The sequence below is a fragment of the Phenylobacterium sp. genome (assembly GCF_036264965.1).
Lineage (GTDB): Bacteria > Pseudomonadota > Alphaproteobacteria > Caulobacterales > Caulobacteraceae > Phenylobacterium.
The window spans coordinates 1-57164 of the sequence record NZ_DATAPY010000030.1 but is presented as its reverse complement, the minus strand read 5'-3'; the positions used below and the strand labels follow the sequence as shown (position 1 = coordinate 57164).

The window sequence follows — 57164 nt, the reverse complement described above, 5'->3', positions numbered from 1 at the left end:
CTGTTCATCGAGCCCGGCGAGCCCATTCTCAACGCCTTCACGGAGCCGAAGGATTTCCCCGCCTGGCTGAGCGCGCGGGCTCTCGACTACTACGTCGATGAATACGCGCGCACCGGATTCACCGGAGCATTGAACTACTACCGCTGTCGCGACCGGAACTGGGAAATCACCGCGTTTCTGGACGGCGCCGTGGTCCGCCAGCCCAGCATGTTCATCGGCGGGGCCGCCGACCCGGCGCTGGAACAGATCACCGGCGTCTATGACCAGCTCGAAACCTACATGCCCGGACTGCGGAAGAAGGTGCTGCTGCCTGGAGTCGGCCATAGCGCCGCGGAAGAAGGCGTCGATGAGGTCAACGCATTGCTCCTTGAGTTCCTGAAGCCGCTGGGGCGCTAGCGTCCGGGCTGCCCGGCGATCGGACGTCCAGTGCAGCCGAGAGGATCCCAAACTGTCAGTTCGGACCGTCCAAATCCGCGAACAAATGCGAGATTTTACGAGAACCGCGTGCACAGGATTTGCACACGCGCTCCGCTAAGTAATTGAAAACACTGATCCGTACGTCCAGTCCATCATTGGCGCAGTCGAAAATCGCGCTGATAAGTTGTTGTTTTTGTTCATTAACTTTCGACAGAGTCGTTCCAACACCGGACTGGGCGGACTGAGATTTCAGTAAATTTAGCCGTTGATTTATCAGGAAAACTTTCTGGCCGCGAGTGCTGCGGGCCACCAAAAGTCGCATGTCAGTGCACGCAAAATGCGACGCCTTGGCTTGGCGATTCGGCTCAGAAAATCTTACGGCGGCCAGCAGGCCCGGTACCCCTAGGAATGCGGTGGGGAGGCCACGTCCACACGTCCACATGTGGACGTGGCTAGTCGCAGGAGATCCTATGACGGGCGGTGGGTTCGACCTTGGTCGCAGGCTGCTCGGACGTCGATTGTCGGACGCCACGATCCGCCCAGGCGATCAGGTCCGCCACGGCATAGACAACCCTACCACCGAGCTATCGATAGATTGGCCCTGTGCCCCCGGTGCGGTGCTTCTCCAATGTTCTCGGCGACAATCCGAGAAGCGGGCCGGCCTCCCGGGTGGTAAGGAAGGCGACCGGGGTGCCCCGGCGGCGGCGATTGCCCCCTGATCTCTCGACCTGGCTTCCGCGCCGCATTGCCACCCTTCGCGCGAGACCCTCGCCGATCGCCGTTCGCCGTCTTTCCAACCCGACGCCACGCCTCACGCTGCCTCACATATTCAACAACGAAGAAACCGGTCAGCCGTGCCGCCTCAGTGCGGCCAGCCCGGCCAAACAAAGGACTGCCAAGGGGTTGCTAGAGACTAGAGCGTGGCCTCAGCGACGCTCGCGGCCCCTATCTCGACCGCGCTTCGCCGCTCCGATCGGGGCAGCAGAGCGATGGCAACGGCGGAGAGGAAGACACCGACGGACGAGACGACGATGGCTGTGGTGTAGTCACCTGACCGCGCCAGCCGGGCGATCAGCAAGGGGCTCGCGCCACCGGCAAGGATCATGACGCTATAGGCCAGACTGTAGAGCCGGCCGAAGCTGGCCAGGCCGAAGTACCGGGAGACGGTGAAGGCGAGGATGTCGAGTTCGGCGCCGATGGTCAGGCCGACCGCCAGGGCCGCCAGGCAGAGGATGGACCCACTCGACGACAGCAGCATGGCCGTGCCTGCCGCCGAGATTGCGAAGACTGCCGCGGCGACGAACGACGCCCGGAAGCGATCGAGGGCGGCGCCGGAGAGGCAGCGGCCGGCGATGATCGAGACGCCGACAAGGGACTGGACCTGAGCGGCTTGATCGGGTGCGAAGCCGCGCTGCCGCAGGATGGTGATCAGGTGCAACAGGTAGCCACCGCCGAACAGGGCGGGCGCGGCGAAACAGGCCAGAATGAACCAATAGAGGGGCCGGCTAAGCGCGCTCCAGTCGCCGTGGTCCGCATGGTCTTCGGCGGCTGCGGCCGACACCGGCGCGGGATCCTGGCGGATGAGCCAGAGACCGAGAGCGCCCATGACCAACGCAAAAGCTGCGAGCGTCCAATAGCCACCGCGCCATCCGACCGCCGCGATGACGCGGGTCATCACCATCGGCGCGGCGATCGCGGTGACGCCGAGCCCGCTGATCATCAGGCCGAGCGCTAACCCCCGGCGGCGGTTGAACCTGGCCGCCACGACCCGCGCGTAGGTCGGCGGCGCGGTCCCGACGCCGAGCAAGGCCAGCACAACCATGGCCGTGGCGAACCAGCCGAAGTGGGCGGGCGCAGCCCCCATTCCAAGAAACCCGAGCGCCTCGCCGACCACCGCGAAGCCGATGATCCGGGTGGCGCCCCAGCGATCGATCGCCTGGCCGACGAAGGGCGCCACGAGCGCAACCGTCGCCGAGAGCATGAAGGTCGCGAGCGACAGCTGCTCGCGGGTGTAGCCCACCTTGGCGACCAGCTCGGGGACGAAGGCCCCGCCGGTGTAGGCGTTGAGCCCGATGACGCCGACCGAGGCGGCGATCATCGCCCCGAGCAGCGCGCGCCAGTGCCGCCGGAATTCGTGTCCGGCGGCGGCGCCCACATCAAGGGACTCTGGCGTCATCGGCCTAGAACCGGCGATCCACGGAAATCCCGAACACGCGGGGCTCGTTCAAGCTGACCTCGGGATAGCTGAAGGTCACAACGTCGGTCTGGACGATGCGGGCGTTGTTCAGGTTCGAGCCGAACGCAGCGAATGTCCACTTGTTGTCGGGGCTGTGCAGCGAAACCCGCGCGCCGACCGTCCCGCCCGCGCCATCGTACCAGGGCGTGGCGTTCTGGTTGGTGAAGTAGAAGTAGATCTTGTCGCGCCAGCGGAAGTTGGCTTCCGCCACCGCCATCCAGCCGTTCCGCAGCGGGAATTCCTGGCCGATCGAAGCGAAGGCCGCCCACTTCGGCGCGTTCGGCAGGCTGTTGCCCGCGGCGTTGACGAAGTTGTTGAAGATATCGACGGCCTTGGGGAAGGTCTTGAAGTAGGCGTCGGTGTAGGCGGTGTTCGCCGAGATGACCGTGTGCTCGAACGGCCGCGCATTGACCTCGAACTCGAAGCCCTTGATCTCGGAGGCGCCGGCGTTGGTGATGATCGCGCCGCCGGTCGGCACGCCCGCCCGAAGCTGCAGGTTCTTGTACTCGTTCTGGTAGGCCGTGAACGACAAGCTGAGGCGGCGGTCGAGGAAGTCGCCCTTGATGCCGCCTTCCAGTGAGGCGTTGGTCTCCGGTGCGAACGGCGGCTGCACGGCGAAGTCGTTGTAGCCACCCGCCCGGAAGCCCGTCCCGTAGCCGATGAACAACATGACGTCCGTGATCGGGTGGTAAACCGCTTTCACGCGGTAGGTGGTGTCGGCCCAGCTGGCGCTGCCGACGTATGGCGTGTTGGTGACCGCGCCCGTGATCGTGTTGGTGACCTGGATCCCGGAGTTGAGATCCTTGTGATCGTGCGAATAGCGCACCCCGCCGATGATCTGGAACTGATCGGTGACCTTGAAGGTGGCGTCGGCGAAGGCCGCATAGGAGTCGGTCTTCTGGTTGCCGTGGTAGAAGGACGCGGTCGACGTCGGTGTTGAGAACTGCAGGTTGTAGATGGTGTCGGCGTAGTCCTGGTCCTCGTGGAAATAGTAGAGGCCCGTGATCCAGGAAAACCGTGTGTCGCCATGCGACTGCAGCCGCAGCTCCTGGCTAAATTCACTGCTGCGATCGTCGTTGTTGTTGAAGCCCAGGCGCGGCGGCGTCGCCAGGCCTGCGGAGTTGTTCTGGCCGAAGACGTGCGTGTAGCGGTAGCCGGAGATCGAGACGAGGTCCGCGGCGCCCAGCGCGTAGGTGAGCTTCGCGGCCGCCCCGCCCACGTCCAGCGTGGTGTGGGTGGTCGGGTCCGACGAATAGTTGTTGTCGTTGTAGATCGCATCCTTCTGCGCCGCCGGTAGCGGCACGTTCGGCGTCGCCACAGGGATCAGGTTGCCGGTCGGCGACGTGCTGAAGGTCGTGGCGGCGTTGCGGAACAGGGCGGGCGTGTTGCTGATCGAGCCGTAGTCCGCCGAGAGCCGCGCCGTCAGCGGGCTGTCGCCGGAATAGGCCACGACGGCGCGGATCTGACCGCTTTCCCCGCCCGCGATATGTGAGCCGTCGAAGGTGTTCTTGGCCCAGCCGCGCGCATCCACGCCGCCGGCGGAGAGCCGGCCGGTGAAGCCGTTCCCGAGCGGACCTGAGACGGCCCCCTGGAAGCGGTATTCCGACGTGTCCTTGGCCTGGGCGCTGAAATAGCCCTCCGGCGTGCTGGTCGGGTCGGCGCTGTGCAACAGGATGGCGCCAGCGGTGGCGTTGCGGCCCTGCAGGGTGCCCTGCGGCCCGCGGACAATTTCGATGGACCCCATGTCGAGCAGATCCTCGGTCCCGATCGCCACGCCGCGCGCCAGGTAGACGTCATCCATGTAGATGGCGACCGGCTCGTCGCCGGTGTTGAGGGCCGAGCCCGAGGTGCCGCGCATGCTGAGATAGGTGCGCCCGCCGACGCCGTTGCCGTTGAACTGCACGCCCGGGACGGCGCCGGAGAGTTCGGTCAGGTTCTTGGCGTTGGTGGCCGCCAGGACCGCCGGCGTCACGACCGAGATGGAGATCGGGACATCTTGCAGGCGTTCTTCACGCTTCTGGGCGGTCACCACCAGTTCGGAGACTTCCACGCCTGATCCCTTGGCCGGGGCGTCGGCTTCGGCATGAGCGGGGGCGGGCGCCGCGGCGAGGCCGCAGGCCATCAGCGCGCCGAGGGCGCAGGAACCGAAGAGCGCCGGGCCACGGTCTGAGACCACGGAGGCAATGCTCCGCCCACGGCTGAAAGTGATCATCGTCGTTTCCCCCAAGAGTTCTTTGTCTGTTGGGCGGCAGTCTGCACGGGGGTCGGAGCCGCAGTAGTAAAACCTCGGCCTCGATCAATTCCTTGTGGTTATCGCATAGCCGCTCCACGTCAGTCTGATCTAATAGGTGGCCGAGCCGACCTCCGAAGGAGATGCATCGCCATGGACCTGCGCCTGCTCCGCTATTTCGTCGCCTGCGTGGAAAACAAGAGCATGCACGCGGCCGCCGAGGTGCTGCACGTGTCGCAGCCGGCGCTCAGCAAGGCGGTGCACCAGTTGGAGGCCGAACTCGGCGCGCCACTGCTTGAGCGACGGCCGCGGGGCGTGGTCCCGACGCCTTATGGCGAGACGCTGCTGCGCTACGCCAAGATGATCGACACCGAGCTGCGCCGGGCGTCCGCGGAGATCGACGCCATGCGCGGCGCGACCAAGGGCAAGATCAATGTCGGCGCCGTGCCCACCATGATCGCGCCCATGACCCGCGCCGCCCGCCAGATCCTGCAGGCGCATCCGGGCCTCAAGCTGGAGGTCCGCGCCGCCTTCTCCCGCGAGCTCACCACCTCACTTCTGGACGGCGAACTCGACCTCGCCCTGATCCTGATCCCGGAAGGCGGTCCGCCGCCCGGCCTGGCGTTCGAGCCGATCCGGCGGACAAACCCGGTGATCGTTGCGCGCGCGGAACATCCGCTGGCGGGCCGGGACAAACTTGCCCTGCACGACCTCGCCGCCTTTCCCTGGCTGGCGGCCACCTATCCAACCACCCACTGGCGGATTCTGAACCGGGTCTTCCTCGACGCCGGCGTGCCGCCACCCCAGGCCGCGATGGAGGTCAGCACCGTGGTCTTCTTCGCCCCGTTGATCCGCGAGACGGACATGCTGACCATCATGCCGCAATCGATGCTGAGCGAGAGCCCTGAGGGCGCCGGTCTCGTCGTGCTGCCTTTCGATCTCCCCTTCCCGGCTGAGCAGATCGTCCTGGGTTATCGGGAGAACAGCTACCTGTTGCCCGGCGCGAAGATCGTCATGCGCCATATCCAGGAGGTCTGCGCCGACCAGCCCTGACGGCGTCCCCGCCCGCGCTCACCGCCGCCTGCGATAACCATAGACTATCGAATCCTCCCCCGAAGCTGTTGGTCGGCGGCATCGCAGTCCCGGATAGTTCGTACTGAAAAGGTGTCGCGCAGACGGAACGCGCGGCCAATAGGTTGGGGGGAACGTGCGGTTGCACGCGGATCAGTACGACGTGGTCATCGTGGGCCTGGGTCCCGTAGGCGGGATCGCGGCCAACCTCTGCGGCCAGGCCGGCTTGCGGACCTTGGTCGTCGAGCGCGGCGTCGAGCCCTACCTTCTGCCGCGGGCGGTCCACATGGACGCCGAGGCCATGCGGATCCTGCACTCCGTAGGCTTGGCCAAGACGGTCGCGTCCCTGACGCGGCCGCTCGGCGGATCTGTCTATCTGGGCTGCGATGGCCGGCAGATCCGCGTCTTCCGCAGCCAGGACACCCGCGCCGCCCTGGGCTGGCCCGCCAGCAACCTTTTCTACCAGCCCGAACTCGAAGGGATCCTTCGACAGGGTCTGCAGCGCTTTCCCAACGTCGAGGTCCGGCTGGCCGCCGAATTCGCGGAGCTGGAGCAGGACGCCGAGGGCGCGCGCCTCAGGATCACGTCCGCGAACGGGGCCGACGGTGGTTGGGTGGGCGCGCACTTCGTCCTCGCCTGCGACGGCGCCAGCAGCCCGGTCCGCAAGGCGCTGAACCTCGACCTCGAGGATATGGGCTTCGAGGAGCGCTGGCTGGTGATCGACGGCCAAATGTCCGGCGCGATGCGCTGGCCGGAACGCTACGACATTCCTGCGGAGGTGCGCGACGGCCGCTACTCCCTGATGATCTGCGATCCGGCGCGGCCGGCGACGATCATCCCCGGCGCGGGACGCCATCGGCGCTGGGAGTACATGCTGCTGCCGGCGGAGAGCGACGAGCACGCGCTGCAGCCGGGCAACATCGGCGCCTTGCTGGCCGACTGGACCGATCCGGCCGACGTCGAGGTCGTCCGCGCGGCGGTCTATCGCTTCCACGGCCTGGTCGCGACGCAGTGGCGCTCCGGCGCGGTCTTCCTGATGGGCGATACGGCCCACCAGACCCCGCCGTTCTTTGGCCAGGGCATGTGCCACGGCTTCCGCGACGCCGCCCAGTTGGTCTGGAAGCTGGCGCTCGTCCGGCGTGGCTTGGCTGGGCCGGACCTGCTCGACACCTATCAGGCCGAACGCGAGCCTCACGTCCGGGCGATCATCTCCGCCGCCCTGACCGCCGGCGCCGCGGTCTGCATCCTCGACCCCGAAGCTGCGGAGTTGCGCGACGCACGGTTCCGCGCCGAGGAGGCCGCCCGGGCGGGCGCGGCCGTCGCCATGACCGATGTCGTGCCACCCATTCGGGCTGGCCTGGTCGAACCCGACACCGGCGGCGATCGGATCCCGCAGCCCTCCGTGGTCGGGGAGGCCGGCGCCGCGCCGCTTGATGATCTTCTCGCCGGGCGGCTGACGCTGCTGCTCGTCGCCGAGAGTCTCGATCCACACGCCATCGCCCAGGCATTGCCCTCCCGTTGGAGAGACCTGGGCGGGCAGGTCCTTCACCTCCTCCCCGAAGGCCGGCCCGCCCAGCGTGGGGCGATCGTGGACGCGAGCGGCAGCCTCGGCGCCTGGCTCGCCAAGGCCGGCGCCGCCTGGGCCCTGATCCGGCCGGACCGGTACGTATTCGCCAAAGGACGGACAGCCGAGGCGCTGGCCGCCAGCCTGCAACACCTTCTCCTCAGCCTTGGTCCTGTCCCCGGCCGCCTGGCCGCCGAGGGGACGTCGGCGCAGCCTGAAGAAAGCCAAACCTCATGAAGCTCGCGAATTTCAGCCTCAACCACATGGGCATCTACGTTATCGACATCGACACGATGAGCGACTTCTACACCTCGTTCTTCGGCTTCGTGATCACCGACCGACGGGACTCGCCGAACCCGATCCGCTTCCTGACCATGACGCCCACCGAGCACCACCAGTTGCTGCTCGCCTCAGGTCGCGATCCCCGGACGCCGACTACGCTGCACCAGATGTCGTTCCTACTAGAGGACTTCGCCGCCCTGCGCCGGGTGCATGACGCGGCCCAGGCCGACCCGCGCATCAGCGACATCCGCGGTCTCGACCACGGCAACAGCTGGGCGCTCTATTTCAAGGATCCCGAGGGCAACACGGTCGAGTGCTACGTCCACACCGACTGGCATGTCGATCAACCCTACGGCCGGCCGATCGACTTCAGCCTCAGCGACCAGGAGATCCACGACAAGACCCACGCCGAGGTCCTGGAGAACCCAACCTTCATGTCGGCGGAAGCGGCCCAATCGCGCCTGGAACGCCAGCTGGCGGACGCCGCGGCGTGAAGCTCGTCACCTTCAGCGTCAACGGTCGCCGCTCGGTCGGCGTCGTCCGCGAGAACGGGATCGTCGACGTGACCGAGGGCGGCGCCATGGAGATGTTGCTGGCAGAGGGCGCGGAAGGCATGGCGCGGGCTCATCGGGCCGCAGTGGCCGGGATACCAGTTTCGCTCGACAGCGTGCAACTTCACGCGCCCGTGACCCGGCCGGCGAAGTTCCTCGCCATCGCCGCCAACTACCAGAGCCACATCGACGAGGTGCTGGCCAACAACCCTGCCTATGTGCCGCCGGCCTCGCAGCGCTGGTTCACGAAATTGCCGAGCTGCATCAACGGGCCCTACGATCCGATCCTGATGCCGCCGGAGGGCCGGGAACTGGACTACGAAGCCGAGCTCGCCATCGTCATTGGCCAGCGCTGCCGGCGCGTGTCCGAGCGCGACGCCGCGTCGGTGATCGCGGGGTTCACGGTCTGCAACGACGTCAGTGTCCGCGACTGGCAACGCCGCAGTCCGACCATCATGCTGGGCAAGTCCTTTGACACCCACGGACCGCTAGGACCCTGGCTGGTCACGCCGGACGAGGTCGGCGATCCTCACGCCCTGAGGATCACCTGCACCGTGAACGGCCAGACGCGGCAGGATGGCTCGACGTCGGAGATGATCGACAACTGCTATGCGCAGATCGCCTATCTCTCGACCGTCTGCACACTCGAACCCGGCGACGTCATCGCCACGGGCACGCCCTTCGGCACCGGCGCGGCCATGAAGCCGCCTGGCCTGTTGCAACCTGGCGACGTGGTGCGCTGCGAGGTCGAGCGTATCGGCGCGATCGAGGCGACCGTCCAGGCCGAGACCGTGGCGGCCCAGGCATGACCCCCGAGTTGCAGGACTACGCCGCCAAGATGGAGATCCGCGATCTCCTGCACCTGCGCGCCCGCGGCGCCGACCGCTTCGATGTGCCCCTGATGCGGGCCTGCCATCCCTTGGACGCCACCGACAACCACGGCACCTACCAGGGCCCGATGCACGGCTTCCTGGACAAACTCGACGAGGCCATGCGCAGCGGGCCGCCCTGCCGGTCCAAGATGCACCTGGTGGCCAACGCCCTATTCGACCGGCGCGGCGACGACATCTTCGTCGAGAGCTACCATGTGGCCCACGAGACGTTCGAGCTGCCGGAGGGCGTCGTCGACTACCGGATCGGCGGCCGCTACCTCGACACCTTCCGACTTATCGACGGCCGCTGGCTGATCCAGCACCGCGACATCGTCTACGACTGGTCCCGCGTGCTCCCCGAAGCGCCCAGCTTCTGGGGCGCCGAACAGCCGCCCGGCCTGGTCGGGAACCGCACCGACGCCGACCCGCTCTATCGCGCCCATCCCGCCGCCCGAGGGCGCTTGCCGGGCGCCGCTTCAAATCCCTCCGGAGACGCCGCCATGGACGATGTCCAGCGCCTGCTCGACAAACAGGCCATCGCTGAAGTGCTCTACCGCCGCGCCCGCGCCGGCGACCGCAGCGACGCCGAGCTGGCCCACAGGTGCTACCACCCCGGTGCCACCGAGCGGCATGGGACCTTCGACGGCGAGGCGGCCGAGTTCATCGACGTGGTCTCCTGGACGCGGCCGAAGCCCGGCTCGCCCATCGTCGGCATGCAACACGTGATCTCCAACGTGATGGTGGATTTCACCGGCGCCGACGAGGCTTTCGCCGAGTCCTATCACGTGGCCTACTGCCAGATGACCGGCGGCGTCGACGCCACCATCGGCGGGCGCTACCTCGACCGGTTCGCGCGCCGCGACGGCCGCTGGGCGATCGCCCATCGCGACGTGATCTTCGACTGGAGCCGGGTCGAGCCAGAGACCGAAAAGTTCTGGGCTAAGCACCCGGCGGCGGACTTCCTCTATGGCCGGCGCGGCGAGACCGACCCGCTTTACGCCTACGTGCCACGCGGGGGCTGAACCATGGCCCGCCAGTTCATCGACATCTCCATCCCGCTGGAGAACGGCGTGGTCTCCGATCCGCCGGCCTATCTGCCGAAGATCGAATACATCGACCACCAGATGTCCGTGCCGGAGCTCGCCAAGTTCTTCCCGGGCCTTCAGCCTCAGGACCTGCCGGACGGCGAGGCCTGGGCGATCGAGAAGATCGAGCTGATCACCCACAACGGCACCCATCTGGACGCGCCCTATCACTTCGCCTCGACCATGAACCAGGGCGAGCGCGCCATCACTATCGACGAAGTGCCGCTCGACTGGTGCTTCCGCCCGGGCGTGAAGCTGGACTTCCGAGGCTTCGACGACGGCTATGTCGTGCGGGCCGCCGACGTTGAGGCGGAGCTGGCCCGCATCGGCCACACGCTCTCGCCCTTCGACATCGTGGTGATCAACACCCGCGCCGGCTTGCGCTATGGCCACGATGACTATCTCAAGGCCGGCTGCGGCATGGGGCTGGAAGCTACGCTTTACCTGCTGGAGCGCGGCGTGCGGCTCACCGGCACCGACGCCTGGAGTTGGGACGCGCCCTTCTCCCACACCGCCGAGCGCTACGCCGAAACGGGTGACGCCGGCCTGATCTGGGAGGGCCACAAGGCAGGCCGGGAGATTGGCTACTGCCACCTGGAGAAGCTGCACAACCTGGAGGTCTTGCCGGCCACTGGCTTCACCGTCAGCTGCTTCCCGGTGAAGATCCGCGCAGCCTCCGCCGGCTGGACCCGCGCTGTGGCGATCCTCGACGACGAGGCCGCGCCCGGATCCGTGCGATGAAGCTCGCCAGCCGCGCCGCTGACGGCCCGGATGGCCGGCTGCTGGTCGTCTCGCGCGACCTCAGCCGCGCCGTCGAGGCCAAGGCCGCCGCCACAATGCTGCAGGCGCTTGAAACCTGGTCTAACGTCGAGCCGGGACTGCGCGCTCAGTACGACGCGCTCAACGCCGGCGCCGAGCCGAATGCCGCCGCCCTCGACCCCGCAACCCTCGCTGCCGCCCTACCCAGATCGCACCAGTTCCTCGATGCCTCGGCCTTCCTGGCGCACAACCACATCCTGGCCGACGCCTGGGGCTACACCCGCCGCACCGAAGCCGACCCGCCGCTGATCTACCAGGGGCTCTCCGACCGCTTCTATCCGGCGCACGGCGAAGTCCTCTTCCGCTCCGAGGCCGATGACATCGATTTCGAGGCCGAGTTCGGGGTCATCCTCGACGCGACACCGCTGGGCGTTTCGCCCAGCGAAGCCCTGCGCCACGTCCGGCTGGTGGTGATGATCAACGACTGGAGCCTGCGCGCATTTGGTCCCGCAGAGATGAAGGGCGGCTTCGGCTTCCTGCAGGCCAAGCCGCCGAGTTCGGTTTCCGCCATCGCGGTGACCCCTGACGAATTGGGCGCCTGGCGCGACGGCCGTATCGGCCTGACGCTTCGGGTCCATCGCGGCGCGGCGCTGTTCGGCGCGCCCGACGGCGCGGCCATGAGCTATGGCTTCGGGGACCTGATCGCCCACGCCGCAGCCACGCGCGACCTCTGCCCCGGCACGCTCATCGGCTCGGGGACCGTCTCCAACTTCGACGCGGAGAAGGTCGGCTCCGGCTGCATCGCCGAACGCAAGGCGCTCGACCAGCTCGCGCCGCCCACGGCGGCGACATCCTACCTGCGCTTCGGCGAAACCGTCCGGATGGAGACCTTCGATGCTGCGGGCCAATCGGTCTTCGGCGCGATCGAACAGCGCGTGGCGCGCAGACCGGCGAGCGCCTGGCGACGCTAAACCTCGGACGCTTCGATCAGCTTGAAGCGGCCGTTCAGCTACATAGGCCGCCACTCACAAGCGCCCCAACAACCCAACGACCAGCTCGTTGAGGCGAGGCTGGACTTTCGGGAACGCATGAAGAACATTGCTTTCGGGAGGAAGGCGATGACTGAGGCTGAAGCCGCGCTATTCATACGGGCTGACGACCGCGTGCGAGAGACGTACGTCGCCATCATGGCGGCGGTTGAGTGCTTCGGATCGGTTGTAATCGAGCCCAAGAAGACCTCTATCCATATCGTGGCCGGTTCGGCCTTCGCGGGCATCCATCCTCAGAAGTCAAAGCTTCGGATCAATGTCCGCGCCGACCACCCGATCGAAAGCGCTCGCGTCCGGAAGGTGGAGCAGGTCTCGGTCCGCCGTTTCCACAACGAGATCGACCTTATGAGTCCCGATGATGTCGATGGCGAACTCGTTGCATGGCTCAAGGACGCATACGCACTTGGAGCCGGTGTGGGAGCCTGAGGGACGCGGCCGGCCGGACTTCATGAAACCTCGCAGTTCCGCTCAGCGCAGGACCGGAAGTTGGAACGCCGGACGCAAGCCGACATTCAGCCCGGCGGCGGACTGGCTTCGGGTTGCGGCCTCCGCGCCGCCCATTCCAGCAGTGCGTCGAGCGCCGGGCACATCGCCTGGCCCCACGCTGTCAGGCGATATTCGACCTTCGGCGGAACCTGCGGGTAGACGAGCCGCTCGACGATGCCGTCGCGCTCGAGGTCGCGAAGCTGCTGGATGAGCATCTTCTGCGAGACGCCGGGGATCGCCCGCTCCAGCTCCGAGAACCGCAGCACCTCGCGGTCGAACAGATGGAAGATGATGACCATCTTCCAGCGTCCTTCCAGCATCCGGAACGCCCCCTCCAGGCCTGTGGCGGCCATGTCCGGCGTTACGTCTTCCAGCTTACCTGTGGGTGAGTACCCTACTTTTTTGTCAGTTCTTGCCATATGAGCAGTATAGCCCCAGATCGATGGCTCAGCCAATGCGGAGCGCATGTCGATGGCCGTGAAGCTTCCCCTCCCGTTCGCCAGATACTTCGAAGCCGCAAACGGTGACGACGCCGATGCGGTGGCCGCGAGCTTCGCGGCCGACGCCCACGTCCGGGACGAAGGGCGCGACCACCATGGGCGCGACGCCGTCCGCGCCTGGGCGGCCGACGCGCGCCGGCGGTATCGCTTCCAGGCTGAGCCGCGGAGCCTGGAGCCCGCGCCGGACGGCGGCGGCGTCGTGACCGCCCACCTCACCGGAGACTTCCCCGGCGCGCCCGCGGACCTGCGCTATCGCTTCATCCTGGCCGGCGATGAGATCGCCGATCTGGAGATCACGCTGCGTCCTGCGGAAGCGGAGTTCTTCGGCCGCCGCGTGCTGGTCACCGGCGGCACTCAGGGCATCGGCGCCGCGGTCGTGAGCCGTCTGCGCAGAGCTGGCGCCACCGTCTTCACCACGGCCCGCACGGCGCCGCACGATCTGGCGGAGCGCGACGCATTCGTTGCGGCGGACCTCGGCCTGCCCGAGGGCGCGGCCAGCGTCGCGCAGGCCGCCCTGCGCCGCCTCGGCGGCCTCGACGTGGTGGTCCACAACGTCGGCGGCTCCTCGGCGCCGGGCGGCGGCTACGCCGCCCTGACGGACGACCACTGGACGGCCGCGTTGAATGCGAACCTTCTGTCAGCCGTACGCCTGGACCGAGCGCTGCTGCCGACGATGATCGAGCAAGGCTATGGCGTCATCGTTCACGTCTCGTCCATTCAGCGCGTGCTGCCGCTCTACGAGTCCACGCTGGCCTATGCGGCGGCCAAGGCGGCGCTCAGCAACTACAGCAAAGCCCTGTCGAACGAGGTCGGCCCCCAGGGCGTCCGCGTGGTCCGCGTCTCACCCGGATTCACCAAGACCGATGCGGCGAGCCGCATGATCGAGCGGCTCGCCCAGGCAGACGGGGTCGACACCGGCGCCGCGCGCGAAGGATTGATGCGCTCGCTCGGCGGGATACCGGTCGGCCGCCCGAACCGTCCCCAGGAGGTCGCCGACCTGATCGCCTTCCTGGCCAGCGACCGCGCCAGCACTCTGCACGGGGCGGAGTATGTCATCGACGGCGGCACGGTCCCCACGGTCTGACCGCCCGGCAAGCTAAGGAAGCTGCCGTCTCGGGGAGCGGATCCCGACACCGGACTGGACGAACTCATTTGCACTTTCAAAGAATTAGACGAAGTCCGCTCTCCGTGCGATCCACGAAAGCCTGGCTGGACTGCGCCAGGCGAACGTCATTGACGGCGCGACGATGCACGGGTTCGACGCCCGCCATCCGCCCCGCACCGACACAGCACTTTCCGACAAGTCGCGGCGGCGGCGTCAAAGATCGCTCGGCGGCTCGCCCCTAGGGTCCGCACGCTAGGGCCCGACCTCTTCCCGGTCGAGGCGCCAACCGTGGAGACCCACCTTGTCCAAAACCTTCCTCAACGCCGCGCTCGCGGCGGTCCTCGTCGCCGGCGGCTTGGCCGTTCCAGCCGCATCCCGCGCCGACGACGCGGCGAGCCCCGCCCCGGACGCCGGCCTCAGCCTGTCTGGCGGCGCGGTCGCGGCCGGCGTCGGTTTCGTCTGGGGCTCCGGCGAACTCAACTACAAGGGCGCGCCGCACGCCGTGAAGGTGTCCGGCCTGTCTGTGGTGGACGTCGGCGCCGCCAAGATCAGCGCCTCCGGCTCCGTCTACCACATGAAATCCCTCGCCGACTTCAACGGCACCTACACAGCCTTCGCCGCTGGCGCGACGATCGCCGGCGGCGGGGGCGTCGCCTATCTGAGGAACCAGAACGGCGTAGTCATAAAGCTGAACAGCACCAGCACCGGCCTGCGCTTCAACCTCTCCGCCAACGGTGTGACGCTTAAGGTGGAGCCCTAGCGACCCGGCTGGGCGCGGCGCCATGCAGCGGGACGGCGCGGCCTTGACCGCCCCCGTCGCCAGGGCCTGGGTCGCCTGCGCCCGCTGCGGCGCCGTGCAGGCGCCGGCGCCGAGGCCGGTGCTGAACTGCCGAGTCTGCCGTAGCGAACTCGAGCGGCGGACAGGCCGCAGCCTAGATGCAGCGCTGGCCCTGTCCGCCGCCACCCTCCTGCTGCTGGCGCCGGCCAACCTGGCGCCCTTCCTCAGCGCCAGCGTGCTGGGCGCGGTGCGCGAAAGCCACCTGGTCTCCGGTCCGGCCGAGTTGTGGCGGGAAGGCTGGCCCGCCCTGGCCGCGCTCGTCGCCCTGACGGTGGTGATCGCCCCGATCCTCCGATTCGGCCTGCTCACCGGGGCGCTCGGCGGACTGCGGCTCGGCCGCCACGACCGCTGGATCGGGCCGGTCTTCCGTTGGGCCGACCAGCTCCAGCCTTGGGCCATGGCCGATGTCGCCCTACTGGCCCTGTGGATCGCCTACACCCGCCTGAGCGCCACCGTGCCCACCCGCCTTGGAGTCGGCGGCGCCTGCTTCATCGCCGTGGGCCTCCTGTCGCTGTTCACCCGCGCCACGCTGAACAAGCCCGAGATCTGGCGGCGGATCCGCGCCCAGCGCCCCTGGCGCGACGGGCGCGACGGCTTCGGATGCGCCGCCTGCGGCTATCTGGTCCCGGCCCGCGCCGCGGGCCGGCGCTGCCCGCGCTGCGCCGCGCGCCTGTGGCCGCGTAAGGCCGAGAGCGCCGGCCGGGCCGCCGCCCTGACGCTCGCCGGGCTAGTGCTCTACGTGCCGGCCAATCTGTTCCCGATGGCCACCATCCCGATCGGACTGGAGCCCTCCAGCTATACAGTGCTCGAGGGCGTGAAGGACCTCTTCGAGGCCCATCTGTTCGGCCTCGGCCTGCTGGTGTTCTCCGCCAGCTTCGCGGTTCCTCTCCTCAAGCTCAGCGGGCTCACTTGGTTCCTGGTGGCGGTGGCCGGCCGCGCGCGCGGCGGCCTGCGCGCCAAGGCCCGGCTCTATGGCGTGGTCGAGGAGATCGGCCGCTGGTCGATGGTCGACCCCCTGGTGATCGCCTGCTTCATCCCGGTGATGCAGTTCAACGCCAAGCTCTACGGGCGCGCCGGACCGGCGGCGACCGCCTTCAGCGCGGTCGTGGTGCTGACCATGGTCGCCACTCGCGTCTTCGACCCCCGCAGCCTGTGGGACGCCGCCCGGAGGCGCGCATGACCGGTCCGACGGCCAAGCGTGGCGCTTCGAGCTGGCGGGGCCGCTGGCCGGGCCTGGTATGGGCGGCGCCGCTGGCCGCTCTGATCATCGTGGCCTACCTCGGCCTGCAGGCCTTCGCCCAGCGGGGCATCGACGTGGTGGTGACCTTCGAGTCCGCCCACGGCGCCCGGGCCGGCGACACGCCGGTTGTCTACAAGGGCGTTCGGATCGGCCGGGTGACCAAGATCGAAGTCTCCAAGGACATCCGGCACGTGGACATGACGCTTCGGCTGACGCCGCGCACGCGCGACGTCCTGCGCGACGGCGCGAAGTTCTGGATGATCGGGGCCCAGCCCAGCCTCACCGACCTCTCCTCCCTCTCCGCGGTGGTGTCCGGCGTGTCCATCGGCGCCGCGCCGGGCTCCGGCGCGCCACGCCGCCGCTTTGTCGGCCTCGACTCTCCGCCGCCGGTGCCGCCCGGCGAGGCCGGATCCTACTACCTGCTGGACGGCGACGACCTCGGGGCGATGCGGGTCGGCGCCGGCGTCTACTACCAGGGACTGGAGGTCGGGCGGGTCACGCAGGTGACGCTGGACCCAGCCCAGGGCTTTAGCGCCACCGCCTTTGTCGCCACGCCCTACGACCGGCTCGTGAAACCGGACAGCCTGTTCTACGGCGCCAAGGCGCTGGAGGTGCGGCTGACCCGGACCGGGCTCGCCGCGCGCCTCGGCCCCGGCAACTCGCCCCTGACCGGCGGCGTAGAATTCGAGACGCCGGCCGAGGCGGCGGGGGAGCCGCAGAGCCTGTCCGGCGCGACCTTCCTCTTCCATCCAGACCTCGACGACGCCGAGTTGGGCCCGATCGGCCCCGAGGTCGTCTACCACGCCTCGGTCGCCGGCGGGGGCGGCCTGCGGCCCGGGGCGCCGGTGCTCCTCGAAGGCTTCGTCATCGGCCGGGTGCTGAGCCGCCGGCTGAGCCTCGACGCGGGGGACGACCAAGCGGCGGCCGCCGTCCAGGTGGCCATCGCCCCAGAGCGCCTCGGACTGTCGGACGAAATCCGCGGCGGCGCCGCCCTTTCCCCCAGCGACTGGCGCCGGCGCACGGACGCGGTGCTCGCCCGGTTGATTCGCCGCGGCTATCGCCTGCAGCTCACCCAGACCCCGCCGGTGGTCGGCCCGGCAGGGCTGGACCTCGTTCGGCTGGATGCGCCGCCACCGGCCAACGGACGGCTGGCGCGGGGCGATCTGCCTTCCGCCGGCGCCGTCTCGCTCGGCAGCGTCATTGCCCGCGCAGACGGCCTGCTGCGCTCGGCGCAGGCCGTGCCCCTGGCCGAGATCGGCCGGAACCTGCGCCAGCTCACCGGCCGGCTCGACACCCTGGCCGGCTCGCCGCAGGTCGCCGACAGCCTGATGCATCTACACGCCGCCCTGGCCAACCTCGACCAGATCACCGCCGACGTGCGGCCCCAGGCCGGGCCGCTTGCGACCAAGCTCGTCCAGGCCGCCGACAACCTCGACCAGGCCGCGGCGGCCGCCAAGCGCGCCCTCGGCGGCGGCGGGACGCCGGCCGACGCCAGCCTGCCGGACACGCTACAGCAGATCACCGCCGCAGCGCGCGCCCTGCGCACCTTGGCCGACGACATCGACCGTCATCCTGAAGCGCTGTTGAAGGGAAAGGGCCGCCCATGATCGATCGCCGATGGCTCGCCGCGGGGATCCTGGCCCTTGGCCTGACCGCCTGCGGCACGACGCCGCCCACCCGCTACCTCACCCTGGCGGTCGCTGCGCCGGCGCAGCCGGGAGCCGGCGGGACCGGGCTCGTCCTCCGGCCGCTGGATGTTCGTTGGCCGGCCGCCCTCGATCGGCTCGAGGTCGCCCGACCGACCGGCGGTGTCGAGATGGCGGTCGACGAGCTGACGCGCTGGAGCGCCGCGCCAGGACGGCTGGCCGCCGCGGCCCTGACGGCGGACCTGCTGGCCCGGCGGCCAGGCGCGGTCATCGCGCCCTGGAGCGACCCGACGCCGGCAGACGCCGTCGCCGTGACCGTCCAGGTGGAGACTGTGAGCGAGCAGATGGCGGGCTATGGCCTGACAGCGGAGATCTCGATCGCCTGTGGCCCCGCCCCGCCGCGGCGCTGGACCTTTGAGGCCCAGGCCGACGGGGCCCACGACACGCAGGGCGAGGCCCAGGCCCTGAGCCGCCTGCTCGCCGCCCTCGCCGATCGGATCGCGGGCGACCTAGCCTGCTGAGCGTACGTCAGGCCCGCGCCCGCCTGGCGCTGGCCGGCGGGGCGGTCTGGCTGCTGCTCGCCGCCGCCAGCGACGCGCTGCACCACCGCCATCCCGGGTCGGCGGCCCGGGATGATCGGCGCGCGATGCTGGGTCCACCCGCCTATTCGGCGGCAACCTCGGCCGCGAGGCCCATGCGTTCGGCGACGCCCGCGCCATAGGCTGGGTCGGCCTTCGCGAAGTGGGCGACCTGGCGGCGCAGGATCTCTTCCGGCACGCCGGCCATGGCCGCGGCGATATTGTCCATCAGCTGGCGCTTCTGGTCGCTGGTCATCAGCCGGAAGAGGGCGCCGGCCTGGCCGTAGTCGTCGTTGCCCGCGCGGTGGTCATAACGGTCGGCGTCACCGGTGATCTTCAGCGGCGGTTCGCGATAGGCGGGGTTCTGCGCCGGTCCGCCGAAGCTGTTCGGCTCATAGTTCACCGAACCGCTCCCGTTTCCGTCGAAGCGCATCGCCCCGTCGCGGTGGTAGCTGTGGACCGCCGCCTTCGGCCGGTTGACCGGCAAGGCGTCGGCGTTGGTCCCGACGCGGTGGCGGTGGGCGTCGGCGTAGGAGAACAGCCGGAACTGCAGCATCTTGTCGGGGCTGTAACCGATCCCCGGCGCCACGTTGGCCGGCGAGAACGCCGCCTGCTCCACCTCGGCGTGGTAGTTGTCCGGATTGCGGTTGAGCTCCAGCACGCCGACCTCGATCAGCGGATAGTCGGCGTGCGGCCACACCTTGGTCAGGTCGAAGGGATTGTAAGGCGTGGTCTGCGCCTCCGCCTCCGGCATCACCTGGATGTGCAGGGTCCAGCGCGGATAGTCGGCGCGCTCGATGGCGTCGAAAAGGTCGCGCTGGTTGCTTTCGCGGTCGCCCGCGACGATGGCGGCGGCCTCGGCGTTGGTCAGGTTCTGGATGCCCTGCCGGGTCTTGAAGTGGAACTTGACCCAGAAGCGTTCGCCGGCGGCGCTGATGAAGCTGTAGGTGTGCGAGCCGAAGCCGTGCATGTGGCGGAAGCTCTTCGGGATTCCGCGGTCCGAGAACAGGATCGTCACCTGGTGCAGGCTTTCGGGGCTGAGGCTCCAGAAGTCCCACATGGCTGTGGGGCTGCGCAGATTGGAGCGCGGATCGCGCTTCTGCGTGTGGATGAAGTCGGGGAATTTCAGCGGGTCGCGGACAAAGAAGACCGGCGTGTTGTTGCCCACCAGGTCCCAGTTGCCTTGCGCCGTGTAGAACTTCAGCGCCCAGCCCCGGACGTCGCGCTCGGCGTCGGCGGCGCCGCGCTCTCCGGCCACCGTCGAGAACCGTAGGAAGACCTCGGTCTTCTTGCCGATCTCAGAGAACAGGTCCGCCTTCGTGTAGCGGCTGATGTCGTGCGTGACCGTGAAGGTTCCGTGCGCCGCCGAACCCTTGGCGTGGACCACCCGCTCGGGGATGCGCTCGCGGTTGAAGTGGGCGTGCTTCTCGAAGAGGTGGAGGTCCTGCACCAACAGCGGGCCGCGTGGCCCGGCGGTCAGGCTGTTCTGGTTGTCGGCGACGGGAATGCCGGCGGCGGTGGTCAGGGTGACGGGCTTGTCCATAGGTCCTCGCGTTCGAATGCTGAGCGCAGGCTGCGCGCGGCGTCCTCAAAAGGAAAATCGATTTAATCTGGATTTTGGATCGCTTGCGTCTATCGGCGCGATCACCGCTGCATCTGCATAAGCTGGTCCATCGGGACCATGTGCGTGCTGAGCTGCGCCATGATCCAGAGCGACCCGATCACCACCAGGCTGATGATCAGCAGGGTAAGCAGCAGCGCCAGGATGTTGGTCTTCTGCGCCGGCGCCGTGGTGATGTGCAGGAAAAAGACAAGGTGCACGATCATCTGGGCGATCGCCAGCGCGACCAGGGCCGCGACCAGGCTCGCGGGCGTCAGCCAGCCCCCGCCGGCCAGGACGAAGGAGGCGACGGTCAGGCCTGCGGCCAGCCCGAACCCAATCGCATAGGTCGGCCAGCGGCCGGTGGACCCTCGGGTGTCGACGCCCGGCGTACGCAGCTGGGTTGGGATCGAAGCGACGGTGTCGGTCACGGCTGGACTCCCAGGAGGTAGACGAAGGTGAAGATCGCGATCCAGACCACGTCTAGGACGTGCCAGAAGAGCGAGAAGCAGAAGAGCCGGCGGTAGTAGCTCTCGGAGAACCCCATCGTCGTGAGGTGGGCCACCAGCAGACCGATCCAAGCCAGGCCCACGGTAATGTGCAGGCCATGGGCGCCCACCAGGGCGAAGAAGGCCGACAGGAAGGCGCTCCGGTCAGGACCCGCGCCGGCCGCGATCATGCCGCCGAACTCGCGGATCTCGAGGCCGAGGAAGCCGACGCCGAGCAGGAACACCACGCCGAGCAGGGCTGTGAGTTCGCGCGGCTTGCGGGCCTCCGCCGCCTGCATCGCCAGACCGCAGACAAAGCTGCTGGTGAGCAGGCAGGCGGTCTCCAGCCCGACGTTCTTCAGGTCGAAGAGGTCGCGCGCCGATGGTCCGCCGTCCGTCGCCGTCTTGAGCACGGCGAAGGTGGCGAACAGCGCCGAGAACAGGATCGCGTCGCTGAGGAGGTAGACGTAGAAGCCGAAGCCCGTGACCCCGAGCTTGGTGGCGGGCTGGTACCGCGCCGGGGCGCGTTCGCCGGCTGCGGCGATCGATACTTGGGACATAGGTATCGCCTCTAGTTCTTGACGCGGAAGACGTTGGCCAGGCGGTCGGACCGGGCGACCTCGGCCGCCGGAATGCAGATTTCACCGTGCTCTCGCCAGGAGGAGGCGATCAGGGCGCAGAGGCCGCCGACGAGACCCATGAGCGCGAGCCACCAGATGTGCCAGACCACCGCGAAGCCGCCGATCGCCGCGAACGCCGCCAGGAAGAAGCCGACCGGCGAGTTCTCGGGCAGCCAGATGTCCTCATAGGCCGCACGCCTCGTGCCCGGTCCGGCGGACTTGCTCGCCCAGAAGGCGTCCAGCCCCTCCACCGCCGGAACCACCGGAAAGTTGAAGGCCGGCGGCGGCGACGGCAGCGACCACTCCAGGGTGCGCCCGTCCCAGGGATCGCCGGTGAGGTCACGCCGCTCGTTCCGTGTACGGATACTCACGACCAGCTGCGCCGCCTGCAGGCAGATGCCGGCGAGGATCAGGAACGCGCCGCCGCACGCGATCAGGATGTACGGGTCCCAGGCCGGATTGTCGTAGTGGTTCGTCCGGCGCGTCATGCCCAGGAAGCCCAGGACATAGAGCGGCATGAAGGCCAGGTAGAAGCCCACGAACCAGCACCAGAAGGCGGCCTTGCCCAGGCGCGGCTCCAGGGTGAAGCCCCACACCTTCGGGAACCAGTACTCCAGGGCCGCGAAGCAGCCGAACAGCACGCCGCCGATGATCACGTTGTGGAAGTGGGCGATCAGGAACAGCGAATTGTGCAGAAGGAAATCGTTGGAGGGGACCGCCAGCATCACCCCGGTCATGCCGCCGATCACGAAGGTGACCATGAAGCCGACGGTCCAGAGGACGGGCGGCTCGAAGCGGATTCGGCCGCCATACATGGTGAAGAGCCAGTTGAACACCTTCACCCCGGTCGGGATGGCGATGAGCATGCTGGCGATGCCGAAGATGGCGTTGACGTCAGCGCCGGCCCCCATGGTGAAGAAGTGGTGTAGCCAGACCGTGAAGGCGAGGATGGTGATGACCAGGGTCGCGGTCACCATCGAGCGGTAGCCGAAGAGCGGCTTGCCGGAGAAGGTGGCGATCACCTCCGAGTAGACGCCGAAGATAGGCAGCACCAGGATATAGACCTCCGGATGCCCCCAACCCCAGATGAGGTTGATGAACAGCATCGGACTGCCGCCGGCGTCGTTGGTGAAGAAGTGCATGCCGAGATAGCGGTCCATCATCAGCAGGCTCAAGGTGACCGTGAGGATCGGAAACGCAGCGATGATCAGCATGTTCGAGCCGAGCGCCGTCCAGGTGAAGACCGGCATCATTCCGGCCTCCATGCCAGGCGCGCGCATCTTCAGGATCGTGGTGATCAGGTTGATCGCCGACAGCAGCGTGCCAATGCCGGAGAGCTGCAAGGCGACCAGGTAGTAGTCGACGCCGACGCCTGGACTGAAGGGAAGCTCGGAGAGCGGTGGGTAGGCCAGCCAACCCGTGCGGGCGAACTCGCCGATGCCCAGGGCGATGTTCGGCAAGAGCGCGCCGGCCGCCGTCATCCAGAAGCTGATTGAGTTCAGCACCGGGAAGGCCACGTCCCGCGCCCCGATCTGCAGTGGCACGATGATGTTCATCAGACCGACCACGAAGGGCATGGCCACGAAGAAGATCATGATCGTGCCGTGCGCGGAGAACACCTGATCGTAGTGTTCGGGCGGCAGGTAGCCGAGGTGTCCTCCCCCCGCGAGCGCCTGTTGCGTGCGCATCATCAGCGCGTCGGAGAAGCCGCGGATCAGCATCACCAGGGCGAGCAGGACGTACATCGTGCCGATGCGCTTGTGGTCGACGGAGGTGATCCACTCCTCCCAGAGCCAGCGCCAGCGCTTGAGGTAGGTGATCAGGCCAAGGAGACCGAGGATCCCCACGATGAGCACGCCGATCGTGCCCATGATGATCGGCTGGTCGAAGGGGATGTCGTGAAGGGTGAGCTTGCCGAACATCAGAGGGTCCCCTTTGCACGCCGCGGAGCGCACATGACGCCGTTCATCGCCGACGTGGGGCGAAGCGCCGACGAAGTGGCCGCGGCCACGGCATGATCGAAGAGGCCGGTGTCGACGGCGCCGAAGCGCGTCGGGGCCGCAACCGCGTGGGTGGCGGCCAGGCCGTCATAGGCCGCGTTGTCGAGGTGGCTGGGCGAGGTCCTGGCGGCGGCGATCCATCTGTCGAACCCCGCCGCATCGGTGGCGCGGACCGTGAAGCGCATGTCCGAGAAACCGTCGCCGCTGAACTGGGCCGACAGCCCACGGTAGTCACCAGGCCGGTCCGCCTGCAGCGACAGGCGCGTCTGCATGCCGGCCATGGTGTAGATCTGGCTGCCAAGCTGGGGCACGAAGAACGAGTTCATCACCGTGCCGGACGTCAGCCGGAAGTCGACCGGCGTGCCCGCCGGGACCGCCAGCTCGTTGACGCTGGCGACCCCATAGTCGGGGTAGATGAACAGCCACTTCCAATCGAGCGACACGACCTCGACGCGGATCGGCTTTCGATCGGACTTGAGCGGCCGATAGGGATCCAGATCGTGCGACCCGCTCCAGGCCAGGGTGGCGAGAAACAGGATCAACAGGACCGGCACCATCCAGACGGTGAACTCGATCTTCCCCGAGTAGCTCCAGTCGGGCCGATACGCGGCGCGGCGGTTCGAGGCTCGGAACCACCAGGCGAAGGCCAGGATCATCGCGATGACCGGGATGACCACCAGCAGCATCGCCCCGACGGTTTCCCAGAGAATCTGATTTTCGGCGCCGCCGATCGGACCGGCAGGCGCGAGGACTCCTTCGTGGCAGCCGCCAAGGCCCGCCGCGAGTGGCAGGAGCGTGGCCGGGAGGACAGTCCGCGGGGTTCTCATGCGTGAGCCCGCAGCCTGATGAGGAGGATCGGGGCCGCTGGCCACGGACTGTCACTATTCGGACAGTAGAGGTCGGCGAGGATCCCCGGGTCCAACCGAGCGCTGGCGAGCGGCGGAGGTTCCGGCTCCCGGACGAACGGCGGCGCAATGCCCATCTGGCGCAAACAGCGACCAGCGTAGAAGCCTTCCGGAAAGTGGCGCACGGCCTGTTGCCTCCGAGCTGACGGCGAGATGCGCGTCATCGGCCAAGACCATGCGCGGGCCGGCGGCCGACCTCTTGGCCGAAGGCGCTCTTCTTTGTCCGGAAGTCGTACGACCCGTCGCGGCCGTGAGCCTTTCGGCGCCGAAACGGCAGCGCCTAAACGTCCCAAGGGGGTCCTTAACCGACAAGATCGCCGCGGCGTTCGGCTCCAAGGTTCAGCTCCCAGTCGGCCCTATGGGGTCTGGAGATCCACCATGCAGATTGACGCGATTTCATCATCCAAAGCATCGCCGGAACCGCAGCCGCTGCTCCTCGTGAATGAGATCTCCCACCGCGTGTTGAACGAATACACACACGCTATCACGACGCTCGCGATGGCCCGGGCTGGCGTCACCGACATCACCGCGCGGAGCGCCCTGGCGGCGGCTGAGGGACGGCTTCGCGCCTGCGCCAACGTGCACCGTGCGCTCAGGCCCCCGCCGGGCGGCCGACCGCGCGATCTCGGGGCGTATCTGGAGACGGTGTGCGTGGCGCTCACCTGCGCGAGCCTCAGGGAACGGGGTGTCCACCTGACGCTCATTCCCTGCGACGTCTCCCTGGCGGCGGACCGCTGCTGGCGCGTGGCGCTCATCACGGCCGAGCTCGTGCACAACGCGGTGCGGCACGCCTTCGACGAGGGCGGCGGGCGAATCATCGTCGAGGTGGAGAACCTCGGCTCCACAATCCTTTGCCGCGTTCGCGACAATGGGCGGCCTCCGTCTCCCTGTCCTCCGCAAGGTTCGGGGCGCAGGATCGTCGAGAGCCTGACCCAGGCTCTCGACGGACGGATCGCGTGGTTGTTCGAACCATCCGGAACCACGGTCGTCCTTCGGATTCCGTCCGACTCCACGACCCTTGACTGATCGAAGCGTCGCGACGCGCCCTGGGAGGTTCGATTGTCATATCCTGACCCGCTCACCGACCGCCTCTTGACGGCGGAGAACGCCGTACTCCTGATCGTGGACTTCCAGCCGCCGCAGATCAGCACCGTGACGACGATCGACCACGTGCGGCTCGTCGAGAACGCCGCCATGATCTGCCGCGCGGCCAGACTGTTCCGGCTGCCGGTCATCCTCTCAACGTTGAAAAGGCGCGACGACGGCGGTCCGCCCACTGTCCCTGAGATCGCCGACATCGTGCCGGACGTCCCACCGATCGTGCGCACGACCCTCAATCCCTGGGAGGATGAGCGCTTCCTCGACGCCGTGACCGCCACAGGCCGACGCAAGCTGGTCTTCGCCGGCCTGTGGACTGAAGCGGTCCTGACCTTCGCCGTCCTTTCCGCCATCCAGGATGGCTACGACGTCTACACGGTCCTCGACGCCATCGGCGGCACGTCCGACCTGGCGCACGCCGCTGCGCTCAATCGGATGTCCGAAGCCGGGGCAAACCAGACCAGCTGCGTGCAGCTGATCTGCGAGCTCCAGCGCGATGTGGGACGGACCGCGACGGTTGACGAGTTCCTCAGCCTTCTCCGCGCGATCAAGGGGCCGGCCTGGGTCGCCTAGCAGCTCACTCCGAGAGATACTTCCGCCACGCGCCCGGGCTGAGCCCGACCCGGCGCGTGAACACCCGGGTGAAGTGGCTCTGGTCCGCGAAGCCGCAGGCCAGGGCGATCATGGAGAGGGATGAACCGCGCCCTCGCAGCATCGTCTTCGCCGCCTCGACGCGGACATGCAGCAACCAGGCGTGGGGCGCGAGTCCGGTCGACCTCCGGAATGCTCGGGAGAAGTGGCTGACGGACAGCCCACAGGCCCCGGCGATCTCGGCCAGGGACGTCGCGCCGCTGAGATCGCCGGCGAGCATGTCCTTGGAACGTTTCTCCTGCCACGGCGCGAGCCCGCCCTGGACGGGCCTCGAGTGGGCCTGCATCCCGCCGTAGGTCTGGGCGATGTGTGCCGCGACAGCCAACGTCACGTGATCCGTGAACAGGCGGCTGACCTCGTTGGGCGCGCGGACGGCGGGCAGCAGCGACAGGCCAAGGTTCCGGATCGTCTCGTCCAGGACACCGACGCCCGGATCGTATCGCAGCTCCTGGATGCGAGGGACGTTGGCGTCGTCGGCGAGCGCGTCGAGCGTGGACTGCGGCAGATAGAAGAGCAGCGAATGCATGGGCTTGTCGACCAGCACCCTGGGGCTGCGTCGAAGGTCGTGAACCAGGCATTCGCCGGCGCGGACCGCGCGCTGAACGACCTCGCGGCCCTCCTCCCAATAGGCCGTATCGGGTAGGTCGCGCATAACGAGCGATATCGAAAAGGCGTCCTCGCAGGGAATCGGATCGGACAGGCGACCGAAGGGCTGATCAATGCGCACGTCCGTGATCGCGATCTCGGCCCGCTGGAAGGTGCGCGTGACGATGTGAGGCGCGTCCTCGACCCCGAAGCGCTCGCTCAAGCGTCGGCCGTAGGCGCCAGAGCCGGGCTGGGAATCGCTTGACGTCATCTGCACAGCGTTCACCGCAAATCAGCGTCCCAACCGCCCGCAAAACGCCCGCGGGTTCGACCCACGCGGTGGCGCTCTTGCGTTTGGAGCTTTCGCTTAAGGGACGCGACATAGTCGTCGCCCGCTGGCGCCTCGGCCAAGGTTGGCTTCGGCCAGAAGGGCGGTGGAATTCGGCCAAGCGGACCGGATCACTCCGCAAGGTATTTGCGCCACGCGCCCGGGCTGAGACCCACCCGGCGGGTGAAGACGCGGGTGAAGTGGCTCTGGTCGGCGAAGCCACAGGCCAGGGCGACCATGGAGAGCGAGGGCTCGCGCCCTCGGAGCATCGCCTTGGCGGCCTCGATGCGGGTGTGCAGCAGCCAGGCGTGGGGCGCCAACCCGGTCGATCTGCGAAACGCCCGCGAGAAATGGCTGACGGAGAGCCCGCAGGCCCAGGCGATTTCGGAGAGCGGCGTCGCGCCGGTGAGATCGCCCGCGAGCATGTCCTTGGATCGCTTTTCCTGCCACGGCGCGAGCCCGCCCCGGATGGGCTGCGAATGGGCCTGCATGCCGCCGTAGGCCTGGGCGACGTGGGCCCCCAGGGCCAACATCAGATTGTCCCTGAAGAGCCGGCTCACCTGGTCGGGCGCGCGAATGGCGGGTAGCAGCGACAGGCCGAGGTTCTTGACCGTCTCGTCCGCAACGCCGACGCCCGGGTCGTAGCGGAGGTCGGCGATACGGGGAACGTTGGCGTCGTCGGCAAGCGCGTCGAGGGCGCACCGCGGCAGGTAGAGGAACAGCGAGTGCAGGGGCTTGTCGACCAGCACCCTGGGGCTTCGCCGAAGGTCATGAACCAGGGACTCGCCGGCGTGAACCGTGCGCTGACCAACCTCGCGGCCTTCCTCCCAGTAAGAGTTGTCGGGCAGGTCGCGCAGGATCAGCGAGATCGCGAAGGCGTCCTCATACGGTATGGGATCGGACAGGCCGCAGAAGGACCGATCGATGCGCACCTCCGTGACCGCGAGCTCCGCCCGCGGGAGGGTGCGGGTTACGAAGTAAGGAGCGTCGTCGACACCGAAGCGCTCGCCCAGGCGTCGCCCATAGGCGCCGCGCTGGGCCTTATTGGAATTCGTCGCCACCGGAATCTCCGCGAGCGGCGAAGGGCGCCCCAGCGAAGCCGGACCGACGCCGATCGGCAGGCTCGATCGGCGCCGCGGCAGGTCAAGTCGGTCTTCGATGGGTCTCATCGGTCCGCTCCGTCCCAACTGACTCAGAAGACGCGGCGGAAACGAAAATCCTCATCGAGCGAACGTCGTTGTCAGTGGCGGTGCGTCCAGCGTCGGCGAAGGCCGTGGCGGCGGCGCGAAGATCGGCTCGGGGCCGCGCCGGCTAGAGGGCCGTGCTCAGAGTCAGCACGAAGCGGCGCTGGCGCGGGTCGCCGTAGCGGCTGAAGCCGGGACGGTTCAGATTGCCGGACCCGAGGAACTCGCCGAGGCTGAAGCTGCTTTCGCGGGGCGGCATCTGGTCGAAGACGTTGACGATGCCGAAATCGACTTGGATCTCCCGAGGCGCGCCGGCGAGGTCCACCCGATGGCGCCAGTTCGCGTGGAGGTCCACATAGGTCTGCGGGGAAACCCATGGGCTGCCCTCCAGCGCCGCGGTCTCCGAAATCACGAAAGCCGGGGCGTCGGGCAGGAAGATTCGATAGCGTCCGAAATACTGGACGTTCGCGCCGAGGGTCACCGCCCCGAAGGTCCAGTCCGCGCCCGCGTTGGCGCGCACCCTGAGCGGATTTTCAAAAAAGTCGACGCGGTCCACGTCGGCTTGAAAGGGCGCCGACTGGACATTGCGCAGGTAATAGGTCCCGTCGCCGTACAGCCGAAGCCGGCCGCCGAAGAACGGCCTGCGCCACTCCAGGCCCGCATCGATGGTATCGACCGTAAGCCCCGCGCCGTTCTCCGCACTCACATCGAGGACGGTGATGGGGCCGCCGGTGAAGCCCCGGGCCCGGTCGGCGTCGGTCAAGGGGCCGCGCGTCACGCGCTGGGGCCAGAAATCCTCATGGTCAACGACCAGTTGATCCGGCGGGGTGAACACGTCGCCGGTCTTGCGGATTCGCGAATAGTCCACGGTCAGGCGCGGACCGTCTTCGCCGAACGGGGTGACGATGGCGCCGAGCGCCATCGTGCTCGCCCGTATCGTGTGCAGATCGGGCGATCCACCGCGCTTGACGACCATAGGACCGGCGATGCTGGCGCCGCCGCGCTTGGGATCGCCCGCCGCGACACCGGTGACATTGGCGCCGATGGAAAGGACGCTCTGGACAAGATCGGCCGAGGGCGGCGCCGTTTCGCCGGTGCTATAGCTGCCGCGCAGGGTCAGCCATGAGATCGGCGAGACCTTGGCGCCGGCCGTGTAGGTCGTGCCCGAGAACCGGGCGTGAAGCCTTTCGGTGGTGGCCGGCGCCTGCGGGGTCCGCGCGAAGTCGTCGGTCTCGGTGTCGTTTCGCAGCGCGAGCTGCACCTCTAGCCCCCTTAGCACTGGAGAGGGCGCCGCCTCGTCGAACACGCGCGATCGCAGCTCGGCGTAGAACGACGTCGTCGCGTCCCGCCGCGAGGCGATCGGGCCCGACGACCCCGGAAACCCCATGATCAGCTGCGTGTACGCCGGAACGTCCTCGATCCGCCGTTCCGCGAGCAGCGTGAGAGTTGCGGGGCCCGCCGAGGTCTTGAAGACGGGGCCGGCGAGCCGCACCGAGACGTCGCTGAAATGGTTCTCGACGGCTTCCGATTGGACGGAGCTCTGAGGGTTTGCGCCGACCACGGCCTGGAAGTCGGCCCAGCTCCCGAACGGAGCTGCGTTGGGTGTAAGAAAGGGCACTGCGGGCAATACTCTGACTTGCGTAAGAGCGAACCGCGCCCCGCCGATCGCGACTTCGCCCGTTCCCTGCCAGTCCCGGGGCAAGGGTGCGACCGCGCCCATGGTATAGCGCGCGCTGTCGAAGCTCTGCTTCTCGCTCAGACTGCTCTGAGAGATCGGATAGAATATCTCAATGTCCTGAAGGAACGGGTCTTGAGGACCTGGAGACAGGCCCGCTTCGCCGGTATCCGTGTGGCCGCGGGACGCGCCGCGGTCCTGAAGCATCACGGCGTCGAAATAGACCTGCAGACCGCCGTCGAACCGATGCCGGACATTGGTCAGCAAGGTGAAGGTCTGGGGATTTGACCCAATCTCGGTCGCGGCCAGTCCGTCGGAGAGGCTGCTGCCAAAGCGCCCCGCGTTTGCGATGAGCGCGGCCGCCACCTCCGCGGGCGCGCCGGACGATCCCCCGGGCAGGAAGCTGAAGGGGGAGCTCAGCGTTGTTCCGCCGTATTGCGGCTTGAGGATGAGGTTGATCCGGTTGTCGTCCAGATTGACGACGAAGAGCCCGTTTGCGATGGGGCGCAGGCTCAGCAACAGCTGTGGCGACAGGCTGGCGCTCAGCTTGTCGTCCTCGGTCAGATACGATCGCCGGTCGCTCAGCAGGGGCTGGTAGCCCGAGGCGCTCCCGTAAAGCGACACCTCCGTCCGCCCCTCGTCCAGGCTGAAGCTCGTCCCGCCTTCGACCTGCAGCTGGTCCGCATCCCCCCGCGAGGTGATCCCGCCGGTCACGTGCAGCTCCGGCCCATGCTGCGGGCGGGCGAGCACGACATTGACCACGCCCCCAAGGGCGCCGAAGCCATAGATCCCGCCCGCCGTGCCGGTCAGGGTCTCGACCCGGTCGATCGCATACCTGGGAATGGCGTTGATATCGGGCTGGAAGAAACCGGACACGGGCATTGGCGGCGCCGGCATCCGCCGCCCGTCGATGAGGATCAGGGTGTCGCCCGGACCCAGGCCGCGCAGATCGATCTGGGAGTTGGTCGCGCCGTTGGTCTGTAGACTGGGCGGGATGGCGTCCGCATCGGCCGGGACCCGGCTCCGAAAGTACTGGTCGAGGTTGTCGCGGTCCGCCTCCACGACCTGCACGCCGGTCGCCACACGATAGGGCTGGATGTCGGTCTCAAGGCGGCGAATGTCGGCGTTCTGGCTACGCCGGCCGATGACCAGGATCTCGGGCACCGTGACATCCGGCCGCTCAAGCGGCGCCGGAGCCCGCCGTTCTACGATCAGGGCGCCGGACGCGGCGCGCCGCAAGGTCAGGCCCGTGCCCTGCAGCAGGCTCAGGATCGCCGCATCGGGCCTCATGGTCGCCCGGAGCGGCGGCGCCTTCAGTCCGTTCACGGCGTCGTGGTCGAACAGCAGGTCGGCGCCGGTCTGTCGGGCGACATCCTGCAAAGCGTCGCCCAAAGGTTGTGCTTTGGTGTCTATACGCGTTGCACTAGTCTCCGCGAGCGCCGGACAGGTCATCGCCAGGGCGGAAGTCGAGATCAGGATTAAGGCGGCGCGTTTGACCAATCACCCAACTCCAGAGAGGGCGATCAATTGACAATACGCTTGGCGATACTCTTCCCCCAACCTGCCTCAGCGTAGACAAGTATACAATACCATTGGCCGCTCTGACTTGATCCGGACTAGATCGCAGGATTTGGATGCGCTTGCTCCTGAAGGCGCCCACGTGAAGGCAGACGGGCGTGTTCCCGAAACCAAAGACCGCAAGAACGTCCCAGACGCGACAGCAGCTGCCAAGACGACGGCCTGTTTGGACGTCACGTTGGGCCAGGCGAAGAACCCGGAACGCAGGCTATGGAATACGGCATCGTACCCATCGACGTGATGGCATCGATGTCGGGGCTCGATTTTGTCCGCGCGATCTTCGCGAGACGATTTCCGGAGCCGCCGATCATGCAGACGGTCGAGCCGTTCGACTGCACGGTCGAACCCGGCGCTGTGGTGATTCACAGCGTGCCGGGGCTGCGTCATTACAATCCGATCGGCTCGGTGCATGGCGGCTATGCCGCGATCCTCTTGGATTCCGCCATGGGGCTCGCGGTGCAGAGCACCTTGCCCGCGGGCAGTTGCTACACCACGCTGGAGTTCAAGCTCTCATTCATGCGCGGCATGAGCGAGACGAGCGGCGTGGTCCGCACCGAGGGCCGGGTGCTCAATGCCGGCCGCCGCGTCGCGACCGCCGAGGCGCGCATCACCGATGCAAAGGATCGGCTGATCGCCCATGCGACGACGACGTGCCTTGTGATCGAGTTGCCGAAGGGGAGCGGCTGAAAATCCTCATCCCCCGCGGACGAGTTCGATCTGGTTTGCGCGGCGGACCGGCTTCAGCCCGTAGAGCTCGGCCAGGGTCTGAGCAAAGCGGTCCGCCTCGCCCGCGCGGAACTGGCCCGACACCCGCATCGACGCGACCGCGGGATCTCCGATCACGATCTGATCCTTGGAATAGCGGTTCATCACCGCCGCCGCCTCGGCCAGCGGCTGGTCGTCGAAGCTCACAAGGCCGGTGCGCCAGGCGACCGCGTTGGCGGTCCTCGCGCCGATGGTGCGAACCGTGTCCCGGCCGGATCGTTCGACCAGTTGCTGTCCGGCCTCGAGCATGACCGTCCCGGCGGCGCGATCGGCGGAAGCGACCTTCAGCCGGCCCTCCTCCAGGGTGACGGTCAGCGCGCCGGCGGTGAGGTTCACGTCGAAGCGCGTGCCGACGGCGACCACGCGACGGTCAAGGGCGGCCACCGCGAACGGCCGCGACGGATCGTGCACGACGACGAAAAAGGCGCGCCCGCGCGTCAGCTGAACGGTCCTTCGATCGGCGGCGAACTGGACGATGGCGACGCTGTCGGCGTCCAGGGTCATGCCGCCGCCGTCCGGCAGCCTGATCTGCTTCACCTCGCCGCGCGCCGATACGTATTGAATCGCCGGCGCGGAAACCGGCGCTCGATGACCAGGCCCCTGCGCGAAGTAGAGGCCCGCCCCAGCGGCCACCAGCAGGCTCGCCGCCATGGCCGAGATCCGCCGCCAATCCGACCAGACCCGCGGACGTCCGGCGAGCGCGTGCCGGCGCATCGCGGCGAGGATCTCGTCGCCTTCGGCCTCCTCGAACGCCCCCCATGCGCGCTCCGCGCTTTCAAGCGCGCGCCGATGCTCGTCGCGCGCCAACCACGCCTCAAGTAGGGCCTGCTCGCTGTCGGTCAGCCCATCTGCCCGCCGGGCGACGAACAGGGCGGCCGCCTCGCCCGCGGGCAGCGCCCCAAGTCTCTCGGCGGTCAGCGCTTCATGAACCATGGCGCGCCTCCATTTCCGCGGCGAGGTGCTGGATCGCCCGCACCAGATGTTTTTCCACGGCGCTCACCGAAATTCCGAGGCGCGTGGCGATCTCCTTGTGCCTGCAGCCCTCCAGCCTGCGCAGGATGAACACCGTGCGCGTGCGTTCGGGCAGGGACAACAGGGCCGCGGTCGCCGCACGCAAATCTTCCTTGCCGATAAGGACGCGCTCCGGATCGATTTCCTCACCGCCATGCAGCTCGTCGTCGAGGGGGACGTGCAGCGCGGCCATGTGCGAGGCGCGCCGACGCGCCCGGTCCGCCATCACGGCAAAGGCGGTTTTCATCACATAGCCGCCCAGATGCTCGACCGGCTCAGTGCTGTCGCGCGCAGCGATGCGGGCGAACACATCCTGCACCATGTCTTCGACCTCGGCCTGCTCGCGCACGCGGCGAGTGAACCAGCGGACGAGCCAGGACCGCACGGACCCAGCTTCCTGCGTCAGTGTGGCGCGACCGACAGGGATTTCCTCGGCGCTGTGCATATCGGCGTTATTTGTTCACGAGTTTAAGCAGGTTGCCAAATGCGCCCGTTGCATGCGGGAAGCCGAGCTTGGATGCGCCGACCAAGGACGATCCCGACCTCATCGTCGGCTCCACGCCGTGCGCCTTGCCGATCCTTGCACAGGCAGCGCGACGGCTTCAGTCGGAGAGACACTTCCGCCAAGCGCCCGGGCTGAGGGCCACCTGGCGGGTAAAGACGCGGGTGAAGTGGCTCTGGTCGGCAAAGCCGCAGGCCAGCGCGATCATCGAGAGCGACGCCTCGCGCCCTCGTAGCATCTCCTTGGCGGCCTCGACGCGGAACTTCAGCAGCCAGGCGTGGGGCGCGAGCCCGGTCGATCTCCGGAAAGCCCGAGAGAAGTGACTGACGGACAGCCCGCAAGCCATGGAGATCTCGAAAAGCGATGTCGACCCGGTGAGGTCGCCGGCGAGCATGTCCTTGGCGCGCTTCTCTTGCCACGGCGCGAGACCGCCCTGGATGGGGCGGGAACAGGGCAGCATCCCGCCATAGGTCTGGGCGACGTGGGCCCCAAACGCCAACGTCAGATGGTCCATGAACAGCCGGCTCACTTGGTCGGGCGCCCGAACTGCGGGCAGCAGCGACAGGCCAAGATTCTTGACCGTCTCGTCGACGACGCCGACGCCCGGGTCGTAGCGCAGGTCCGAGATACGCGGAACGTTGGCGTCGTCGGCGAGCGCATCCAGGGCGGTCTGCGGCAAGTAGAGGATGAGCGTGTGCAAGGGCTTGTCGACCAGCGTCGCTGGACCTCGGCGCAGGTCGTGGATCGCGCACTCGCCGGTGGAGATTGTCGCCCGGCGGACCTCGCGGTCATCCTCCAAGTAAACATGGGAGAGGTCGCGTAGGAACAGCGACAACAGGTAGCCGTCTTCGCGCGGTATCGGGGCGGAAACCTGGCCGGAGGGCCGATCGATGCGCATTTCCGTGAGTGCGATCTCGGCCCGCTGGAGGGTGCGCGTCACAATGTACGGGACGTCCTCTTCGACGCCGAACGTCTCGCTTATGCGCCGCCCGTAGGCGCCCCCGCCTTGCCGCAGCGCAGCGGAGGAAGTCACGGCCGCAACCCGCGCGAGCTCCCCATGGGGCCGCGAATTCGGCCAGCGCAGAGCCGCGATCGCATTTGGAGTCCTCCCTAAAGGCTCCGCCTTGATCGTCGCCGAGGGCGTTCCCGGCCAAGGTTGGGTTCGGCCACAATGGCTGTGGAACGCGGCCATTCGGCGCTCGCCCGGGCAACCTCCCCGGCTCCGCTGCGCGCAGCCCGGAACTGTTGGGGTGTGGCCGAGGTCCAGCGCCGAAACGCCTGTCGGAAATTGGCGGCGTCGCTGAAGCCAAGGGCGTAGGCGATATCCTCGACCGTCATGTCGGTCTCGCGCAGATAATTGATCGCCACGTCGCGGCGCAGTTCGTCCGTCAGTTGACGATAGGAGGCACCCTCGTCCGCGAGCCGCCGCCGCAACGTCCTCACGCTGGTGCCGAGGTCCCGGGCGACGTCCTCCAGGCTCAGGTTCCGCATCAGATTGGTCAGCAGCAGATGACGGACGGTCCCGACGATGCCCGCGCGCCGCTGCAACTCGTCGACAAAGCGATCGCAGACCTCGAGCACGGCGGCGTAGGTCAGGGCGTTGCCGAGGCTGGGGCGGTGATCGAGGCGCCTGGCGTCGAAACGGAGCTGGTTTTGCGGCTGGCGGAACCGAACCGGGGCGCCAAGGACGCCGGCGTAGGCGTTCGGATCGGACGGCGCCTCGAAGATCACACGCAGCTCGCTGGGCGCGAATTCGGGACCCATGATGTCGCGGTGGAGGGACGTGTGGATTCCGAAGTACATCTCCACGACCTGGCGGTAGAGCGAAGCGTCCATTTGTGGATGTGACTTCGGCTCGAGCGTCCAGATTCCGAGGCCGTCCTCCTCGGTGAAGGCCATGTCGACGAGGGGCGCCGCAAGCTGATGGTAGCGCTCGGCGAACCGCATCGTCTGTCGGAAGTCCATACTGCTGAGCATGGCGAAGCCGTACATTCCGTAGGTCGACATGTGGAAATGAAGGCCAATGCGGTAGGCGAACATCGGGTCCGACGAGAGCCGGACGGCGTTTCGCAAGCAGATGATGACCTGGGTCAGGCTCACCCGCGTCGCGGGGTCGGCGGCCTCCAGTTCGGAGAGCCCCACCGCCGCTAGAGCGTGGCTCGCCACGATCCCCTCGCGGGCCAACGCATCCAGCATGACCGCGATCTTCTGGGCGGGGTAGACCCTCTCATCTGCGCCGGGGGAATAGATTCCGGCGTCGCCGGCGCCTGGAAGCTTGAGCGCAGCTGCAGAAGATATGGAGGTCGGCATCTCCGATCTCTCCTTTGGCCGACGCCACGCATCGCCGCCCGTGAATTGACTGATTGCGCACCCGGCCAATTACGCCGGCCTGGACGAGACATAGTCCGGCGGCGGACGGGCTAGCTACCCGTGTTCGCGGAAACATAGCAGTTTCAGACAAAAGGCGCCATTTCCGCGCCCTCCGAGTCAGCGTGACCGCGTTCCACGCGGGCGCCTGTCCTGGACGCGTCCAGTGGCGGCTTTGAACAATCGACGGATGTTCCGCGCAAGCCGCGGCGGCCGCCCCGTCCGATGATCGGGCTCGGTCGGACATCCTCCCCCCGTTCCGACCGAGAAGGCTTCATATGCCCCGAAGCCTTCCTAGGGGGCGGCCAGTCTCCCCGGCGCGCCGCCCCCTCCCCGGGGTCAACAGGAATCCCCGCGCTGGTCGGGAGCGAGCCATGAGCCCTGAAGACCGAACCGGCGCGCTCCTGGTCTTCACCGTCTGCGTGGCGGCGCTTATGTTTGTGCTCTGGATCGAGTGGCTGTCCTCGCAGAACCGGGGACTCTTCACGCCGGCGTCCACCTCCTTTTTCGCCGCGGACACCGCCGTCGCGGCGGAGCGCGCGCCGGCGCCATGATCATATGAACGGTATCGAACCGTCGCTCGTCACGGGCGCCGCGGCGGTGGCGGGCACCCTGCTCGGCGGCCTCACGTCCTTCGCGACGACCTATTTCACCGTCCGGCGGCAAGGTCACGACGAACGCGTCCTCAGGGATTTGGAGCGGCGCGAAGAACTCTACGCAAAGTTCAACGAGTTGGGCTCGGACCTCACCTTGGATGCGATCGAGCATCCCCTGGACGACCCGAGGAAGCTCATCGGGATCGCCGCCCTGGCCGGCCGCATCCGGCTGACGGGCTCGGCCGACGTGCTGCACGCCGCCGAGGCGGTGATCGACCACCTCATCGAGACCTACCAACGGCCGCCCGCGGACCTGGGGGCCGTGGTGCGGGCCGGGCCGCATGAGATCATGGCGCCGTTGACGACCTTCACCCAGGCGTGCCGGGCCGAGCGCGAGCGGATGCTGCGCAAGCTCTGAGACGCCCCGCGGTAGCTTCGCCAGCCGCCGCCGAGCGCCTTCACCAGCACCACATCCAGGACGAACCGTCGGCCGTCCAGCGCTGCCATCACGCGTCAGTTGGCGAGCATCCTGTCCTCGGCGACCAGAACGGCCTGGTCGTCGGCGCCGCCGCGCGATTGCGCCGCTCCGTTAGGCTTTGCGACCGCTCAGGGCTGCGTTCGGCCGCCGGCCTTGACCGACAGCCAGGCTGTCGGGGCGCACGACAGGTTGGGCGGCCCGCTGCTGCGGCGTCGCGGGCTCAGCAATCAGCCGCGACCCGCGCTGGCCGGTGAAATAGCTCCACAGCCACTGGACGTTCACGCGCAGCTGGTTCTGCAGGCGCGGCAGGGTCGCGATATGCACCAACGCCCAAACCAGCCAGGTCAGCCGGCCGCTCGTCTTCGCCGCCGACGACTCCAGGATCGCGAAATCCTTGCCAACAACCGCCATGGTTCCCTTGTTGAAATAGTGGAACGCGGGCTTCGCCGCGTGGCCGCCAACGCGGCTGGCGATCACGCCGCCGACGTAGGCGCCTTGCTGCAGCGCCGCCTGGGCGACGCCGGGGACCGGTTTGCCGTCCTGGGACAGGCTCGCCGTGTCGCCGGCCACGAAGATGCCCGAACCGGCCTCTGTCTCGAGGAGCGGCCCCACCTGGGCGCGGCCGGCGCGGTCCGTCGGCGCGCCCGTCTGGGCCGCCAGGGGGGAGGCCGCGACCCCGGCGGTCCAAAGCACCGTGGCCGCGGGGACGCGCGCGCCCGCCACGACGACGCCGTCGGCGTCCACGGCCTGCGCGACCGCACCCGTGCGGACACTGACGCCCAACCGCTCCAACTGACGGCGCGCCGCGGCGGAAAGCTTCGGATCGAAGGTCGGCAGGATGCGATCGCCGCCCTCCAGCAGGATCACCTTCGTCTGGTCCGGGTGCAGCCGCCGGAAATCCCGTTTCAGCGTCACTTTGGCCATCTGGGCGATGCTCGCGGCGAGTTCGACGCCGGTGGGCCCGCCGCCGACCAGGACGAAGGTCGTCAGTCGCCCGCGCTCGACGGCGTCGTCGCTCAGTTCCGCGAGTTCGAAGGCGCTGAGGATCTTGCTGCGGATCGCCTCGGCGTCCCCCAGCGTCTTCAACGCCGGTGCGTACGCGGCGAACTCGTCGTGGCCGAAGTAGCTCGGCCGGACGCCGGTCGCCACCACCAGGTAATCAAAGCCGATCTTGACGGTGCGGTTGTCGGGCAGCGCGGCCGTAAGCGTGCGCGTCGTCGCACTGACGGCAGTGACCTCAGCCAGCTGCACCGTCAGGTTCGGCTGCGTCGCCGCCAGCGCCCGGATCGGCGTCGCCACATCACTGGGGGCCAGGACCGCCGTGGCGACCTGATAGAGCAGCGGCTGGAAGATGTGGTGGTTGCGCCGGTCGAGCAGCAGGACGTCGACGTCGGCGTGCTTCAGCGCCTTCGCCGCCGCGACGCCGGCGAACCCGGCCCCGACAATGACGACCTGGGGACGGCTGCCGGCCGGGCGGTCACGCGGCGTCACGGCTCGCGCTCCCGTAGGCCTCGCCGACGGTCCGCCGAACCTTGAGAAGCCCCATCAGCGCCGCATCCCGCTCCGCCGACAGGTCCTCCAGCGACCGGCCGTGGGCCTCCGCCAGAACCCCGGCGGTGATCTTGGCCCGCATGTCGGGAGTGATCTCCGGATTGCCGAGCACCTTCCACCAGGCCGTGATCGGCCCCGTGAACTGGTCGAACCAATGGTCGATGCCGCCGGGGCCGCCGCCGAGGTGATAGAGCAGGGTCGGGCCCATCACGCCCCAGCGCAGACCCGGCCCGTACGACACCGCGGCGTCCACGTCGGCCACGCTGATGACGTCCTCATTGACCAGATAGAAGATCTCCCGGATCAGAGCCGCCGCCAGCCGATTGGCGACGTGGCCGGGGACTTCCTTGTTCAGCCGGACGGTCCGTTTGCCCAGCCCATCGTAGAAGGCGGCGGCCCGGTCGATCGTCTCCTTGGAAGTCGCCGCCCCGCCCACCAGCTCGACCAGCGGGATCAGGTGGGGCGGATTGAACGGGTGGCCGATGACGCACCGCTCAGGATGCTGTGGGCAGGCCTTCTGAATCTCGCTCATCGTCAGGCCGGAGGAAGACGAGGCGATGATCACGTGCGCTGGCAGCAGCCTGTCGAGCTTGCCGTAGAGCTCCTGCTTGAAGGCGATGCGCTCGGGGCCGTTCTCCTGGACCAGATCGGCCTTGGCGACGGCGCCTTCGAGGTCGGCGTCGAACGACAGCCGGTCGCGCGAAGCGCCGGGCGCAAGGCCGAGCTCCACCATGGCGGGCCAGGCCTTGTCGACGAAGTCGCGGAGCGCCGCCTCGGCGTTCGGCGCCACGTCGGTCGCGACGACATCGAGGCCCTTGGCCAGGAAAAGCGTGGTCCAGCTCGCGCCGATGACTCCGGTTCCGATGATGGCGACGCGGCGAATGGGGTTGTGATCAGACATGTGAGGCCTCTCTTTTCTGGGGATTGCGGCGCGGTCGGCGCGCGCTAGGCGAACTGGGTGAAGTCGGGGGCTCGCTTCTCGGAGAAGGCCCGGAACGCTTCGGCGGCTTCCGGCGATCGAAGCCGCTCGACGAAGTGTCGGGTTTCGTCCCCGACTTGCGCGGCCAGTTGCCCGGCGTAAGGGCTCTTCAAGAGCGTCTTGATCAGGTGAAGCGCGGCCGCGGGTTTGGCCGACAGCAGCCCCGCAGAAAATTGCGCGGCGCTTAGTGCGGCAGGGCCGTCCGGACAGACCTCGGTCACCAGTCCGTACTGCAGCGCCTTTGCCGCCGAGAACGGCTCTCCGAGCATCAGCAGTTCAGCCGCGCGGAGGTAGCCGATCTGCATCGGAAGCAGCAGGCTGGAGCCGGCTTCGGGTAGCAGGGCCAGGTTCACGAACGGCAGCTGAAAGCGCGTGTCCTTCGCGGCGTACACGAAGTCGCAGTGCAGCAGCATGGTCGTGCCGATGCCTACCGCGGCGCCGGACACCGCCGCGACGATCGGCTTTTCCGCATGGCTGATCGCGGTGATGAACCGGCCCACCGGCGAGTCCTCCCCGACCGGCGGCGCATGCACAAAATCTTGCAGGTCGTTGCCGCTCGTGAAGTCGTCCGCATGGCCATGGATCAAGACGACCCGCACCTTCGGATCGCGACCCGCGTCTTCCAGAGCCGACGTCATCTGCTCGTACATGCCGAGCGTCAGCGCGTTCTTCTTCTCCGGTCGATTGATCTGCAGCCGCAGGACCGAGTCTTCCAACGTGGTGAGGATCTGCATGGTCAGGCCCCCCTGGCGGGGAGTTCGGCGTAGGCGATGCCGGTGAGGTTGCCCTGGGCGAAGAGGATCGGGTGGCCGTCCGCCCCATCGAGCCTGGCGACGTAGACCGAGCCCCCGAGATCGGTGAAGAACATCCTCTCGCCCGGCACATCGAGCGCTAGGCCGATCCCCTCCATGAGATGCGTGAATACGATCTCCGGCCGGACCTTTCCGGCGGGGACGTCCAACGACGCCCGGTTGACGGTGTTGCCCTCCGGCGGGTCGCCCCGGTCGGTCCAGTAGAGCATGCGCTTGCCGTGATCGATCTCCAGGTCGATCGGCTCCGGCAGACGATCGATCCAGACTTCGATGTCGGAGCGGTTCGACGCCGTCTGGCCGGCGGGGATCTCGATCCCGGCGCGGAAGATGCGGCCGACGCCGGCGTTGTCGGAGCCCTTCTGGGTCCAGTAGATGTGGCCGGCCTGCCGATCGACGGCGATGCCGACGCACCACTTCGTCTGGTCGCCGACGTCGGCCGCGGGGTCGCCTGAGACCACCAGGGTCTCCACCGCCGAGCCGTCGAGATTGCAGCGCATCACGCGCATGCCCTCACGGTCGGACCAGTAGAGCTTGCCCGTCTCCTTCTCGATGTGGAGTTGCTTGGGCGTATGGGTGACGCCTTGCGGGGCGACGAAGACACGGTTGCTGCCATCCAGGTCGGCGCGCTCGATCGTGCCGTCGTCCGCATTGGGAACGCCCATGTTTGTCCAGTAGACGCGTCCTGCGTCGGCATCGACCGCCACCCCATCGGGGATGTGGCAATGCGAGGCGATCACCTGCTGGTCCTTGCCGTCCGGCGTCATCGAAAGGACGGTCCCGGCGCTGACGTTGAGGAGGAAGAGCCGCGGGGTCGTGGCGGCGCGGGCGGCGGTGGCCGCGGCGGGTTGGGATCGGGTCATGTCTCGGTTTCCTCTTAGGCGGCGGCGCTGCGGCGGCGGCCAGCGATCACCTGGCGCTCGGCGAAGGCCGCGATCTGCGCGGCGTCGAAGCCGATCTCGCGCAGGATCTCCTCGTTGTGCTCACCGAGCTCAGGTGCGCGGTGGGCGGGCTGCTTGGCGACGCCATGCACCTCGATCGGGCTGCTCACCGTCGAGGTGAGCTTGCCGCCGGCGCCCTCCAGCGGCACGACGATGTTGTTGGCGGTGAGCTGAGGGTCAAGGATCACATCGGCCGGATCGCTGACCACGCCGAAGGGGACGGTGGCGGCGTCGAAGGCCTTCGCCCAGTGGGCGAACGGCTTGCCCGCGAAGACGTCGTCGAGGATGGCCGCCAGCTCTACGACGTGGGCGTTTTGCTTGGCCGGATCGGCGAAGCGAGGATCGGTCGCCAACTCCGGTCGGCCGATCGCCGTCGTCAATGCCGCCCACTTGTCCGGTGTCATGACGATCAGGAACCACTTGTCGTCGCTGGCGCGATAGACGTTGAAGGTGGCGCTCGCCGGCTTCCGCCGATCGTGCTGCGGGTAGAAGGTCCCGCCGGCCAAGGCGGCCTGCACCATCACCCCGGCGGCCCAGACGCCCGACGCCAGCAGCGATGTGGAGACGTAGGAGCCCTGCCCCGTCCGCTCGCGGCGGTAGAGCCCGGTGACGATGGCCGAGAAGATCACCACGGCCGTGGCGTGGTCGCCGCTGCCGGACACCGGCAGGGTCGGCGACGCGCCGGCGTCGCGGGTCAGCGACAGGAGCCCGCTGCGTCCCCAGTAGGCGGTGATGTCGAAGCCGGGCAGGTGGGCGTCCGGGCCCGCCTCGCCGAAGCCGGTGACGTCGGCGTAGATCAGCCGCGGATTCCACGCCTTCACGTCGTCGTACTCGAGCTCCAGCTTCTTGCGCGCCGGGTGCGGGGTGTTGACGATCAGGACGTCGGCCCACTCGACCAGCTTGCGCAGGACCGACTTGGCCTCGGGCGACTTGAGGTCCAAGGCCAGGCCGCGCTTGTTGCGGTTGTTCAGGTGCCAGGGATAGTTGTCGTCGGCGGCGGGCTCGGGCGGAACCTTGTAGCCGATCCGCCAGGTGTCGCCGTGGGGCGGCTCGACCTTCACGACGTCGGCGCCGAAATCGCCCAGCATCACCGCCGCCGCGGGGCCGGCGATGAAGCTCGCCAAGTCGACGACCTTGAGGCCCGAAAAGATGTTGTCACCGGACATGGAATGCTCCGTTCACGTACTGGATGAGGGGATAGGTCATGGCTGGCGGGTCAGCGGCCCTGGAAGCTTGCCGGCCGCTTGGCGAGGAAGGCCGCCGTGCCCTCGGTCTTGTCGTCGGTGGCGGCGCAAAGGCCGAACAGGGACGCCTCGAGCAGCAGGCCCTGGGCCTGGCTCGTCTGCAGGCCGGCGTTCACGGCCTCGAGCGAATGGCGCACGGCGATCGGCGCGTTGGCGAAGATCAACCGCAGGATAGCCTCCGCCCGCGGGATCAGGTCGGCCGCGGCGACCACCTCATTGACCAGGCCGACGCGCCAAGCCTCCCGCGCATCGATCATCTCGCCGGTCAGGATCAGCTGTAGCGCCCTGCCCTTGCCGATCAGCCTCGGCAGCCGCTGAGTGCCGCCGCCGCCGGGCGGCAGCCCCAGCTTGACCTCCGGCTGGCCGAACCGGGCGGTGTCAACGGCGAGGCGCAGCGTGCAGGCCATCGCGGTCTCGCAGCCGCCGCCCAGCGCGAAGCCGTTCACGGCCGCGATGACCGGCTTGCCGAGCGTCTCGATCAGGTCGAGCACGATCTGGCCCCTGCGGCTGGCCTGTTCTGCTTCGATGGCGGAGACCTGGGACAACTCGCCGATATCGGCGCCGGCGATGAACGCCTTGTCGCCGGCCCCCGTCAGGATCACCCCAAGGATCGAGGGATCGGCCTGGGCGTCGGTGAACGCGGCATGGAGGTCCATCCACGTCGGCGTGTTGAGGGCGTTGAGCACCTTCGGACGGTTGAGCGTCACATAGGCGGTGCGATCGCGTTTCTCGTAGAGCAGGTTCTCGAACGTGGGGATGGACACAGGCGCGTTCACGCGACCCTCCTGAATGGCAATTTCGAGGTGTGGTCTTGAGGCTTGGCGGGTCAGACGAAGGCGCTGATGCCGGTGATCGCCTTGCCGACGATCAGGTTCTGCATCTGGAAGGTGCCCTCGTAGGAGTAGAGGGCCTCCGCGTCGGCGAAGAAGCGGGCGACGTTGTAGTCAACGACAATGCCGTTGGCGCCGCAGACTTCCCGCGCCCAGCCCACCGTCTCGCGCATCTTCGCCGTGGTGAACGCCTTCGACAACGAGGCGTGGTAGTCGCGGAGCTTGCCCTCGTCGTCCATCTGCGCGAGCCGCAGCATCATGGTCTGGCACGCCGTGACATTGGCCAGCATCTTGGCCAGCAGGTCCTGGATCATCTGGAAGGACGCGATGGGCTTGCCGAACTGCTGGCGCTCCTTGGTGTAGGCCAGCGCATGTTCGAAGGCGCCCATCTGGCAGCCCGTCGACATCCAGCCGACCGCATAGCGAGTCATCTTCAACACCTTGGCGGTGTCGCGGAACGAGTTCGCCGACTGCAGGCGGTTGGCCTCGGGGATGCGGCAGTCCTTCATCGTGATCAGGCCGTTCTGCACGACCTTCAGCGCGATCTTGTGCTCGATCTTCTCAACGCTGAAGCCAGGCGTGGTCTTGTTCTCGACGATGAAGCCCTTGACCTGATTGTCGGCCAGATCGCGCGCCCAGATGATCGACACGTCGCACCAGGGCGCGTTGCCGATCCACTTCTTCTGGCCGTTGAGGATCCAGGTGTCGCCGTCGCGCTTGGCGGTCGTCGTCAGGCCGCCGCCGGTCCCGGAGCCCACCAGGGGCTCGGTCAGGCCGAAGCAGCCGATTTTCTCCATCCGCGCCATCGGCGGCAGCCAAGTCTGCTTCTGCGCCTCGGAGCCGTCGATGTAGATCGAGCCCATGGACAGGCCGTCATGCACCCCGAAGAAGGTGGCCATCGAGGGGTCCGTGCGCGCCAGCTCCATGAGGACGAAGCCGAACAGCTGCTGGCTGCCGCCCCGGCAGCCGTAGCCCTCCAGGCCCAGGCCGCCGATGCCAAGCTCGCGGAAGCCCGGAAGCAGCTCGAAGGGGAACGCGTCGTCCGCCCAATACTTGTTAATGACCGGCGCGACCTTGGTTTCCATGAACGCCCGGACGGCCTTCAGCGTGGCGAGTTCGTCGGGCGCCAGCGTCTCGGTGATCTCATAGAAGTCGCTCATCGGGACCGCATCGGACTTCGGCGGTTGCGAAACGTCGTTCATGGTTGGGTTCCTCTGCAGGGCGCCGTCTCAGCCCGATCGGCCGGCCAAAGATCGTGCCAAAGCGCCCTCGAGTTCTTGCTTGAACGGAGCGGCAGTTGGCTGAACCGGCCGGACAGACGCGTCGCCTCTTCGGCCACGCTTGTTCCCTCGGTGACGCGGTTTTCGACAGGCGCGTCGACCTCCATCCCCGCGGTGGCCGGCGACGCGCTAGGCGGTGGGATGAGGTGAGCCGGTCTCGCCAACCGGCGGGTTGGATCCATGACTTCGGCGGTGGCGCCAGATCCCTGCGGGCTGCAGGATGTCGCATGCGCGATGGCCCGCCCAGGACCGCGGGTCCGGGCGTTGCGGCCCTTGCGGGCGAGGCGGCGATCGCCCTCAGGCGTTTGCGCGCGGACTATCCAGGGCAGTGGACGCGTAGAGTTCGCGCAGCCGCTTCTTGTCGACCTTGCCCGTGGGGCCGAGCGCGATCTCGTCGACGAACCGCACCTCATTGGGGATCCACCAGCGGGCGATCCGGCCGTCGAGGACGCCCAGGATCTCTTCGCGCGTGGCGTGTTCGCCGGCGTGCAGCTTGACGATGAGCAAGGGGCGCTCCGCCCACTTCGGGTCGGGCACGCCGATCACCGCCGCGAGCGCGACCTTGGGGTGCTCACTGACCAGGTCCTCGATGGCGATCGAGCTGATCCACTCGCCGCCTGACTTGATCAGGTCCTTCGCGCGGTCGGTGATCTGCATGAAGCCCAGCGGATCGATCGTCGCCACGTCCTCGGTGTCGAGGAAGCCGTCGGCATCGAGGAGGCTCTCCTGCTCACGTGCGAAGTATGCGCGCGCGATGTAAGGGCCCCGCACCTTGAGGCGTCCGAAGGCCAGGCCGTCGTGCGGCAACGCGGCCCCGGCGTCGTCAGTCAGCTTCATCTCGACCCCGAACGGGACGCGGCCTTGCTTCGACAGCTCGCGCCGGCGCGCCTCGGGCGGCAGAGCCTCCACCTCCGGGGTCGTCGCGCCGAGGGTTCCCAAGGGGGAGGTCTCGGTCATTCCCCAGGCAAGGCTTACCGCGACGCCAAGTTCGTCCTCGAAGGCGCGGATCAGGGCGTCCGACGCCGCCGCGCCGCCGATCAGCGCGCGCTTCAGGTGGGGGAGCCGGGCGCCGGTAGCCCGCAGGTGATCGAGCAACATCTCCCAGACCGTCGGCACCGCCGCCGCGAAGGTCACGCCCTCGGTCTCGATCAGTTCACGGACCGACCCCCCGTCCAGCTTCGGGCCCGGCATCACCAGCTTAGCGCCCACCGCCGGGGCGGAGAGCGCCAGACCCCAGGCGTTGGCGTGGAACATCGGCACCATCGGCAGGACGACGTCCCGCGCGGACAGGCCCATGACATCGCTCTGCAGGGTGACGAGGCTGTGCAGCACATTCGAGCGGTGCGAATAGAGCACCCCCTTCGGGTCTCCCGTGGTGCCCGAGGTGTAGCAGAGCCCCGCGGCCGTGTTCTCGTCGAACCCACCCCAGATGGCGTCGACCGGGTGCTGCTCGACCAGCTCTTCGAAGCAGAGCAGGCCAGCATCGGCGCCATCGGCCATGTGCGCGCGGTCGGTCATGACCACGATGTGCTCGACGCTCGGCAGCTCGGCGCGCAGAGCCATCAGGGTCGGCAGGAGGTCCACGTCCGTGAAGATGATCCGGTCCTGAGCATGGTTGATGATGTAGCGGAGCTGGTCCCGGAACAGACGCGGATTGACGGTGTGGCAAACCACGCCCATGCCCATGATCGCGTACCAGGCCTCCATGTGCCGCGCCGTGTTCCAGGCGAGGGTCGCGACCCGATCGCCCGGCGCGATCCCCAGCGCCAGCAGCGCGTTGGTCAGCCTCCGGGCCCGCGCCTCGATAGCCGTATAGGTCGTGCGGACGATCGGCCCCTCGACCGAGCGCGTGACAATCTCGCGGCCGCCGTGCCAGGTCTTCGCATGCGTCAGCAGGCGGTCGACGGTCAGCGGCCAGGTCTGCATCAGTCCGAGCATGGGAGAGGTCTTTCCTTGGCGGAGCGCCGCTGAGCGGATCGGCCAGCCGAGGATCGTTCGCGGGCGCCCCGCGGGTCTTGCTCGAACGACGCGGCAGTTGCCCGAACCGGTCAGCCAGGCGCCGCGGAGCCGACCGCGGCAATCGGCGCAGGGCCAGACAAAACACGCCCGGCACGTGACAGCCGCGCTACGAGCGCCCGGCTAACCTTTGGGCAATCCCAACCTGCACCGGACGTGCGAGCTGGCGTTTCATCCACCAGACGGGCCCGGCAAAGACGCTCGGCATGTTCGGCCTCGAAGCCAACTTCCGCTTCTGATCGGGAGACCGCCATCACCGTCCCGCCTGCCCCAACCGCCGCGGCCCTGCCCGCCCCGCCGCTGCCCGCACTGCTATTGCTCCTGTCGGTCACCACGGGACTGGTGGACGCCGTCAGCGTGCTAGGCCTGGGCAAGGTGTTCACCGCGAACATGACCGGCAACATCGTGTTCCTGGGCTTCGCCGTGGCCGGCGCGCCGGGTTTCGACGCCGGTCATTGCTTCCTCGCGATCACAGCCTTCCTCGTAGGCGCCGCGCTCGGCGGGCGCGTCGGCAAGGCGCACGTCGGCCGCAGCCTGCGCCGCTGGCTGCTCACCTCCGCCCTGATCGAAACGGTGCTGCTCTGGCTCGGGGCTGCCTTCGCGGTCGGCCTGAACAGGGCCTCGGCCCCGTCGGAGCCAGACGTCTACGCCGTCATCGCCCTCACGGCCCTGGCCATGGGCTACCGCAACGCCACGATCCGCCAGCTCAAGGTCCCAGACCTCACCACCACGGTGCTGACGCTCACGCTCACAGGCCTCGCCGCCGATTCCGGCCTGGCTGGCGGCGGGAGCCCCAACCGGGCGCGCCGGCTGGGCGCCGTGGCCGCGATCTTCGCCGGCGCGGCGCTGGGCGCGTTGCTGATCATCCACGCCGGCCTGGCGATCCCGCTGGCCCTGTGCGGCGGGCTGGTGCTGGCGGGCACCTTCGCCTGCGTCGCGCACCCGGCCGCCGCGATGCCGGCCCATGGTTGAAGCCCAACTTCGGCGATTTGCACGGCCGCGCTTTGTCACCTGGGGCGCACGCTTTGTACGTTTCGCGCATCAATCGATGCGCAAAAACGCCAATATCGAACGCCGGTCTTCGACATTTCCCTACGGAAGCTTATAGTTTCGGGCCTCGAAGACGGAGATCCAACGTGTCTGAGATGGGAGCCCTGAGTGAGCGGCTCGTCTCGCTCCTGGGCCTGCAGCGGCGGCCCGCCCAGCTGACTGGCGCCCTCGGCAAGACGGGAGTGATGGTTGCGAAGATCCGTGAGGACAGTCCGCAACTCGAGATGACCCACGAGGTCCCGGAAGACGACGCCTACATCGTCGGCCTCATCCCGCGCGACTATCCCGACTTCTGCTTCTGGCAGGACGGCCGGGCCGCGCCCGCGGTTTCGAACCGGGGCGGCGATACGATCTTCTACGACCTTCGGCGCAACCCGCGTTTCCTCAAGAACGCCCCCATGGGGGCGGTCGCATTCTATTTCCCGCGCTCAGCCTTCGACGAGATCGCCGACGACGCGAGCGCCTATCGGATCGAGGAGCTCCGGGCGCCCAACGGACAGGGGCTGGACGACCCCGTCATTCGCCACCTCGCCTGCACCCTCGTCGGCGGATTCGACCGTCCCCAAGAGGTGAGCCATATCTTCTTCGAGCACGTCAGCTTCGCCGTCTGCGCCCATGTCGCCCAGGCCTATGGCGGACTGCGGCCGAACTCCATGGGGCGCCGTGGCGGCCTGGCGGCCTGGCAGGAGCGCCGCGCGAAGGAGATCCTGGCCGCCAACCTGGACGGCGCGGTGGGGTTGACCGAACTCGCGCGAGAGTGCCGGCTTTCCGTCAGTCACTTCTCCCGCGCGTTCCGCAAGTCGATGGGCGTCGCGCCGCACCGCTGGCTGATGAACCGGCGGGTGGAGCTCGCCAAGGACCTCTTGCGAGACCGCGAGGCCTCGCTCTCGCAGGTCGCCCTGCGCTGCGGCTTCGCCGACCAGAGTCATTTCACCCGGGTGTTCAGCCGGCGGGCGGGCGTCAGTCCGGGCGCTTGGCGACGCGGCGCGGCCGCCTGACGAGGATTGCGCGGAATTTGGCGTATGAGCGCTGACGCCGCGGGGCTTCAGCTCACTCCGGCGGTGCAGTTCCCAAGGCGCCGGCCGTAAAGGCCATGCCGGCCGCCGCGGACAGGGCGTTGCTGTAGGTGTCCGTGGCGGTGTTGCGCGCGTCCAGCAGTTTGCTCTCGGCGACGGTCACGTCGGTGATAGCGCCCACCCCATGTTTGTAGGCCGCCAGCGCTGAATCGAAACTGGTCTGCGAGGCCGCGACCAGCGCCGCGGCGGCGTGATAGGCGGCCACGCTGGTCTTCAGCTCGGTTCCGGCGGAGACCACCTGGCGTGCGGCCTCGTTGCGGACCTGGCTGAGCTGCTGGTCCGCCCGGTCGGCGTCGATGCGGGCCCGCTTCAGGTTCGCAGCTCGAAGGCCGCCATCGAACAGCGGCACGGTGACACCCAGCAGCACCGTCCCGCCCAGCCTATCTCCCGACAGGTTGAGGACGGCGCCTTCACTTCCGAACCCCGGCAGGACGGGTGCGCGCAAATTATCGGTCGTGTAGCCGCCGGACGCCGAGAGGAAGACCTTCGGCATGAACTCAGCCTTGGCCGCTTGTATCTTGGCCAAGCTCGCCTTGCGTGCGGCATAGGCGGCGAGCACGTCCGGCCGCCGGGAGAGCGCGGCGGACACCAGCTCGTCGATCGGCCCGTCCGCCTCAGCCGACAGCTCGCGATGCGGGATGTCCGCGACGGTCAGCCTGGTCGTAGGGGGCACGCCCATGGCATTGATCAGCGCCTGGCGCGCGGCCGCGGCCGCCCCGTCCGCGCGGATCCTCGCATAGTCCGCCTGAGCCGCGGCCTGGCGCGCCTGGGCGGCTTCGACCACGGTGCCCTCCCCGTGGGCGTACCGCGCGTCGGCGGCCGCCTGAACCGCCTGAGCGTCGATCAACGTCTGCTTGGCGGTCGCCTGCCGCGCCCGAGCCGCTGCGTCCGCATAGAACGCCAGGCTCACCCGGTAGATCAGGTTCTGGTGCGCGGCGGTGAAGCCGATGTTCGAAATCACGCTCCCCTGCTTGGCGGCGTCCAGCATTGCGTCGCGGCCGCCAAAATCAAACAGCAGCCATTTGAGCGAGACCGCCGAGATCGATGCCGCCCCGCTTGACGTCCCAGACCCCTGGGCCCCGGCCAGGGACCTCTCCTGGTGACCGCCCTGGGCGCCGCCAATCAGGGAGGCCGTCAGCTCCGGCAGAAACGCGCTACGGGCGACGCCAGTCGCGAGTGCGGCGTCGCGGGCCTCGTCCCAGGCGATCCGGGTCTGCGGGTCGTGGCTCTCGGCGAGGTCGATCAACTCGTCCAGCGTATAGGCATGGCCAGCCTGGAGGGTCGGCGGCGGTTCGACCTTCGCCATCGCCGGATTGGGCGGCAGGACGTAGCCCGCGGAGGGTGGAGCCGGCGAGGCTGGCGCGGCGATGATCTCGCCCGCCCGCACAGGCGCATTCCAGGGACGATCGGGACGATCGGGAGCGAGGTCCAGATCGCGGGTGGCGCAACCGGCCAGGAACAGGGCGAAGAGACACGCACCGAGGCGCTCAAACGCTCGCATGGCTAGCGCCTCCAGGCTGACCGGCCAGGGTCGTTTCCAGGCGGTGCATGTTCTGCTCAATCACTTCGCTCGTGCTGCGAGCCGGCGCTCGTTCCACCGCGGCCGCCGGAGCCGCATTCGCCGCCCTGCCCTCCAGGCCCGCAGCCAAACTCTCGAGACGCTTCGAAAGCTGCGGCGCCATGCGGACCTCGCCCGCCACCAAAAGCGCGCTCTGCAGCCTGGCGGCATACTCGACGGCGACGCGGCGCGCCTGCCGCCAGGCCTCGTCGGCCCGGATCGACCCGGGCTCGTAGCGGGCCAGGCCGAGGTCCGTCTGTATCGCCTCCAGGCCGGCGTAAACCGCCGTCGCTTCTTCCGGGCGCGAGCCGTGCGGCGGAGCGCGCGCAGCCGCGCCGAGGGCCCGCAGCGTTCCGGCCAGGGCGCTGTCGACTCTCCGCGCGATGCTGATCGGCCACAGCCGGGTAGAGACCAGGTAGATGGCGACATTGCCGATCGCGATCCCGATCAGGCGGTCGCGGATGGTCTTCATATCGAAGTCAGGCGCCGGCCCTTGCAACGTGCAGAGGAAGAAGGCGAAGGCCATCTGGAAGCCGACGTAGGAGATGCGCGGCGAGCCTGCGGCCACATAGCCGGCGCCCAGCGTGCCCAGGCAGATGACGATCATCAAGCCTCCGACGGACACCACGTGCGGCATCACGAACAGTAGGGCGAACAGACCGGCCGTCGCGCCAACCACCGCTCCGGCGAGGCGCATCGCGAGCTTCTCGACGGACTCGGCCGCCGTGCCCAGACCAACGAAGTAGCAGGTCAGGAAGCACGTATGGATCCCGGGCCAGTCCAGCAGCGAGTAGAGCAGATAGCAGGATACGGCCGCGACGGTGATCTTGCCGGCGTATTGCATGTGGACGGGATTGCTGAAGGCGTCCGCTGCGAAGAAACCGCCCCGCGCCTTGGGGGTTGGCTCCGCCACGACGGGGGCAGGATCGGTGAAGGCGACAATCGCCCGCCGCGCCGCCGCCACCGCTTCTCGACCGAGCGCAGGGCCGTCCGCCCAATCCGGCAGGACAAGGGTGACCTCGGTCGGATAGCCGCCGTCGGCGAGGATCTGAGCCATTTCATCGAGGATGTCGGCCAGGTCGCCGCGGATGGCGGCGGGGGCGGGTCCGCAGGACGCCAGCAGGTCGACCGTCGCGAGGATTTCCAAGGTGGACGACACCGCCTGGTTGAGCCGGATCAGATCCGCGGACCGCACGCCCAGTTCGGCCTTGGCCAGCTTCAGCCAGTGGCGGATCTCGGCGCCGCCGTCGCCGAGGCTGCGCGCCAACTCGGCCCTGAGCGCGGGGCTCGGCGTCCGCAGCAGCTCTGCGCAGTGGCGCAGCCGGCGGGCCAGCTCCGAGGTCGCCATCCGGCGGGGATGGCGCCCCAGGAAGACATTGTAGGCGATCGAGACCGACGCCGGCATGGCCACGAACAGGAAGGTATAGAGGATGGCCCGCGTCGCCTCCTCGCCCGCTTGGGCCAGGCCGAGCTTGTCGAGACCGAAGGCGAGGATCATGCCGATGTTCGCGGCCAGCGGCTTCAGCTTGCTGGCTGACGCCAGGAACAGCAGGACAAAGGAAAGCACCGCGATCGCGCCAACGCGCCAGGCCGCGTGATCGAGCACGAGCATCGCCGTGGCCAAGACGATCCCTAGAACGATCGCCACGACCAGGGTGAGAACCAGTTCCAGCAGCAGGCTCGTGGCCCGGTCCCTGGCGTTGAGGAAGAAGGCGAGGTAGGCCGCCAGCGCCGGGTCGGGGGTGCGATAGATCGCGCTGGCCGCGGCCGTGATCGTGCAGATCACTGCGAGCTTCGCCGCGAAGGCGAATCTGCCCGGGGTCGGCGCCAGCTGCTCGCCGAGCCACGGGCCGAAGCCGCGGGCGGAGTCAGCGGCAGGCCGGGCCATGCTTGATCTCCACGACGGCGCTGGCCCCCAGGCGGACAAGCTCGGACGGCGGGGCGCGCAGGCGCACCCTGACGGGAAACCGCTGGGCGACCCGAACCCAGTCGAGCGAGCGCTGCACATAGGGAACGGAGCGCGGCAGGTTGATGCGATCCTGGTCGAGCACGCCCCAGCCGACGCCCTGGACCACGCCGGCGATCGGGCGCCGGCGATCGAGCATCGAATAGACCGTCACGCAGTCCCCGGGATGGACAGGCTTCAGGTCCGTCTCGCGGAAATTGGCCACCGCGAACCAGTCGTCCGCGTCGACGAGGGTGAACAGCGCCTGGCCCGGAGCCACCATCTCACCGGACGCGGCCGTCAGGCCTACCACCAAGCCGTCGTGAGTGGCGCGGACGCTGGTGTCCTGCAGATGCCGCTCCGCCAGATTGAGCGCCGCGCGGCGCGCCTCGATCTCCGCCAGGGCCGCCTGATCGGTATCCACAGCGGTCACCGCCGCGGCGTGCTGCTGCCGGGCCTGGCGCAACCGGGTTTCCGCGTCGCGCGCCTCTGTTTCGGCCTGGTCAAGTTGCTGCCGAGGGACATAGCCCTCCGCGGCGAGCGGCCGGAGACGCTCCACCGTCCGGTCCGCCAGCGCCAGATTTGTCGCCGCGTTCCGCGCCTCGTCGCTCGTAATGAGGGTGTTGGAGCGCTGTGTGGACACCAGCCGACGCCGGGTGCCGAGCTGCGCCTCTACCGCCGCCAGATCGGCCCTGGCCTGAGCGACGGCGTATTCGTAGGGCACGGGATCGATCTGGAACAGGAGGTCGCCCCGTCGGACCCGGCCGTTCTCGACCACCCCGATGTTGACAATACGTCCACCGACGGTCGCCGCGACGTGGACGGTGTCGGCGTCGATCGAGGCGTCGTCCGAGGACGGGCGCGCTTCGCCCGTGGAAAAAGCATAGAGACTCAAGCCCGCCGCGGCGACGACCAGGGCCAGTGTAACAAGCCTTGCGATGGGGACGACGCGCTTGAGGCCTGCAGCCTTCACTGCCTTCAACCTCGGTAAAAGACCAGCCACGCCGCGACTCCGGCGATGGCGCCGACGGCGATGCAGATCACCAGGGGATAGGCGGCGGTCTCCGCCAGCCGCGTCGCGGAAAGGACGATCCTTGCCGCGAGGCCCACCGCGACACCGATCAGCGAACACAGGATCCAGGCCGGGAAATAGGAGCCTGCGAGGCTCAGCGAGGGGGCGCCCGCACCGCAGCCACCGAGGCCCAGGAGACTGAACAGGGTCAGCGGTCCGGCGGCGGCGCGTGGGCAAGAGGAGGGACGCCGCGCGTGGACGCGGCGCGGGGGCGGTCGCAAGAGGTCCGGACCGGGGCGCCGGTCCCTGGGTCGGGCGTGAGATGACGAGGCATCGACGGACATCAGGTCCCCTCCGCATTCCGCGCCCCTCGCGCGATCCGCAACCTAGGCGTCGCCGTCATCGCGGGATTGGAGAAATCAGCTGCCGATTTCACGCTACTGACCTATCGGCGACTGTTGGCCGCGGATGACCCGCAAGCCTTCGCGCTTGCCGCCTGCGGGGCGGCCTGACTTCCCAGCGCGCGAAAATCGGATCACGCCGCCGACCGACGATGTCGCGAAGACCTGGCGCGGGTTCTGTTTAAGCGGCGCGGCCGGAGGTCCCTAGGGTCACGGAACCTTGGAGGCGGCCCCGGCGCCAAGTGGCTGCGTCGCTCCAAGGCGGCGGAGGGCGCCGGCCTTTGTTTTTTTCGGCGAGGGAGCCGGGCCTCGGCGGAGGCGCTTAGCTGGCCGGGGCCACCGGCGCGATCGTCGGGTTCCAGCCGCCGCCAAGCGCGCGAACCAGGTCGACGCTGGCCAGCAGGCGGCGGGTCTCGATGCTGAGTTCCGTCCGCTGCGCATCGAGATCCACGGTCTGGGCGGTGACCACGTCGAGGTAGGTGACGGCGCCCATCCGGTATTGGACCAGCGCCAGCGCTTCGGTCTGCTGGGCGGCCTGGACGGCGGCCGCTTGCTGGCGCGACTCGCCGGCCAGTCGGTTGCAGAGCGCGAGATTGTCCTCGACCTGCTGGAAGGCCGTCAGCACCGTAGACTTGTAGGTCGCGCTGGCCTCGTCGAACTGATCGCGGCTGGCGCGTACGACCGCCTTGCGCCGGCCGCCGTCGAACAGGGCCATCGCGATGGAGGGGCCCAGGGTCCACCAGCTGTTGGCGGCGCTCAGCAGGTTGCCGGCGCCCGCCGTCTGGAAGCCGCCGGTCGCATCGAGCGTCAGGGTCGGGTAAAGGGCCGCGCGCGCGACGCCGATCTGGGCGTTGGCCGCCGCCGCCCGCCGCTCGGCGGCCGCGATATCGGGCCGCCGCTGAAGGAGGTCGGACGGCGCGGACACCGGCGTTCGCGGCGTGGGCGGCAACTTGGCGTCCGGCGCGATCGAGAACACCGAGGCCGGCTCGCCCACGAGCGCCGCGATCGCGTGCTCATAGAGGGCGCGCTGGGCGCCGACGTCGGTCCGCAGGGCCTGGGTGGACTGCAGTTGGGTTTTGGCCCGGCCGACATCGAGGCCTGCCACGGCGCCGCCGGTGTGCAGGACCTGAGTCAGATCCAGCGCCTTCGCATAGGCGCCCGTGGCCTGGTCCAGCAGCGCGGCCTGGGCGTCCAATCCCCGCAGGTTCAGGTAGGCGTCGGCCACCTGCGCCTCCAGACTGAGCCGCACCGAGGCGACGTCGGCGGCGCTCGCCTGGGCATTGGCCTTGCCCGCGGCGACCATGTTCCGCACGCGGCCCCAGAGATCGAACTCGTAGGAGATCGTCGCGCCGACAGTGTCGTCCTGGTAGTAGGACGGCCCTCCCACGCGAAGGGGCCGGTTCGCCGACTGCCGGTTGGCGGTCGCGCTGCCGCCCACATCCAGTTCGGGCACGAGCGAGGCGCGCGCCTGGGCCAGGCTGGCCCGCGCTTCGTCATATCGCGCCAAAGCCAGGGCGAGGTCGGGGTTGCCGGTCTCGATCTTCTGCTCAAGCCCGGTCAGCGTCTCGTCGCCGTAGACCGTCCACCAGGGACCACGGGGCGCTGCGTCCGCGGGGCTTGCCGGCGTCCAAGGACCCATCTCCTTGTAGGCCGGCGGCACGGTCACCTGCGGCGGCGCATAGGGCGGCGCGAGGGAGCAGCCCGTGAGCGCCAGGGCCGTCGCCGCCAGCCCGAAGAGCTTAACCCGCGGCATGTGCGCTTCCTCCGTTCGGGGCGCCTGCGGGCGCGATGCGCACCAGATCGCCGGGGCGCAGGGAGTCCGGCGGACTGTCGATCACCCGATCGTCCGGCGTCAGGTTCGCCGCGACCTCGACCGTGGCCCCGAGGTCCTGCACGATCGTCACCGGCTTCATGGCGACGCGGCTCGCGGGACCGACGACCGCCACCGACATGCCGCTGTCGCGGAACATCAGGGCGGTGGCCGGAACCCGCAGGGCGCTGCGGCTGGCCGGCAGGCTGAAGCGGACCTGAGCGTAGCCGCCGGGTTTCAGCGTCCTGTCGGCGTTGTCGATCTGCAATTGGACCAGCAAGGTCCCGCTCTGCGACGTGATGGCGTCTGCGCTGGCGGCGAGCTTGGCCGTGAAGGTGCGGCCCGGATATTCCGGCACGGTGAAGGTGGCGGTCATGCCCGGCTGGATGGCCGCCGAATAGGTCTCGGGCGCCCTCACATAGATCCGCAGCTTGCTCTCGTCGGCGACGGTGAACAGTGGCATCGCCGTCGGCCCGCCGACGCTGATCAGGTCGCCGATATCGGTGGAGCGAGTCGTGACGACGCCGTCGAACGGTGCGGTGATGCGCTTGAACGATTCCAGCGCCTCCAGCCGCGCGACGTTGGCGCGGGACGACGCCACCAAGGCGTTCTTCGCGGCCAGGTCCCCGTTTTTGGTGTCGGCGTCCTGTTGTGACACCGCGTCCTGCGAAAGCAGACCGGCCCAGCGGTGGGCGGTGGTGTCGGACAGGTGCTGGTTCGCGATAGCCGTCTGCAGGTCGGCCTTCGCCTGGACGAGCTGCTGGTCGAGGTCGGGCGTGTCGATATCGGCCAGCACCTGGCCCGCCTTCACGCGCGTCCCGATGTCGACGTACCAGCGCTTGAGGTAGCCCGAGACGCGCGCATAGCTCGGTGCGGTGTTGAAAGCCTGCACGTCGCCCGGCAGGACCAGAGTTTGGGAGCCGGTCGGGTCGGCCAGGCTGATCACGCTGACCGTCGGGATCGCCTGGGCGTTGGTCCAGGTCGCCACCGCTTGATTGGCGCTGACGCGGCTGACGATGCCAAGGGCGACGACGCAGACCGCGAGTCCGGCCACGGAGCCGCCGGCGATCTTCAGACGCCGAGGTGAGATCGGCCGGCGGTTATCGGGCTGGTCAGGCATAGGACTCTCCTGTCTGGAGCGCCGGATTGTCCTCGGCGCTGGAGGGTTGGGCGGCCTTCCGGCCATGAACGATGCTGAACACCACCGGCACGAACATCAGGGTGGCTATGGTCGCGAAGATCAGCCCGCCGATCACCGCGCGGCCCAGCGGCGCGTTCTGCTCGCCGCCCTCGCCCAGGCCCAGCGCCATGGGCGCCATGCCGATGATCATGGCCAGCGCGGTCATCAGCACGGGCCGGAAGCGGGTGAAGCCGGCCTCGGTGGCGGCGCGCAAGGCGTCGCCGGTGGCGTTCAGCCGCTCGCGGGCGAAGCTGACCACCAGGATGGAGTTGGCGGTCGCCACGCCCATGCACATGATCGCCCCGGTCAGCGCCGGCACCGACAGGGTCGTGCCCGTGGCGAACAGCATCCAGACGATCCCGGCCAGGGCGGCCGGCAGGGCGGTGATGATCACGAACGGGTCGAGCCAGGACTGGAAGTTCACGACGATCAGCAGGTAGATCAGCACGATCGCCGCCGCGAGGCCGAAGAACAGGCCCGAGAAGGCGTCGTTCATGGTCACCATCTGGCCGCGCAGGGTGACCGTCGCGCCCTTCGGCCGG

Annotated in this window: 51 protein-coding genes and 1 pseudogene (1 of these 52 running past the window's edge); 21 read left to right on the top strand and 31 right to left on the bottom strand. The window is 68.4% G+C overall.

The genetic code is table 11. From position 1 onward, the window contains the following. A protein-coding gene (locus VHS75_RS03905) for an alpha/beta hydrolase (protein ID WP_329637294.1) crosses the window boundary here: on the top strand, window positions 1-396 show its 3' end. Its footprint begins 639 nt before the window's first position; 396 of the gene's 1035 nt are visible here — the last part of the coding sequence; its start codon lies beyond the left edge, outside the window; the stop codon is at window positions 394-396. 473 nt (window positions 397-869) lie between these two features. Here the strand turns inward: VHS75_RS03905 and VHS75_RS03900 are convergent. From VHS75_RS03900 to VHS75_RS03890, 3 genes and pseudogenes are all read right to left on the bottom strand, one after another. Next, window positions 870-1163: pseudogene (locus VHS75_RS03900) on the bottom strand (helix-turn-helix transcriptional regulator). Window positions 1164-1330: 167 nt separating this feature from the next. Then, the gene (locus VHS75_RS03895) at window positions 1331-2593 is read right to left on the bottom strand and encodes an MFS transporter (RefSeq protein ID WP_329637293.1); all 1263 of its coding nucleotides are present in this window, start codon (window positions 2591-2593) and stop codon (window positions 1331-1333) included. A gap of 4 nt (window positions 2594-2597) precedes the next feature. Next, window positions 2598-4829 carry a TonB-dependent receptor gene (locus VHS75_RS03890; RefSeq protein ID WP_329637292.1) on the bottom strand — a complete coding sequence of 744 codons (2232 nt, stop codon included), beginning with the start codon at window positions 4827-4829 and terminating at the stop codon, window positions 2598-2600. A gap of 207 nt (window positions 4830-5036) precedes the next feature. Between VHS75_RS03890 and VHS75_RS03885 the strand changes: the two genes are divergently transcribed. The 8 genes from VHS75_RS03885 (at window position 5037) to VHS75_RS03850 (ending at window position 12542) form a co-directional block, all read left to right on the top strand. Further along, on the top strand, window positions 5037-5936 hold the full coding sequence (locus VHS75_RS03885) for a LysR family transcriptional regulator (protein WP_329637291.1): 900 nt from the start codon (window positions 5037-5039) through the stop codon (window positions 5934-5936). A gap of 154 nt (window positions 5937-6090) precedes the next feature. Next, window positions 6091-7755 (top strand): bifunctional 3-(3-hydroxy-phenyl)propionate/3-hydroxycinnamic acid hydroxylase, encoded by a 1665-nt coding sequence (locus VHS75_RS03880; RefSeq protein ID WP_329637290.1) that lies wholly within the window; start codon window positions 6091-6093, stop codon window positions 7753-7755. Beyond that, window positions 7752-8294: a VOC family protein gene (locus tag VHS75_RS03875; RefSeq protein WP_329637289.1), complete on the top strand. Its 543-nt coding sequence runs from the start codon at window positions 7752-7754 to the stop codon at window positions 8292-8294. The genes VHS75_RS03880 and VHS75_RS03875 overlap by 4 nt, the downstream gene beginning before the upstream one ends. Continuing rightward, window positions 8291-9160 carry a fumarylacetoacetate hydrolase family protein gene (locus tag VHS75_RS03870; RefSeq protein WP_329637288.1) on the top strand — a complete coding sequence of 290 codons (870 nt, stop codon included), beginning with the start codon at window positions 8291-8293 and terminating at the stop codon, window positions 9158-9160. Before VHS75_RS03875 ends, VHS75_RS03870 begins: the two co-directional genes overlap by 4 nt. Beyond that, the gene (locus VHS75_RS03865) at window positions 9157-10245 is read left to right on the top strand and encodes a nuclear transport factor 2 family protein (RefSeq protein ID WP_329637287.1); all 1089 of its coding nucleotides are present in this window, start codon (window positions 9157-9159) and stop codon (window positions 10243-10245) included. Before VHS75_RS03870 ends, VHS75_RS03865 begins: the two co-directional genes overlap by 4 nt. Window positions 10246-10248: 3 nt before the next feature. Continuing rightward, window positions 10249-11049 (top strand): cyclase family protein, encoded by an 801-nt coding sequence (locus tag VHS75_RS03860; RefSeq protein ID WP_329637286.1) that lies wholly within the window; start codon window positions 10249-10251, stop codon window positions 11047-11049. After that, a complete protein-coding gene (locus VHS75_RS03855) occupies window positions 11046-12038 on the top strand; it encodes a fumarylacetoacetate hydrolase family protein (protein ID WP_329637285.1) in 993 nt (330 codons plus the stop codon). The genes VHS75_RS03860 and VHS75_RS03855 overlap by 4 nt, the downstream gene beginning before the upstream one ends. Window positions 12039-12059: 21 nt before the next feature. Next, window positions 12060-12542 (top strand): DUF5655 domain-containing protein, encoded by a 483-nt coding sequence (locus tag VHS75_RS03850; RefSeq protein ID WP_329637284.1) that lies wholly within the window; start codon window positions 12060-12062, stop codon window positions 12540-12542. Window positions 12543-12628: 86 nt separating this feature from the next. On the opposite strand, the gene VHS75_RS03845 is transcribed toward VHS75_RS03850, so the two are convergent. Then, window positions 12629-12955, bottom strand: a complete 327-nt coding sequence (locus VHS75_RS03845) for a helix-turn-helix domain-containing protein (protein ID WP_329637283.1) — start codon at window positions 12953-12955, stop codon at window positions 12629-12631. Between the two features lie 124 nt (window positions 12956-13079). On the opposite strand from VHS75_RS03845, the gene VHS75_RS03840 reads away from it, so the two are divergent. The 5 genes from VHS75_RS03840 (at window position 13080) to VHS75_RS03820 (ending at window position 18452) form a co-directional block, all read left to right on the top strand. After that, window positions 13080-14186, top strand: a complete 1107-nt coding sequence (locus VHS75_RS03840; RefSeq protein WP_329637282.1) for an SDR family oxidoreductase — start codon at window positions 13080-13082, stop codon at window positions 14184-14186. Between the two features lie 322 nt (window positions 14187-14508). After that, entirely contained in the window at window positions 14509-14967 is a 459-nt protein-coding gene (locus VHS75_RS03835; RefSeq protein WP_329637281.1) for a hypothetical protein, read from the top strand. 22 nt (window positions 14968-14989) lie between these two features. Next, the gene (locus tag VHS75_RS03830; protein ID WP_329637280.1) at window positions 14990-16225 is read left to right on the top strand and encodes a paraquat-inducible protein A; all 1236 of its coding nucleotides are present in this window, start codon (window positions 14990-14992) and stop codon (window positions 16223-16225) included. Then, complete coding sequence (locus tag VHS75_RS03825) at window positions 16222-17892, top strand: intermembrane transport protein PqiB (protein WP_329637279.1); 1671 nt, start codon at window positions 16222-16224, stop codon at window positions 17890-17892. Before VHS75_RS03830 ends, VHS75_RS03825 begins: the two co-directional genes overlap by 4 nt. Next, on the top strand, window positions 17889-18452 hold the full coding sequence (locus tag VHS75_RS03820; RefSeq protein WP_329637278.1) for an ABC-type transport auxiliary lipoprotein family protein: 564 nt from the start codon (window positions 17889-17891) through the stop codon (window positions 18450-18452). Before VHS75_RS03825 ends, VHS75_RS03820 begins: the two co-directional genes overlap by 4 nt. A 142-nt stretch (window positions 18453-18594) precedes the next feature. Here the strand turns inward: VHS75_RS03820 and VHS75_RS03815 are convergent, their stop codons facing one another. From VHS75_RS03815 to cyoA, 5 genes are all read right to left on the bottom strand, one after another. Next, complete coding sequence (locus VHS75_RS03815) at window positions 18595-20052, bottom strand: catalase (RefSeq protein ID WP_329637277.1); 1458 nt, start codon at window positions 20050-20052, stop codon at window positions 18595-18597. A gap of 101 nt (window positions 20053-20153) precedes the next feature. Beyond that, the gene (cyoD, locus tag VHS75_RS03810; protein WP_329637276.1) at window positions 20154-20540 is read right to left on the bottom strand and encodes a cytochrome o ubiquinol oxidase subunit IV; all 387 of its coding nucleotides are present in this window, start codon (window positions 20538-20540) and stop codon (window positions 20154-20156) included. Continuing rightward, entirely contained in the window at window positions 20537-21157 is a 621-nt protein-coding gene (cyoC, locus tag VHS75_RS03805; RefSeq protein WP_329637275.1) for a cytochrome o ubiquinol oxidase subunit III, read from the bottom strand. The genes cyoD and cyoC overlap by 4 nt, the downstream gene beginning before the upstream one ends. Window positions 21158-21168: 11 nt before the next feature. Further along, entirely contained in the window at window positions 21169-23139 is a 1971-nt protein-coding gene (gene cyoB / locus VHS75_RS03800) for a cytochrome o ubiquinol oxidase subunit I (RefSeq protein ID WP_329637274.1), read from the bottom strand. After that, complete coding sequence (cyoA, locus tag VHS75_RS03795) at window positions 23139-24044, bottom strand: ubiquinol oxidase subunit II (protein WP_329637273.1); 906 nt, start codon at window positions 24042-24044, stop codon at window positions 23139-23141. The genes cyoB and cyoA overlap by 1 nt, the downstream gene beginning before the upstream one ends. Window positions 24045-24500: 456 nt before the next feature. On the opposite strand from cyoA, the gene VHS75_RS03790 reads away from it, so the two are divergent. Continuing rightward, a complete protein-coding gene (locus VHS75_RS03790; protein ID WP_329637272.1) occupies window positions 24501-25148 on the top strand; it encodes a sensor histidine kinase in 648 nt (215 codons plus the stop codon). 33 nt (window positions 25149-25181) lie between these two features. Next, window positions 25182-25793, top strand: coding sequence for an isochorismatase family protein (locus tag VHS75_RS03785; RefSeq protein ID WP_329637271.1), 612 nt, complete (start codon window positions 25182-25184; stop codon window positions 25791-25793). A gap of 4 nt (window positions 25794-25797) precedes the next feature. Here VHS75_RS03785 and VHS75_RS03780 read toward each other — a convergent pair whose 3' ends face one another. From VHS75_RS03780 to VHS75_RS03770, 3 genes are all read right to left on the bottom strand, one after another. Beyond that, window positions 25798-26679 carry an AraC family transcriptional regulator gene (locus VHS75_RS03780; RefSeq protein WP_329637270.1) on the bottom strand — a complete coding sequence of 294 codons (882 nt, stop codon included), beginning with the start codon at window positions 26677-26679 and terminating at the stop codon, window positions 25798-25800. A 236-nt stretch (window positions 26680-26915) separates the two neighbouring features. Continuing rightward, window positions 26916-27953, bottom strand: a complete 1038-nt coding sequence (locus VHS75_RS03775; RefSeq protein WP_329637269.1) for a helix-turn-helix transcriptional regulator — start codon at window positions 27951-27953, stop codon at window positions 26916-26918. Between the two features lie 142 nt (window positions 27954-28095). Further along, the gene (locus VHS75_RS03770) at window positions 28096-31035 is read right to left on the bottom strand and encodes a TonB-dependent receptor (protein WP_329637268.1); all 2940 of its coding nucleotides are present in this window, start codon (window positions 31033-31035) and stop codon (window positions 28096-28098) included. Between the two features lie 396 nt (window positions 31036-31431). Here VHS75_RS03770 and VHS75_RS03765 point away from each other — a divergent pair, with 396 nt between their 5' ends. After that, window positions 31432-31908, top strand: coding sequence for a PaaI family thioesterase (locus VHS75_RS03765; RefSeq protein WP_329637267.1), 477 nt, complete (start codon window positions 31432-31434; stop codon window positions 31906-31908). A gap of 6 nt (window positions 31909-31914) precedes the next feature. On the opposite strand, the gene VHS75_RS03760 is transcribed toward VHS75_RS03765, so the two are convergent. From VHS75_RS03760 to VHS75_RS03745, 4 genes are all read right to left on the bottom strand, one after another. After that, entirely contained in the window at window positions 31915-32793 is an 879-nt protein-coding gene (locus VHS75_RS03760) for a FecR family protein (RefSeq protein ID WP_329637266.1), read from the bottom strand. Window positions 32794-32908: 115 nt separating this feature from the next. Next, window positions 32909-33382 (bottom strand): sigma-70 family RNA polymerase sigma factor, encoded by a 474-nt coding sequence (locus VHS75_RS03755; RefSeq protein ID WP_329637265.1) that lies wholly within the window; start codon window positions 33380-33382, stop codon window positions 32909-32911. Between the two features lie 217 nt (window positions 33383-33599). Further along, window positions 33600-34439 carry an AraC family transcriptional regulator gene (locus VHS75_RS03750; protein WP_329637264.1) on the bottom strand — a complete coding sequence of 280 codons (840 nt, stop codon included), beginning with the start codon at window positions 34437-34439 and terminating at the stop codon, window positions 33600-33602. Between the two features lie 170 nt (window positions 34440-34609). Further along, the gene (locus VHS75_RS03745) at window positions 34610-35809 is read right to left on the bottom strand and encodes an AraC family transcriptional regulator (protein ID WP_329637263.1); all 1200 of its coding nucleotides are present in this window, start codon (window positions 35807-35809) and stop codon (window positions 34610-34612) included. 431 nt (window positions 35810-36240) lie between these two features. On the opposite strand from VHS75_RS03745, the gene VHS75_RS03740 reads away from it, so the two are divergent. Next, entirely contained in the window at window positions 36241-36420 is a 180-nt protein-coding gene (locus VHS75_RS03740; protein WP_329637262.1) for a hypothetical protein, read from the top strand. A 4-nt stretch (window positions 36421-36424) separates the two neighbouring features. Continuing rightward, the gene (locus VHS75_RS03735) at window positions 36425-36880 is read left to right on the top strand and encodes a hypothetical protein (protein WP_329637261.1); all 456 of its coding nucleotides are present in this window, start codon (window positions 36425-36427) and stop codon (window positions 36878-36880) included. Window positions 36881-37051: 171 nt separating this feature from the next. On the opposite strand, the gene VHS75_RS03730 is transcribed toward VHS75_RS03735, so the two are convergent. The 8 genes from VHS75_RS03730 to VHS75_RS03695 all read right to left on the bottom strand — a co-directional run bounded on the left by VHS75_RS03730 (window position 37052) and on the right by VHS75_RS03695 (window position 46512). Next, window positions 37052-38431, bottom strand: a complete 1380-nt coding sequence (locus VHS75_RS03730) for an NAD(P)/FAD-dependent oxidoreductase (protein WP_329637260.1) — start codon at window positions 38429-38431, stop codon at window positions 37052-37054. Then, window positions 38418-39392 carry a 3-hydroxyacyl-CoA dehydrogenase NAD-binding domain-containing protein gene (locus VHS75_RS03725; RefSeq protein ID WP_329637259.1) on the bottom strand — a complete coding sequence of 325 codons (975 nt, stop codon included), beginning with the start codon at window positions 39390-39392 and terminating at the stop codon, window positions 38418-38420. Before VHS75_RS03725 ends, VHS75_RS03730 begins: the two co-directional genes overlap by 14 nt. A gap of 44 nt (window positions 39393-39436) precedes the next feature. Next, window positions 39437-40204 carry an enoyl-CoA hydratase gene (locus VHS75_RS03720; RefSeq protein ID WP_329637258.1) on the bottom strand — a complete coding sequence of 256 codons (768 nt, stop codon included), beginning with the start codon at window positions 40202-40204 and terminating at the stop codon, window positions 39437-39439. A 2-nt stretch (window positions 40205-40206) separates the two neighbouring features. Next, a complete protein-coding gene (locus tag VHS75_RS03715) occupies window positions 40207-41142 on the bottom strand; it encodes a hypothetical protein (protein ID WP_329637257.1) in 936 nt (311 codons plus the stop codon). Window positions 41143-41156: 14 nt separating this feature from the next. Continuing rightward, entirely contained in the window at window positions 41157-42386 is a 1230-nt protein-coding gene (locus VHS75_RS03710) for a CoA transferase (RefSeq protein ID WP_329637256.1), read from the bottom strand. A 50-nt stretch (window positions 42387-42436) separates the two neighbouring features. Then, window positions 42437-43240 (bottom strand): enoyl-CoA hydratase-related protein, encoded by an 804-nt coding sequence (locus VHS75_RS03705; RefSeq protein WP_329637255.1) that lies wholly within the window; start codon window positions 43238-43240, stop codon window positions 42437-42439. Between the two features lie 50 nt (window positions 43241-43290). Beyond that, window positions 43291-44496 carry an acyl-CoA dehydrogenase family protein gene (locus tag VHS75_RS03700; protein WP_329637254.1) on the bottom strand — a complete coding sequence of 402 codons (1206 nt, stop codon included), beginning with the start codon at window positions 44494-44496 and terminating at the stop codon, window positions 43291-43293. Window positions 44497-44871: 375 nt separating this feature from the next. Next, complete coding sequence (locus VHS75_RS03695; protein WP_329637253.1) at window positions 44872-46512, bottom strand: long-chain-fatty-acid--CoA ligase; 1641 nt, start codon at window positions 46510-46512, stop codon at window positions 44872-44874. A gap of 393 nt (window positions 46513-46905) precedes the next feature. Between VHS75_RS03695 and VHS75_RS03690 the strand changes: the two genes are divergently transcribed. Both VHS75_RS03690 and VHS75_RS03685 read left to right on the top strand, forming a co-directional pair. Then, window positions 46906-47562: a YoaK family protein gene (locus tag VHS75_RS03690; RefSeq protein ID WP_329637252.1), complete on the top strand. Its 657-nt coding sequence runs from the start codon at window positions 46906-46908 to the stop codon at window positions 47560-47562. A gap of 173 nt (window positions 47563-47735) precedes the next feature. Further along, complete coding sequence (locus VHS75_RS03685; protein WP_329637337.1) at window positions 47736-48638, top strand: AraC family transcriptional regulator; 903 nt, start codon at window positions 47736-47738, stop codon at window positions 48636-48638. 52 nt (window positions 48639-48690) lie between these two features. On the opposite strand, the gene VHS75_RS03680 is transcribed toward VHS75_RS03685, so the two are convergent. The 7 genes from VHS75_RS03680 to VHS75_RS03650 form a co-directional block, all read right to left on the bottom strand. Further along, a complete protein-coding gene (locus VHS75_RS03680; RefSeq protein ID WP_329637251.1) occupies window positions 48691-50217 on the bottom strand; it encodes a TolC family protein in 1527 nt (508 codons plus the stop codon). Then, complete coding sequence (locus tag VHS75_RS03675; RefSeq protein ID WP_329637250.1) at window positions 50204-52162, bottom strand: FUSC family protein; 1959 nt, start codon at window positions 52160-52162, stop codon at window positions 50204-50206. The genes VHS75_RS03680 and VHS75_RS03675 overlap by 14 nt, the downstream gene beginning before the upstream one ends. Next, window positions 52143-53192: a multidrug transporter subunit MdtN gene (mdtN, locus tag VHS75_RS03670; RefSeq protein ID WP_329637336.1), complete on the bottom strand. Its 1050-nt coding sequence runs from the start codon at window positions 53190-53192 to the stop codon at window positions 52143-52145. The genes VHS75_RS03675 and mdtN overlap by 20 nt, the downstream gene beginning before the upstream one ends. A 5-nt stretch (window positions 53193-53197) precedes the next feature. Further along, window positions 53198-53575: a YtcA family lipoprotein gene (locus VHS75_RS03665; protein ID WP_329637249.1), complete on the bottom strand. Its 378-nt coding sequence runs from the start codon at window positions 53573-53575 to the stop codon at window positions 53198-53200. Between the two features lie 379 nt (window positions 53576-53954). Beyond that, the gene (locus tag VHS75_RS03660; protein WP_329637248.1) at window positions 53955-55385 is read right to left on the bottom strand and encodes an efflux transporter outer membrane subunit; all 1431 of its coding nucleotides are present in this window, start codon (window positions 55383-55385) and stop codon (window positions 53955-53957) included. Further along, window positions 55372-56562, bottom strand: coding sequence for an efflux RND transporter periplasmic adaptor subunit (locus tag VHS75_RS03655; RefSeq protein ID WP_329637247.1), 1191 nt, complete (start codon window positions 56560-56562; stop codon window positions 55372-55374). The genes VHS75_RS03660 and VHS75_RS03655 overlap by 14 nt, the downstream gene beginning before the upstream one ends. Next, the coding region (locus tag VHS75_RS03650; protein ID WP_329637246.1) for an efflux RND transporter permease subunit at window positions 56555-57164 on the bottom strand (610 nt) is incomplete at its 5' end. The genes VHS75_RS03650 and VHS75_RS03655, both read right to left, overlap by 8 nt.

Excerpts from the sequence above, each read along its gene's own strand:
- VHS75_RS03895 (WP_329637293.1), bottom strand. The coding sequence starts at position 2,593 with ATGACGCCAGAGTCCCTTGATGTGGGCGCCGCCGCCGGACACGAATTC.
- VHS75_RS03885 (WP_329637291.1), top strand. The coding sequence starts at position 5,037 with ATGGACCTGCGCCTGCTCCGCTATTTCGTCGCCTGCGTGGAAAACAAG.
- VHS75_RS03875 (WP_329637289.1), top strand. The coding sequence starts at position 7,752 with ATGAAGCTCGCGAATTTCAGCCTCAACCACATGGGCATCTACGTTATC.
- VHS75_RS03865 (WP_329637287.1), top strand. The coding sequence starts at position 9,157 with ATGACCCCCGAGTTGCAGGACTACGCCGCCAAGATGGAGATCCGCGAT.
- VHS75_RS03860 (WP_329637286.1), top strand. The coding sequence starts at position 10,249 with ATGGCCCGCCAGTTCATCGACATCTCCATCCCGCTGGAGAACGGCGTG.
- VHS75_RS03855 (WP_329637285.1), top strand. The coding sequence starts at position 11,046 with ATGAAGCTCGCCAGCCGCGCCGCTGACGGCCCGGATGGCCGGCTGCTG.
- VHS75_RS03845 (WP_329637283.1), bottom strand. The coding sequence starts at position 12,955 with ATGGCCGCCACAGGCCTGGAGGGGGCGTTCCGGATGCTGGAAGGACGC.
- VHS75_RS03830 (WP_329637280.1), top strand. The coding sequence starts at position 14,990 with ATGCAGCGGGACGGCGCGGCCTTGACCGCCCCCGTCGCCAGGGCCTGG.
- VHS75_RS03825 (WP_329637279.1), top strand. The coding sequence starts at position 16,222 with ATGACCGGTCCGACGGCCAAGCGTGGCGCTTCGAGCTGGCGGGGCCGC.
- VHS75_RS03820 (WP_329637278.1), top strand. The coding sequence starts at position 17,889 with ATGATCGATCGCCGATGGCTCGCCGCGGGGATCCTGGCCCTTGGCCTG.
- VHS75_RS03815 (WP_329637277.1), bottom strand. The coding sequence starts at position 20,052 with ATGGACAAGCCCGTCACCCTGACCACCGCCGCCGGCATTCCCGTCGCC.
- cyoC (WP_329637275.1), bottom strand. The coding sequence starts at position 21,157 with ATGTCCCAAGTATCGATCGCCGCAGCCGGCGAACGCGCCCCGGCGCGG.
- cyoB (WP_329637274.1), bottom strand. The coding sequence starts at position 23,139 with ATGTTCGGCAAGCTCACCCTTCACGACATCCCCTTCGACCAGCCGATC.
- cyoA (WP_329637273.1), bottom strand. The coding sequence starts at position 24,044 with ATGAGAACCCCGCGGACTGTCCTCCCGGCCACGCTCCTGCCACTCGCG.
- VHS75_RS03790 (WP_329637272.1), top strand. The coding sequence starts at position 24,501 with ATGCAGATTGACGCGATTTCATCATCCAAAGCATCGCCGGAACCGCAG.
- VHS75_RS03775 (WP_329637269.1), bottom strand. The coding sequence starts at position 27,953 with ATGAGACCCATCGAAGACCGACTTGACCTGCCGCGGCGCCGATCGAGC.
- VHS75_RS03765 (WP_329637267.1), top strand. The coding sequence starts at position 31,432 with ATGGAATACGGCATCGTACCCATCGACGTGATGGCATCGATGTCGGGG.
- VHS75_RS03745 (WP_329637263.1), bottom strand. The coding sequence starts at position 35,809 with ATGCCGACCTCCATATCTTCTGCAGCTGCGCTCAAGCTTCCAGGCGCC.
- VHS75_RS03740 (WP_329637262.1), top strand. The coding sequence starts at position 36,241 with ATGAGCCCTGAAGACCGAACCGGCGCGCTCCTGGTCTTCACCGTCTGC.
- VHS75_RS03735 (WP_329637261.1), top strand. The coding sequence starts at position 36,425 with ATGAACGGTATCGAACCGTCGCTCGTCACGGGCGCCGCGGCGGTGGCG.
- VHS75_RS03725 (WP_329637259.1), bottom strand. The coding sequence starts at position 39,392 with ATGTCTGATCACAACCCCATTCGCCGCGTCGCCATCATCGGAACCGGA.
- VHS75_RS03720 (WP_329637258.1), bottom strand. The coding sequence starts at position 40,204 with ATGCAGATCCTCACCACGTTGGAAGACTCGGTCCTGCGGCTGCAGATC.
- VHS75_RS03715 (WP_329637257.1), bottom strand. The coding sequence starts at position 41,142 with ATGACCCGATCCCAACCCGCCGCGGCCACCGCCGCCCGCGCCGCCACG.
- VHS75_RS03710 (WP_329637256.1), bottom strand. The coding sequence starts at position 42,386 with ATGTCCGGTGACAACATCTTTTCGGGCCTCAAGGTCGTCGACTTGGCG.
- VHS75_RS03700 (WP_329637254.1), bottom strand. The coding sequence starts at position 44,496 with ATGAACGACGTTTCGCAACCGCCGAAGTCCGATGCGGTCCCGATGAGC.
- VHS75_RS03695 (WP_329637253.1), bottom strand. The coding sequence starts at position 46,512 with ATGCTCGGACTGATGCAGACCTGGCCGCTGACCGTCGACCGCCTGCTG.
- VHS75_RS03685 (WP_329637337.1), top strand. The coding sequence starts at position 47,736 with ATGGGAGCCCTGAGTGAGCGGCTCGTCTCGCTCCTGGGCCTGCAGCGG.
- VHS75_RS03680 (WP_329637251.1), bottom strand. The coding sequence starts at position 50,217 with ATGCGAGCGTTTGAGCGCCTCGGTGCGTGTCTCTTCGCCCTGTTCCTG.
- VHS75_RS03675 (WP_329637250.1), bottom strand. The coding sequence starts at position 52,162 with ATGGCCCGGCCTGCCGCTGACTCCGCCCGCGGCTTCGGCCCGTGGCTC.
- VHS75_RS03665 (WP_329637249.1), bottom strand. The coding sequence starts at position 53,575 with ATGTCCGTCGATGCCTCGTCATCTCACGCCCGACCCAGGGACCGGCGC.
- VHS75_RS03660 (WP_329637248.1), bottom strand. The coding sequence starts at position 55,385 with ATGCCGCGGGTTAAGCTCTTCGGGCTGGCGGCGACGGCCCTGGCGCTC.
- VHS75_RS03655 (WP_329637247.1), bottom strand. The coding sequence starts at position 56,562 with ATGCCTGACCAGCCCGATAACCGCCGGCCGATCTCACCTCGGCGTCTG.